This window comes from Nostoc cycadae WK-1, from assembly GCF_002897135.1.
Lineage (GTDB): Bacteria > Cyanobacteriota > Cyanobacteriia > Cyanobacteriales > Nostocaceae > Nostoc_B.
In genome coordinates this window covers 295,097-352,767 of sequence record NZ_DF978422.1, presented here as the reverse complement: position 1 = coordinate 352,767, position 57,671 = coordinate 295,097, and the positions used below count along the sequence as shown (strand labels likewise).

34 protein-coding genes, 1 tRNA gene and 1 pseudogene (1 of these 36 cut by a window edge) are annotated in these 57,671 nt (G+C 39.7%); 17 read left to right on the top strand and 19 right to left on the bottom strand.

From position 1 onward, the window contains the following. A protein-coding gene (locus NCWK1_RS03595) for an ATP-binding protein (RefSeq protein ID WP_103123751.1) crosses the window boundary here: on the top strand, positions 1–1,017 show its 3' portion. It extends 972 nt beyond the left edge of the window; only the last 1,017 of its 1,989 coding nucleotides appear in the window; its start codon lies off the left edge, out of view; the stop codon is at positions 1,015–1,017. 135 nt (positions 1,018–1,152) lie between these two features. Next, positions 1,153–1,923 (top strand): class I SAM-dependent methyltransferase, encoded by a 771-nt coding sequence (locus tag NCWK1_RS03590; RefSeq protein ID WP_096580161.1) that lies wholly within the window; start codon positions 1,153–1,155, stop codon positions 1,921–1,923. A 103-nt stretch (positions 1,924–2,026) separates the two neighbouring features. On the opposite strand, the gene NCWK1_RS03585 is transcribed toward NCWK1_RS03590, so the two are convergent. Together NCWK1_RS03585 and NCWK1_RS03580 are read right to left on the bottom strand one after the other, a co-directional pair. Continuing rightward, positions 2,027–3,064: a VOC family protein gene (locus tag NCWK1_RS03585; protein WP_096580163.1), complete on the bottom strand. Its 1,038-nt coding sequence runs from the start codon at positions 3,062–3,064 to the stop codon at positions 2,027–2,029. Positions 3,065–3,237: 173 nt separating this feature from the next. Further along, positions 3,238–5,466 (bottom strand): CHASE2 domain-containing protein, encoded by a 2,229-nt coding sequence (locus NCWK1_RS03580; protein WP_103123750.1) that lies wholly within the window; start codon positions 5,464–5,466, stop codon positions 3,238–3,240. Between the two features lie 171 nt (positions 5,467–5,637). Between NCWK1_RS03580 and NCWK1_RS03575 the strand changes: the two genes are divergently transcribed. Then, complete coding sequence (locus tag NCWK1_RS03575) at positions 5,638–6,024, top strand: nuclear transport factor 2 family protein (protein WP_103123749.1); 387 nt, start codon at positions 5,638–5,640, stop codon at positions 6,022–6,024. 73 nt (positions 6,025–6,097) lie between these two features. Continuing rightward, the gene (locus tag NCWK1_RS03570) at positions 6,098–7,111 is read left to right on the top strand and encodes a S66 peptidase family protein (RefSeq protein ID WP_103123748.1); all 1,014 of its coding nucleotides are present in this window, start codon (positions 6,098–6,100) and stop codon (positions 7,109–7,111) included. Here the strand turns inward: NCWK1_RS03570 and NCWK1_RS03565 are convergent. After that, positions 7,108–8,439, bottom strand: coding sequence for a GTPase family protein (locus NCWK1_RS03565; RefSeq protein ID WP_103123747.1), 1,332 nt, complete (start codon positions 8,437–8,439; stop codon positions 7,108–7,110). The two genes, NCWK1_RS03570 and NCWK1_RS03565, sit on opposite strands and share 4 nt — an antisense overlap. Positions 8,440–8,730: 291 nt before the next feature. On the opposite strand from NCWK1_RS03565, the gene NCWK1_RS03560 reads away from it, so the two are divergent. The 7 genes from NCWK1_RS03560 to NCWK1_RS03530 all read left to right on the top strand — a co-directional run bounded on the left by NCWK1_RS03560 (position 8,731) and on the right by NCWK1_RS03530 (position 16,514). Beyond that, positions 8,731–9,573 (top strand): metal ABC transporter permease, encoded by an 843-nt coding sequence (locus tag NCWK1_RS03560; protein ID WP_096580173.1) that lies wholly within the window; start codon positions 8,731–8,733, stop codon positions 9,571–9,573. An 80-nt stretch (positions 9,574–9,653) separates the two neighbouring features. Further along, positions 9,654–9,726 (top strand) — tRNA-Phe (locus tag NCWK1_RS03555). 228 nt (positions 9,727–9,954) lie between these two features. Then, entirely contained in the window at positions 9,955–11,067 is a 1,113-nt protein-coding gene (locus tag NCWK1_RS03550; protein ID WP_340641193.1) for an Arm DNA-binding domain-containing protein, read from the top strand. Between the two features lie 12 nt (positions 11,068–11,079). Then, positions 11,080–11,976, top strand: a complete 897-nt coding sequence (locus NCWK1_RS03545; RefSeq protein WP_103123745.1) for a hypothetical protein — start codon at positions 11,080–11,082, stop codon at positions 11,974–11,976. Between the two features lie 81 nt (positions 11,977–12,057). Further along, a complete protein-coding gene (locus NCWK1_RS03540) occupies positions 12,058–12,324 on the top strand; it encodes a hypothetical protein (protein WP_103123744.1) in 267 nt (88 codons plus the stop codon). Between the two features lie 318 nt (positions 12,325–12,642). Then, a complete protein-coding gene (locus NCWK1_RS03535; RefSeq protein WP_103123743.1) occupies positions 12,643–15,720 on the top strand; it encodes a DUF3987 domain-containing protein in 3,078 nt (1,025 codons plus the stop codon). Between the two features lie 206 nt (positions 15,721–15,926). Next, positions 15,927–16,514, top strand: coding sequence for a hypothetical protein (locus NCWK1_RS03530; RefSeq protein WP_103123742.1), 588 nt, complete (start codon positions 15,927–15,929; stop codon positions 16,512–16,514). Positions 16,515–16,706: 192 nt separating this feature from the next. On the opposite strand, the gene NCWK1_RS03525 is transcribed toward NCWK1_RS03530, so the two are convergent. After that, on the bottom strand, positions 16,707–17,138 hold the full coding sequence (locus tag NCWK1_RS03525) for a hypothetical protein (RefSeq protein WP_103123741.1): 432 nt from the start codon (positions 17,136–17,138) through the stop codon (positions 16,707–16,709). Between the two features lie 149 nt (positions 17,139–17,287). On the opposite strand from NCWK1_RS03525, the gene NCWK1_RS03520 reads away from it, so the two are divergent. Continuing rightward, positions 17,288–17,602 (top strand): type II toxin-antitoxin system RelE/ParE family toxin, encoded by a 315-nt coding sequence (locus tag NCWK1_RS03520; RefSeq protein ID WP_281259078.1) that lies wholly within the window; start codon positions 17,288–17,290, stop codon positions 17,600–17,602. A gap of 14 nt (positions 17,603–17,616) precedes the next feature. Continuing rightward, positions 17,617–17,925, top strand: coding sequence for a HigA family addiction module antitoxin (locus NCWK1_RS03515; protein WP_103123739.1), 309 nt, complete (start codon positions 17,617–17,619; stop codon positions 17,923–17,925). Between the two features lie 28 nt (positions 17,926–17,953). Here the strand turns inward: NCWK1_RS03515 and NCWK1_RS03510 are convergent, their stop codons facing one another. The 9 genes and pseudogenes from NCWK1_RS03510 to NCWK1_RS03470 form a co-directional block, all read right to left on the bottom strand. Further along, positions 17,954–20,278, bottom strand: a complete 2,325-nt coding sequence (locus NCWK1_RS03510) for an NACHT C-terminal helical domain 2-containing protein (RefSeq protein ID WP_103123738.1) — start codon at positions 20,276–20,278, stop codon at positions 17,954–17,956. Between the two features lie 187 nt (positions 20,279–20,465). Continuing rightward, entirely contained in the window at positions 20,466–23,504 is a 3,039-nt protein-coding gene (locus NCWK1_RS30020) for an SAV_2336 N-terminal domain-related protein (protein WP_245894814.1), read from the bottom strand. Continuing rightward, positions 23,501–24,547, bottom strand: coding sequence for an AAA family ATPase (locus NCWK1_RS03495; RefSeq protein WP_103123737.1), 1,047 nt, complete (start codon positions 24,545–24,547; stop codon positions 23,501–23,503). Before NCWK1_RS03495 ends, NCWK1_RS30020 begins: the two co-directional genes overlap by 4 nt. Before the next feature lie 21 nt (positions 24,548–24,568). Next, on the bottom strand, positions 24,569–26,116 hold the full coding sequence (locus tag NCWK1_RS03490; protein ID WP_103123861.1) for a VMAP-C domain-containing protein: 1,548 nt from the start codon (positions 26,114–26,116) through the stop codon (positions 24,569–24,571). A 67-nt stretch (positions 26,117–26,183) separates the two neighbouring features. Next, entirely contained in the window at positions 26,184–26,858 is a 675-nt protein-coding gene (locus NCWK1_RS03485) for a hypothetical protein (RefSeq protein ID WP_103123736.1), read from the bottom strand. A 137-nt stretch (positions 26,859–26,995) separates the two neighbouring features. Continuing rightward, complete coding sequence (locus NCWK1_RS03480) at positions 26,996–30,673, bottom strand: ATP-binding protein (RefSeq protein WP_146033937.1); 3,678 nt, start codon at positions 30,671–30,673, stop codon at positions 26,996–26,998. A gap of 321 nt (positions 30,674–30,994) precedes the next feature. Then, positions 30,995–32,779, bottom strand: coding sequence for an SH3 domain-containing protein (locus NCWK1_RS03475; protein ID WP_146033936.1), 1,785 nt, complete (start codon positions 32,777–32,779; stop codon positions 30,995–30,997). Positions 32,780–32,860: 81 nt separating this feature from the next. Beyond that, a pseudogene (locus tag NCWK1_RS30570) lies at positions 32,861–33,043 on the bottom strand (hypothetical protein); the annotation flags it as partial. A gap of 128 nt (positions 33,044–33,171) precedes the next feature. Continuing rightward, positions 33,172–34,611 (bottom strand): AAA family ATPase, encoded by a 1,440-nt coding sequence (locus NCWK1_RS03470; RefSeq protein WP_103123733.1) that lies wholly within the window; start codon positions 34,609–34,611, stop codon positions 33,172–33,174. Positions 34,612–34,684: 73 nt separating this feature from the next. On the opposite strand from NCWK1_RS03470, the gene NCWK1_RS03465 reads away from it, so the two are divergent. Then, complete coding sequence (locus tag NCWK1_RS03465; protein WP_103123732.1) at positions 34,685–35,614, top strand: caspase family protein; 930 nt, start codon at positions 34,685–34,687, stop codon at positions 35,612–35,614. A 259-nt stretch (positions 35,615–35,873) separates the two neighbouring features. Then, positions 35,874–39,440 (top strand): HEAT repeat domain-containing protein, encoded by a 3,567-nt coding sequence (locus NCWK1_RS03460; protein WP_103123731.1) that lies wholly within the window; start codon positions 35,874–35,876, stop codon positions 39,438–39,440. Positions 39,441–39,600: 160 nt separating this feature from the next. Here the strand turns inward: NCWK1_RS03460 and NCWK1_RS03455 are convergent, their stop codons facing one another. From NCWK1_RS03455 to NCWK1_RS03435, 6 genes are all read right to left on the bottom strand, one after another. After that, positions 39,601–39,984 carry an HNH endonuclease gene (locus NCWK1_RS03455; RefSeq protein ID WP_103123730.1) on the bottom strand — a complete coding sequence of 128 codons (384 nt, stop codon included), beginning with the start codon at positions 39,982–39,984 and terminating at the stop codon, positions 39,601–39,603. 94 nt (positions 39,985–40,078) lie between these two features. Further along, positions 40,079–40,699, bottom strand: a complete 621-nt coding sequence (locus NCWK1_RS03450; protein WP_103123729.1) for a hypothetical protein — start codon at positions 40,697–40,699, stop codon at positions 40,079–40,081. 99 nt (positions 40,700–40,798) lie between these two features. After that, positions 40,799–40,969 carry a hypothetical protein gene (locus NCWK1_RS29355; protein WP_187308041.1) on the bottom strand — a complete coding sequence of 57 codons (171 nt, stop codon included), beginning with the start codon at positions 40,967–40,969 and terminating at the stop codon, positions 40,799–40,801. A 30-nt stretch (positions 40,970–40,999) separates the two neighbouring features. Continuing rightward, positions 41,000–41,194, bottom strand: a complete 195-nt coding sequence (locus NCWK1_RS03445) for a hypothetical protein (RefSeq protein ID WP_103123728.1) — start codon at positions 41,192–41,194, stop codon at positions 41,000–41,002. 103 nt (positions 41,195–41,297) lie between these two features. Beyond that, a complete protein-coding gene (locus NCWK1_RS03440; protein WP_103123727.1) occupies positions 41,298–41,600 on the bottom strand; it encodes a hypothetical protein in 303 nt (100 codons plus the stop codon). Next, positions 41,600–42,223: a hypothetical protein gene (locus NCWK1_RS03435; protein WP_103123726.1), complete on the bottom strand. Its 624-nt coding sequence runs from the start codon at positions 42,221–42,223 to the stop codon at positions 41,600–41,602. Before NCWK1_RS03435 ends, NCWK1_RS03440 begins: the two co-directional genes overlap by 1 nt. Positions 42,224–42,394: 171 nt before the next feature. Here NCWK1_RS03435 and NCWK1_RS03430 point away from each other — a divergent pair, with 171 nt between their 5' ends. Together NCWK1_RS03430 and NCWK1_RS30010 are read left to right on the top strand one after the other, a co-directional pair. Further along, entirely contained in the window at positions 42,395–42,556 is a 162-nt protein-coding gene (locus NCWK1_RS03430) for a ribbon-helix-helix domain-containing protein (RefSeq protein ID WP_242049397.1), read from the top strand. Between the two features lie 713 nt (positions 42,557–43,269). After that, positions 43,270–57,671: Calx-beta domain-containing protein (locus NCWK1_RS30010; protein ID WP_103123724.1), on the top strand; the 14,402-nt coding region annotated here is incomplete at its 3' end.

The following is a 57,671-nucleotide window of genomic DNA, read 5'->3' as shown; positions in this document are numbered from 1 at the left end:
ACTGAAGATGAAGTTAGTGTTCTAGCTATTTCTTTAAATCAGTTAATTCAACAAGTAAAACAACTTTTAACAGAACAGTATCAAGCAAAAGCTAAATTAGAAGCATATAACCAAAATTTAGAGCAGAAAATCAAAGAAAGGACTAAAGAAGTTGAGCAAAAAAATCTTGACTTAAAAAATACTCTAAATGAGCTTAAGCAAACTCAATCTCAATTGATTCAAACTGAAAAAATGTCTTCTTTAGGACAGTTAGTTGCTGGTGTAGCTCATGAAATTAATAATCCGGTAACTTTTATTTATGGTAATGTTGAATATGCCGAAAATTATGTGAAAGATATACTGCAACTAATTCAACTTTATCAAAAGTATTACCCTAATCCAGATTCTAATATTCAAGATGTCATGAAAGAAGTTGAGATTGAATATATTATCCAAGACTTGCCTAAAATCTTGACTTCCATGAAAGTAGGTGCTGAACGTATTCATCAAATTGTTCTTTCTCTGCGAATTTTCTCGCGTTTAGATGAAGCTGAATTTAAAACAGCTAATGTGCATGATGGTATAGATAGTACTTTGTTAATTTTGAAACACCGCCTTAAAGCTCAAACTCATCGCCCAGAAATTCAAGTAATTAAAGACTATTGCGAAATGCCGCATATCAAATGTTTTGCAGGTCAATTAAATCAAGTATTTATGAATATCTTGGCAAATTCAATTGATGCTTTAGATGAAGCTTGGGAAAAAAAGCTCTGTCAACAGCCAATAATTCGCATTTCTTCTGAATGTGAAAATGAAAATATCTGCATTCATATTGCTGATAATGGGACAGGAATTCCCCAAAAAGTACAAAGTCGTTTATTTGATCCGTTTTTTACTACTAAACCAATTGGTAAAGGAACCGGTCTAGGCTTATCAATTAGTTACCAGATAGTTACAGAAAAACATCGTGGGTCATTACAATGTATTTCTCTACCAGACAGGGGTACAGAATTTGTGATTACAATTCCAATCCGCTAGTACAACAAGTCAAAAGTCAAAAGGAAAAAGAAAGAAAGAATAGTAATACTACAAGCCTTTTAGCAATTCCAGATGGTCTGTTTATTTACGCCGACCTGTACTAGTATTTTTTTAGTGAGCAAATACTAGTTAACGATGAATCAAATTCGTAAGTTTAGTTTTTTACCAATTATTGGCATTATTCTGATAGTTGCGAGTTTCTGGTTTTTGACTGCAAATAAACCAGAAATGACAACTACTTCCTCAAATACAGTTTATGAACAAAAAGTTAATCATAGTCCAGATGGTATTGGTAAATATTATATGGGGCGAGAAATTGCTCAAGTGATGGGACACACAGGCGCAGGCTGGCTGGAACGTCCTAGTCGCGAGTTAGAAGAACAGCCAAGCAAGATAGTTGGCGCGTTGGATTTAAAACCAAATGACGTAGTTGCAGATATTGGTGCTGGTACAGGTTATTTGAGTTTTTTGATTGCACCTTTATTACCTCAAGGAAAAGTCTTGGCTGTAGATATTCAGCCAGAAATGTTAGAGATTATTCAAGCTTATAAACAAGAGAAAAAAATTACTAATGTTGAGCCAATTTTAGCAACGATTGATAATCCTAACCTGCCTAATGCAAGTGTTGATTTGGCTTTAATGGTGGATGCTTATCATGAATTTGCATATCCTTACGAAGTGATGCAAGGAATTGTCAAAGCCTTAAAACCGGGGGGTAGGGTAGTACTGGTAGAGTACCGAGGGGAGAATCCTTTAATTATGATTAAACGTCTGCACAAGATGACGCAAAACCAGGTGCGGAAAGAAATGCAGGCTGTTGGTTTAGTTTGGCGCGAGACAAAAAACTTATTACCCCAGCAGCATTTGATGATATTTGAAAAACCAGTTGCTAGTACAACAAGGTAAAAGTAAAAAGTCAAAAGGAAAAAGAAAGAATAGTGATACCACAAGCCTTTTCGTAATTCCAGATGGTTACTGAGTTTGGTCTATTTATTTACGTCGATCTATGCTAGTTGAAACCTGTTTCTACCAGGTTCCAGAAATAGCCATCTGGTGCGGTAAAAGAGAAACTTTTTTCTCGAAACTCGTTTTCGATAATGTTAGTAAAGTTTAGCACTTGACTGGACTTGATGCGATCGCCATATTCTTCAATTCCCTGCACCCGATAAGTATACAGCGACATCCCTAAACTTCCTGGTTGTGCGGCTTCAAACCGCGATTCTAAGTTTATCGCCTCCGGGAAGCGAATTATATAAAGTCTGCCACTCCGCGCCGCCATCATATCAGTCTGAGACGAACGCGGATCATCAAAAGTCGTCACGATGAATTTTTCTCCTGGTTTGAGGTCAAATAAATCTCGTCCTGCGGGTGAAGATTCATAGCTAGTTTCGACATCATCTCGCACTCGCAACAAACCTAAAATGTCCTCATAAAACTTCAGGCTAGTTTTGCTATCATCTTGAACGACAATTCCAATATGAGTAAATTGACTAGTTTTCAATACAGATGCTGCGTTAATGTTTCCGTAATGAGGTATTGTGTAACCAAATCTTTGAAATAAAACTTGTCGCGCTAAAGGTTGCAATAATAACATTTCTCGCACCCCTACGCTTGGGTCAATAAAAGGGCGACTTTTGCGTTCTTTGTTATAAATAACTTCCCAATAGGGAATACTATATCGCACTGTAAAACCAGCCATTTTGGCTTCTTCGGCATGATTTAAAATAGTTAAAATATCAGAAGTTAGGGTAGTCGCCCAACGATTTCCCTTTGTTTTCATTGATGCTAACCCCAAACCTTGATTAGTGGGATTTTGCCAAACCATCAACCGAATTAACCCATGATCTGCATTTTGATGATATAGGCGAATGGAACGTAATCCAGAATTTACTCCATATAATTGATGGGCTGTCGCCGCAGGTAATTGACCAACTTGTCCAATGCGATAACCAAATTGTTCCCAATATTGTATGGCAAAAATTGGGTCTGGAACACCAATACACACTTCATAGATACCTGCAATTTTAGTTTCTTGTCCTAGATTCATACTGAATTTAATTTAGATATAACCAAATAATATTAATTCAAAAATAAGGTAGCAAAACAAGATTTTTTTGCCTCACGCAGAGGAGGACACTTGCGTGGGCGAGTTTCCCGACTTGAGCAAAGTGTCCGTCACGCAAAGGTGCAGAGAGTTATAGAGAGTTTATCTGTGTGCTTTTATTTCTTATCGCTAATCTGATTTAAGTCTTGCAGAACAGCGGCGGCTGATTGATAGCGATCGCTAAAATGATAACGCACCATTTTATCTAAAATCATACCCAGTTCTGCACTTACTTGTACTGTGTGTTGCCACATAACATTGCCTGTCTCTGGATCTGGTTGTAATTCTTGAGGTAAGATACCAGTCATTGCTTGAATTCCCATCATCCCCAAAGCATAAATATCACTAGATAAGCGCGGATGTCCGGCAAATTGTTCTGGTGGTGCATAGCCCCGTGTACCAATAGCAACTGTGGCTAATTCTGTTTGTTCGCTAGTTGGTGGGTGCATTAATTTAACTGCACCAAAATCAATTAAAACTAAGCGATTATCTTGATTACTTCTAATAATATTATGAGGTTTAATGTCTCGATGAATTACTCGATGCTCATGGACAAATGCTAAAACTTCTAATACACCTTTGAGCATCTCAATTACAAAAGTTTCATTTTTTGCACCGTGTACAGGTGCTAATTCTTCGTGTAAAGTATGCCCAGGAATATACTCTTCTACTAAATAAAACTCTTGCTGGTCTTCAAAATAAGCCAGCAGCGCCGGGATTTGGGGATGTTTCCCCAAGGCTTCTAAAATTTCTGCTTCTGTATTAAATAATCTGCGGGCTACTTCTAAAAATTTTGTATCTCGACGTGCTGGCATTAATTGTTTCACAACACAAGTTGGATTACCAGGACGCTGAGTATCTTGTGCTAAATAAGTGCGACCAAATCCCCCAGCCCCCAGAACTCTTGATATGTGGTAGCGTCCACCCAAAAGTAAATCACCGGTTCTTTTTTCTGGTTGATAAATTATTGACGCAGAGTGAATATGTTGGTCACGAATTTTTGTTGCTTCTGTTGCAGCGGTAGTTTCTTTTAAGAGAATACTTAATTGAGCGATCGCTTCTTGTTGTTGTTCAACTTGCTGAATAATTAACTTAGTTTGCTGTTGAGTGCGGTATGTACTATAAACCAGCATCCCCACACTACTAAACAAAAATGCGATCGCCGGGGGAATCAGCGGTATCCAGCCAGCTAAGAGAAATAAACCAACACAAATTGCCACTAAACCAGCTAGAGTTAGACATCCCACCACTAGCAGCATAACAGGATGTCGCAGCCGCCAGCCTAAAAGACTACCCAGTAATGACCAAGCCAAGACCCATGTTACTTCCTGCCAATCAGGCCAGTACCAAATCAATGGTCTACCATCCAAAACGGTACTAAGAATTTGACTGGCTATTTGTGCATGAATAAATACAGTTGATGTTCTAGCTGGATGGTCTGGAGAAGCACTGTAGGGAGTATACACGCCAGGATGAACACTAGCGGCTGTAGTGCCAATAATTACTAACTTGTCTTTAATCCAGTTGGGATTAACTTGGCCGTTGAGAACTTGTGAAAGAGTGACTTCTTGTGTGAGGCGATGAGGATGGCGGTAATTTAATAATATTTGATAACCAGCCGCATCTAAGCCGATATAGCCACCAGAATTAGGTGTGAGAGTTGAAAAAGTAATTTTACCAAGATGAAAATTGTGTTTTTCGGTAAAATCTACATTTATCCCTTGTTTTTCTAAATAACTAATGGCAATTAAAGCCGCAAATGAAAATTGTGTTGCACATTTACTATTATTACTAGGCTCGGCAAATAACAAACTCCGGCGCACAATTTGGTCTTCTTGATTATCAGGAATTAAATCGTTATAGCTAATATTATCTCCAGGAAAATTCGGTGGAGGAGGAATTTCTGATCTATCTTTGCTGCTTAATAAACAAGTAGTAATAATGTTATTTTTATTAGTAATACCAGCCGCCAGATTGGTTTGATTTTGGCGGTAGAGATTCAGACCAATAACACGCGGTTGATCAGACTCCAGTTTGGTTAATAATTGATTGATTATGGCATCAGATAACGGCCATTTGACTTGCGCCAAATCCTCTTCTGTGATTTTAACCAGTAAAAGCCGAGGATCGGGTGGTTCTGAAGGACGCGATCGCAACATTTGGTCATAAGCTTTTAACTCCCAAGGTTGCAACCATTTCAGTTCCCGCATTCCCCACACCAAAGTTGTGACCCCCACACTTGTTACCACAACCATTCGCCACCAGTGAATCTTGGTCAAGGTGTCACGATAATCTTGATTTTGGGTTAATGCAGTTCGCAGATATTGTAATATTCCACTAATCACAGAGTTGTAGTAGAAGGCAGGAGGATGAAATTTAACATTTCAGACTTCAGACTTTATTTAATTTAGCAACTTACTTGGCTGAATGTTGCTATTTAATCCATCGCTAGAGTTCAGCAAATAATAGGTTGTATAATCTATATCCGGTTGTTCCTCCATTCAGAAAACTCAGTCATGCCAAGCACCGCCATTGAAACAGTTATTGCTGCCTACTTTACCAACATTACTGCAATGAATCCAGAAGGCTGGATAGAGAATTTTGCGGAAGATGCGGTGAGTCATGATCCGGTTGGTGAACCTCCAGTCAAAATTCAAGAAGATTATCACCAGTTTATCGGGCAATTGCAAGCTGTATTTACAAAATTAGCCGCGACAACTGAACATATTTTTGTAGCTGGTACTGAAGCAGCCGTCAAGTGGACAATGGACGGAGTTAGTAAGACAGGTAAATCAGTCACCTTTGAGGGAATCACAATTTTTGAGATTAACAAAGACGGAAAAATTCAAACAACCCGCGCTTATTGGAACCCTAATCTCTTGGTAGCGCAATTGCGCGGTTAAGAAAAAGTAGGAAATGAAGTCTGAAATGAAGAACCCAGTATAATCAAGTTTTTTCCTACTCCCCAACCCAATTTTGAAACGACGCAAATTTATTACAACCTGTGGTTTGTCAACCTTAGCAGCGCAGATACCTTTAGTTCAAGCTCAAGGTAAGCTGTCGCCAAGTACTATCCTCAAACCACGAAGGCTACAGCCAGGAGACACAGTAGGACTAGTTTCGCCGGCTGGTGTCATTGACGCAGAAGATTTAGCCAACGCCCAGCGATCGCTCACCCAATTAGGCTTAAAAATTAAATTAGGAAACCATCTCTTAGACAGGTACGGTTATTTAGCTGGGACAGATGCTAACCGCGCACAGGATGTAAACATGATGTTTGCAGATAATTCCGTCACAGCTATTTTGACTATGCGTGGTGGTTGGGGTTGCAATCGCATTTTACCTTTATTGAATTACGCCCAAATTCGCTCTCATCCCAAAATTATTATGGGATTCAGCGATATCACTGCTTTAGTATTAGCAATTTATGCTCGTAGTCGAGTCATTACTTTTCATGGCGCAAATGCCACATCTACCTGGAATGACTTTACAACAAATTACGCCAAGCGCATCTTATTTGATGGCGAAGCAGTAACAATGCAAAATCTCCAAACCGAAGATGTCCAATTTGAGACTATTTCATCGGGAAAAGCCACAGGTAAACTCATAGGTGGTAACTTGTCAGTTCTCGCCGCAATGGTGGGTTCACCTTATCTACCTGCTTGGTACAAAAATATTTTATTTGTGGAAGATGTCAGAGAAGATGTTTATCGGATAGACCGCATGTTAACTCAGTTAAAAAACGCTGGTATTCTCAATCAAATTGCTGGCTTTATTTTTGGCAGATGTACTGACTGTAGCATTGGCGATGAACCATCTTTTAAATTAACTCAAGTATTACGTGACCATCTAATTCCCTTAAAAATTCCGGCTTGGTATGGTTCAATGATTGGTCATATCAAAGATAAATTTACTTTACCCATTGGTTTGAATGTCGAAATAGATGCCGATGCTGGAACAATTAAAATGCTGGAATCGGCTGTTTATTAACGCTTAATTCCCTTAAACCGTTCTTTCGCTGCTTGAAACTCTGCTTGCATTACAGATTGAATTTTTTGCGGATCAGGTTTTTTTCCACCCATCACATCACCAAAATAAACACAAGCAGCTTCCCCTAAAGACCAAGTATAAGCCGCTGCCCAAGAAGCAGCGATCGCACTGCCAAAACCTGGGATAAATTTAACTAATTCCCTCCCGACTGCTTGGGCTAAAAATCCGCCGGCGATCGCACTTACAATTCCCCCTGCTTGAGATGGTGTGATAGTTTGCCCGTATAATTTACCTAACAGTCCTACCATCGATACTTGCAATGCTGTTAATACAGGCATAGTTGCAAAGGGTAAAGGTATAGCAGCCAAGGTTGCAGCCATCACGGAAAAAGTCAACATATACCGCCGTCCCGCATCTCGGTAGATATTACCAATTTCTTTACCCACTCCCTGGGCTAATAACTGATTAATTGCACGGGCTTCGGCTTCTGGTAATAATTCTGCTAAATTATCGCGAAACTCTTCTAAACCGTAAAATACAGGATTGTAACCATCTTCTTCTAAGGTGAAGTCAATCAACACAGCGCGATCGTATAATCCGCTAAAAGCTTGTTGAATTTCCGCAAAGGCGCGTTCAACTTCCGCGTAATCTGGCGGATAAGTTGGATGATCTGCTGCATCCGGAGAATAAACTTCATGTAAGCAAGTCACCGCCAGCAAACAGGGAATATCGGGATATTGCTGACGTAGTTTGTGGGCGATTTGTCGTAACGTATCAGTTGCAAAATCATTAATCTTGACAGTGAGAATTAACACCCGCGCACCACGACTAGATTTTTGCAAATCACCAAGCAACTCTTGAATAATTACCTGAGTTTCTTGGTTAACATCTCCCAGTCCCACCGTATCGGTAAAAATCAGCAACGGTAAATCATTTGAAGGATAGGCGTAGCGTTCGGTGTGCTGCGTATGAGGGCGAAATCCTTGGCCAATAATCTCTGGCGAAACTCCAGTTAGTCCCCGCACAATCGAACTTTTGCCAGCTTGGGGCTTACCAATTAACAAAGCTTCGGTAGTTGGTAATTCAGCACGGACAGCTTCTAAAATTTCTGCAATTTGAGCTTCGCTGATACTATACCATTCAACCACAGTCTGCGATACTTGCTCCACAGGTAAAAACTGCATCAAGCTAGTTGTGGCTTTTTTCCAGACACCTGCAATGCGATTTTGCCAAGCATCATTCGCCGACTGAGTTGTTGTACCTTCAGGCGGTTCATTGGTAGATTGAGAATCTGCTGATGGCAAATCAGTATTCGGTTGCTCAGTCATAGTGATCAAAACAGCAGATAGATTGCAACTTTATTTGGGCGATCGCTTAAGATGCTCACTTGTCATTTTAGATGATTCAACAGTCACCGAACCTATCACTTGCACCTAATCTACCAATCAACAAAGTTTCATACTCCTGGGGATAGAGACTCTGGGAATATCAGTAAATGCTGTATCCTGTTTAAACGTCCTGAAATCAGAATGCAGAATCAATTAGTAAGTAGGGTGTAACGAAGTGGAACACCAGATAATTGTTGCGTTACTAGATTAATTATCAGAATTTACTCAGACATGATATTAGCCATTACCAGTAGTCAAGATTTGGTGAGTTTACTACAATTCCCCTTCATGCAACGAGCGCTGATTGGTGCTGTGTTAATGGGGATACTTGGGGGTTTACTTGGGTGCTTTGTGACTTTACGTCAATTATCATTTTTTAGCCATGCAGTTGGTCATGCAGCTTTAGTTGGAGTAGCCTTGGGTGTGTTGCTACAGTTAAATCCTACTTGGATGCTGTTGCCCTTTACCTTAGTTTTTGGTGTTATTGTTCTTTACTTCGTAGATAAAACCGATTTAGGCAGCGATAGCGTACTGAGTATAGTTCTTTCTGGTGCATTAGCGATCGGCGTAATTCTCTCTAGCTTGATTCAGGGATATCGCGGTAACTTAATGGCTGTGCTTTTTGGCGATATTCTCGCTATTGACGCTACAGATTTAGCTTTAACGCTGTTGGTACTTATAGGAGGCACGATATTTTTATTATCGACTCTGCGCCAGCAAATTTTGCTAACCCTGAATCCTGATGTTGCCAAAGTTCAAGGCATTCCCGTGGAATTATATCGTTATGCCTTTGTAGTGCTGCTCTCTCTAGCCGTTGCTGTGGCAATTAAAGCCGTGGGAGTTTTATTAGTTAACGCCTTTTTAGTGATACCTGCGGCTACAGCCAAGCTAATGAGTCAGCAGTTTAGCCATTTTTTGTTGATGTCTGTGATAGTCGGTTCGACTAGCAGCATTGTCGGCATTCTGGTGTCAGGTATTTTCAACCTCGCCTCTGGCCCTAGTATTGTACTTGTCCAGTTTCTGCTATTCATAGCTGTGTTTGTTGTGATCAAGCTAGGGTGGAAAACAGCTTAATTTATTTTTTTTGATTACCCCTTGCAGAATCCTTTTTTGTTTGCTAAATTTATAAATCGTGGCGCAAAAACAAAGCCCGCGCCGGGATAGCTCAGTTGGTAGAGCAGAGGACTGAAAATCCTCGTGTCACGAGTTCAAGTCTCGTTCCTGGCATACACAAAAACCCCTTGAAATCCAACGATTTCAAGGGTCTTTTACTTTATTGACCCTGAGAAATTTAGAACAAATGTTCTAAATTTCTCAGAAATATTCGACATTATTGGACACCTTTAGACCAAAAAGTGGTGTAAAAATGGTGTAAATGGTGTAGAGTAGAGGATACTTACACCATCAATACATATGTACTCAAAAACTTCTAAGGGACGAGGGTATAAAGGATCTGTGTCAATCATTAACTCTAATGATCGATTGCAGTTGAGGTTTCACTATGGTGGTAAGCGCCATTACTTGTCTACAGGATTGCTTGATACTCCTACTAACCGGAAACTGGCAGAATATAAAGCAGCAGAGATTGAGAAAGATATCTTATACGAGCGATTTGACGAATCTTTAGCGAAGTACAAACCTGCATCGTCTCTAAGTACGGTTACACCAGTTACACCAATTCAAAAACCAAAACCACAGTTAAATGAGTTGTGGGAGAAATACAGCGAGTTCAAAAAGCCTCAAGTCAGCCCTAGTACTTTCGCTAAAGACTTTACTAAGCATCGAAATCACATCGCTAAGTTACCAACGCGATCGCTAGATGAAGCATCCGCTATTCGAGATTATCTTTTGGCGAACTTAACTCCAGATGCTGCCAAACGTTGTTTAACTCAGTTGAAAGCTTGCTGTAATTGGGCAATGGAAGAAGGGTTAATTGAGGCTAACCCGTTTGCTGCTATGAAAATCAAAACGCCCAAGGGTGCTACAGAAGAACAAGATGTGAATCCTTTCACTAAAGAAGAAAGAGATTTAATTATTCGTACTTTTGCTGGCGATCGCTACTACAGCCATTACACGCACTATGTACGCTTCTTATTCTTTACTGGATGCAGGCCATCTGAGGCAATTGCTTTGAAGTGGAAACACATTACAAATAGTGTAGTTCAGTTTCGAGAATCGGTTGTGGTTTCTGAAGATGGCTTAGTCCTGAAGGAAGGACTAAAAACCCAAAGAAAGCGCGATTTCCCAATCAATTCAGAATTAAAAGCGATTTTGGATGAGATTAAACCCGAAGAAACTAGCCCTGAAACATTAATTTTTAGCAGTCCAAAAGGAAAATTCATCGACCATCACAACTTTTCTAATCGTGCATGGAAGGCAATTTTAGCCAAATGCAGCATTCCCTATCGTAAAAGCTACCAGACACGACACACATTTATCAGCTTATGTGTCGAGTCACATATTAACAGCACTGCGATAGGGCGATGGACTGGAACCTCCGCTAAGATGATTGACAATCACTACGGTGCTACTAACTTTACAAATCTAAGACCACCTGAACTCTCTTGAATGGAGTAAAAAATGAATCAACCAAAAGAGAAGTTAATAAAACTTACGCTGACAGGTAGATATTGCCAATTAATTTGTACATTAATCAAAGAGGTTGGCAATCATGCGTTTTGGGATGCCACATGTAACTTTTTTCCGGTCGGCTCAAATAAAGGAACAGAAGAAGAGATAATGGCATTTTTTATGTCTAATTTACCAGATATGAGTTTACTAGAAGGCGGCAATAACCTACATTATGGTGTTATACAAATTTGGTTAATGATTAAAGAGAAGACTTTAGAGATAGCTCACTGTTTATTATCAATAAAAGGACAGCATAATGATTTTCTTCTACATATGCTTCATCATGGAATAATAGATGAGTGGACTTATCAATATAGATGGCTTGAGGCAGATCTTTATAAAAATATGTATAATCTTATCAATTGTAATCAGGGTAATCTGATTATAAGCAATTTAAAAAATAATTGGTCTTATACATTTGATAATAATTTAGAGTTAATATGCCAAATTATTCGAGAAGATCTTGAAGGAGAGTTTGGAGTTTATATTTTACCCTACTACCAATATAAAGCTAAGGATATTCAAGAAATTAGTAAACTAAAGCGAAAAGAACACCAAAACAAATTATCTCCGATTGAGAGAGAAAAACTATGGGCTTTAATAGATCAAAATACCACTAAGCATATTTGGCTGGATAGATTTCTCTATATAGCTAATGCTTTAGCTGAGAAAGGATGCTCCGAAATCAAGAAATTTTTAGAAATTCATTCAAATATTCTATATGCAATAAATAAATTGCAAATTAAAAGTTACTGCGACCCAGCGTTGAAGATCCATAAGCAAGTTTCTCATTATTGTGAGAATGGAGTGATTTCCTATGGTGTCAAGCCAAAATGGAAAGCTTAACAAATCTTTGCAGTTTAGACATCCTTTACGTTTCAAGGATTCCTAGTAAACAATGGTGTCCGTAATAGTACAAAAATACTTATGGACATCCAATTTTGTTCAAAAATAACTCTGCGCCAAAAGATAGGCTTATCAAACTCTACTTTCAAGAAGTATCGAAACTCTGGTGTTTGGTTAGAAGGAATTCACTGGCAGAGATTAAACACGCGCTCTGTTCGCTACAATCTGCCGTTAATATTGGACTGGGTAGCTAATCGTAATGCGCCAGAGGTTCATCAAATAGCAATTGAGAACTATTTGCGATCGCTACCTTCTAATCAGAAAAAATACAGCAGAAACAATTCATAGCTAATACTGGATAACCGCTTCAATCCTGTATTGGTTGCGTTGCAATACCTCATGATGTGCTGCAAAATATCACCTTGCACAAATGTGTAGGAACTGTGATTGCTTTCTGGGTTAGATACGTAAGCCTAGCAATATGCAGATAGCATACGAAATACAACAGGCGCTAAAAAAAAACTTCTCAAACTGAAAGCCATCTCTGATTGAGAAAGAAATATTTTAACCAGTATCAAAAGTACCAGAAGGTAGCACTTAAGTTCTCAAAAGCAGTTAATCAAATCATTTCTAAATATTTATTGCACTAGAGGAAGAGTGATCACCATGTATGCGCCAAGTAAAGGAGCAACTGCTCCTAAAATTGATGTAGCTCAAATGCGTGGGCAACTGGAAGCACTTGGATATAACAAGGGTTACATAGTCTATATCCGTGCTTTTTATCCCGCAAAAGATCCACGAAAAAACAACGATAAGGGTAGAAAACGAGAAACTAGGGATTTAGGAGAACTCGCCGAGATTGCTAGTCAATTGCAATCTGAGGGTAGAGGAGTTTACTTCGTTGTGAATGGCTGTGGACATAGAGATAAAGATGTCACTCAGTGCCGTGCGGTTTTTATTGAACACGACGATTTAGATAAAGAAGTACAGAGAGAATTATGGCGATCGCTTGGACTGCCAGAACCAAGTTTGCAAATAGATACTGGCGGCAAGTCTATACATAGCTATTGGATTTTTGATCAATCCATTGATCCTCAGCAGTGGCAAAGTCTGCAATCTGACTTACTGGAGTATGCAGACGCAGATCGCTCATTAAAGAACCCATCAAGGGTGATGAGGCTGGCAGGCTGTTGGCACTTTGCACCAAATAACGTAGCTAATGGACAAACTCAAATCATCCTTAATACTGGCAAACGCTATACCTACAGTAGTTTGAGAGAATTAATTCCATCCCATGAAGCAGAATTAAGAAGCAATCCGCCTGTTGCTGATGATTGGGCTGATATGCGAAAGCTGTCCCAATATCTAGAGGGTTATCAACCTGGAGGCCGTAAGAACTGGATAACTTGTAAGTGTCCCGTTCATGGCGGAGAAAGTAACGATAGTCTACACATCAATGAGCATACAGGAAAGTTTCATTGCCATAAAAACTGTGACACCAAAGAAATTTTTAGAGTCACTGTAGACATCGCTAGATCAAAAGGCTATATCGTACCAGAGAAACCCCAACAGGCGATCGCCAAACCATCAAAAGTTCTTGTTCACCCTACCGCTACCATTCCATACGATGATATTAAAGCTGAGTACATCAATTTGCTTGATTCTCAGGCATCAAAATCAGAAATTAGTCGTTTTAAAACTGAGATCAACAAAAAATATTATCCGATTAAGTTAAACAGTTTTCTAAGCAATGTAGAAGCAGAACATCGTAAATCTGAAGATGATGAACTGATAAAAGAAGACATTCAAAAAATATTAGAATCTTCCCAGACTGAGTTAGATGTTAGGCAGTTCTTACCACCAACAGTAGCAAAAGCTTTAATGTTATTCAGTATCAACCAATCACTACCACAGACATCATTAATGATGTGTTTAATCAGCGTAGTCAGTTCATCACACATGATTGGTACACAGGTTCTGATCGGAAATAAGCACAATGAATTTTATCAAAATCCAGCCATTAACCATGCTTTAGTTGGTGAGTCTGGAACTGGTAAGTCAATCATCTTTAGAGCTTTGGTAAAGAAGCCCCTAAATGCTTTAAGAGCAGCAGAAGCTAAACGATTTAAAGAAGAATCAGAACAATACAACAGAAAATTAGCTGTATGGGAAAAATCTGATAAATCCACTCCACAACCAGAACCACCAAAGCCATTAAATAAGATGTATTTAACTGGCTCCACATTGGAAGGATTGAAAGATTACATTGCAAAAACACCGGGCTACTCAATACTTAATGTTGTTGATGAATTATCAGGTTTGTTCGGTGGATTTAATCAATATAAACGTGGTCAAGGTAATGACCGCCAAGAATTTCTCAGTTTGTATGATGGCGATGGATTTAGTGAAGCGAAAGTTTCAAAGAACGTTTGTGTTGAGGCAAGTAACACAGCTTGGCTTGGTGGATTACAACCCTCGATACTTCATCAATATTTTCAGCTTGGAGCAAGTGATGGGCTACTGCCCAGATTTACTTTTTCGATACTGAATGAGGAGATACGTCTACTACCAGATGAGAACACACAGATTATTGACTTAACTGGACTGCTTCAAGGACTGTACAGAGGGACTCTTAATTGCATTCCTCAGACGTACCATATTACAGGTGAGGCTTACCAATATTTCCGCAGTGTAGACAAACAATGGCAACTTGAAGCGGCAAGACTGCCCAACGGTGCTTTGAAAGAGTTATTAAAAAAATGTAAAGGGCTGTTGGGTCGGCTATCATTAAACCTCCATATGATCCATGAACTATCAGATTCTTTTTGTGGAACTCCGCCAGCAATCATTCCCTTAATTCGAGTACAACAGGCGGCGAATATAGTTGAGCATCTATTAAAACAGATTCAGACAGTGCATCTACAAATTGCTGGAGAATCAACACAGTCTGCAATTTTAGCCATGATTAACCTTTCTAGAAAACGCCAATCACTAGGTGAGGAAGGATGGCTCACAGCACGAGATGTCAGTCTCAGTCAGAATGCTAAAGGACGGATGAAATCAGTCGATGTTAGAGAACTGATGAGTAAGGCAGTAGATATGGGTTATGGGGAATTAAGAGGAACTGGTAAGCGATTAGAGTTTAGAAGCGATAAAGTTGTAGACAACTTGTTGAAAACTAATAAAAAAACCTCAACTTCAATCACAACAATAACTTCAGACAAAAATAGTGAAAACTTTGTAGATGATTGTAGACCAATTGTAGATAATCGTTTATCTTCTGAAACTATTGTAAACAATGAATTACAGAAAGAAGTGTCTAATTTTGTAGACGATGTAGACGATTTCTCTAAGCGGGTGAATTTAGACAAAACATTAGTTGATCTACAAACAGATGCTTCAGTTGTTAACTTGGATAAAAATTTATATAGAGAATCGTCTACAAAATCTACAAATCAAGCTCATACTTCCGAAAGTATTGATAAAAATAGCTTTGAGCCTGTTCCTCATAAGTCTACAGATGAACTACAGTTGTCTACAAGTTCTGAGATAGAATCAGATGAAATCTTTACCAGCCATAGTTGTGAGCTAAATTCTCCATCTGTCTACAAATTTAAACGAGGAGATAAAGTTAAATACCAAGGTGTAGCCGTTGAAGTGGTTGGAATTTGGAACCAAAGATTATTCATTGACTTGGGCGATCGCACAATCCCAGTAAATATCACAGAAGTTGAGCCAATATAAGCACATCTGAAAAATAACAGTTGTGTTTTTAGTAGAGCGCGATCGCTAATAAAGTTCTAGAGCAAGCATAAAACAGCAAGGATAGAGAAGTTAGCAATGTGGGAAACTTTAAGTTTTACTTCACCTATACATAGACCGTATTAGTTTTACCACTTGTGAAGGACAGAAGTAATGATAATGACAGTAAATTTTTTAAGAGAAAGCTTATGGTTGCCGATCCAGAAATCTGCCGAGCTAATGGTAAAAAATCTCGTGGGCCAGTTACACAAAGGGGCAAATCTATTGCTTCTGGAAACTCAACACGACATGGTTTACTTTCGATTAATCCACCACTAGTGATGGGTGAAGATTTGGAGGTATTTCAAGGATTTGTACAGTCCTTAATTGACGAATATCAACCAACAACTGCTACGGAAAAACTGCTGGTGCAGCAAGTGGCAATGGGTTGGCTCAAGTTAAATCGGCTTTGGCAAGCGGAGGCGGCGATCGCCAATCTTGCTATATTGAGAGCCGAAATGAATTTTAAATTTCCTGATGCCTTGCAATCGCTCATGGATTTGGGAAGCGATAGAACTGGGGGTATGGAACTGAAAAATTTGCAAGCACAGATTAGACAGGAAGAGCAAAAATCGCTGGCTTTGCCCCAAGATACAGATAAATTAGCTCGATATGAGCGGCACATTTTAAAAGGATTGAACCAAGCATTGGAAAATTTAGCAACAATCCGCCAGCAACGGCAGAATCAGGATTCTATGGGTTCGTATGGTTATAAAACTGTTCAGCTAGTTAAATAGCCAATTCAACAGTTCCGTTTTGGATACTTTATCTTCTTGCCTTCAATACTGTGCGGGAATGGATAAGATTTTTCCAGTTTAAATTTCAAAGGTGGAAACGCCAGACACAACAGTCCGCATTAATTTCATTAGGCGAGCAATAGCACTAAAGTCTTGAACACCCGTTATATTTCGTTAATTTCACTAGCCCAATCAATCCCAAGATCGCGTTAATGGCTCAATTAGTATATCTGGATCAATCTCAATCACGGTAATATTAGCATTCTCTACCACCGTATTTCCCATAATGGTATTGTGCATTGCGTCAAATTTCGATTCTTCCTCTGCAATGCGCTCGTAGTGCAGAATTATATGGTAATGCTTGGTAATTGGCTCTCCAGAGCCAGCTCGCTCCACAGTGTCCCAAGCTATATTTTGTCGTTCTTCTGCTATTCGGCGATACTCATCGGCTAGTTGTTCTAAGGCGATCGCGATCGCGTGTTCTTTAGTTTGTCCGTAGCATTGTATATTTTCTCTAGGAGAATCGCTCAGAGACGATGATAATTGGCAAATATACTGTCCATTATCTTGAGGCTGTAGTGCGATCGCAATAGTTCCAGTGATGTTGGGGTTTACGTCAGTCATATTAATAACCACGCTGATAAATATTTACAGGATATGCTTACGGTTAAATTCTAAACTTAGATACAGCGCAGCTTGTTGTTAGGCATATTTATGAATGAGCGATCGCTGGGTCAATGTCAAAATTTACCACTTGAAATGTATACTAACGTTTGACGATAGTAACGCGAAACGATATCATTGTGATTGTTAATTTCAAGTCTGAAGAGACAAAGCTAATTTTTGAAGGCTTTACATCTTCTCAATACCCACCCAATATTCAGAAGACTGCTTTACGAAAACTACTTATCCTTGACGCAGCAACATCAATTAATGACTTGCGCGTTCCACCTGGAAATCGCTTAGAAAAGCTAGTTGGCGATAGAAGTGGGCAGTACAGTATTCGGATTAATGACCAATGGCGGATTTGCTTTGTTTGGACAGATGAAAACAATGCTTCGGACGTTGAAATAGTCGATTACCACTAAGTATAAAAATCATTATGAATAACAACCGATTGCCAAACATTCATCCAGGCGAAATCCTGCAACTAGAATTTTTAGAACAGTTGAACATCACAGCTTATCGATTAAGCAAAGATATAGGTGTATCTCAGACACGAATTAGTGAAATTTTATCTGGAAAGCGCAGTATTACAGCAGATACTGCTTTGCGTCTGTCCTACTATTTTGGCAACACTGCCCAGTTTTGGTTAAATTTACAAACACAATATGATTTACGTCAAGCCCTTGAAGAAAATTCAGAAGTTTACAATCAAATTCCTAAATTTCTCTCTAATGATGTAGCCTAAAATTCATACAAATCATGAGATTCTCGTTCTATTCGGCTGTTTCACGTTTGCGTTTTTCGATTTCGGCGATCGGTAGTAATAATGTCTCTTCAATTTCCTGCTTTTTTTTATCGCTCAATTTACAATTACTATTTAAACAGTCTACCAATATAACATTCATTCCCCAATATTTATTGAGGTTTGCTTCTTCCGCATCTGTAAAATTCCAGTCGTAACTAATATCAGCATATGAGTTTATTATATTTCTAAACTTTTTAATAAAAGCTGGTTGATTATTATTCCACCATTCATCTTCAAATCTGGAGTACCTAAAAACATTAGATGGAACTCTATGTAGCAGATTCCTTAAAGCTTCTTTAAGTTTTAAGTTATAGTCCAAACTTAATCCAAATCCAAGAAAAGTTGATGAATCTTGATTTTTTACATTCTCTATATAAAGTTTTTGTCCAAATGCTTTATCAAGTGCATAGTTAATGTCAATGGGCTTATCCATAGCAATAATTCTATTAATACTGCTCACAAGGCTGTAATTAAATCCACCAGGATATTTAATATAGCCTTCAAAGCTAGTAGCTAAACAAAAATAAAAAGCCCTTGCCATAGTTTGTCTTATAGAACCGTTAAATTTGCTGGCTTTCTTGTATACCCATTTTAAGAAATTTTGATACTTAGATAAATTCAAAAAACAGTCAATTTCTAGTTTTATAGAAACAATTAAAGTATCAACAGTCTGATAAGAAGCCATTTCACATACTAATAAAAAAGTTTGCCGCCAATAAATGTCTACAATATGCTGGGCTAATTTTTGCAAGTCTGAGTGGTTACAGAACCACTTGGCTACTAAATACTCTTGAAACGTTAAGTGCGAAAAAGACCAGACTTTATTTGCTCGCTCAATCAACAACCCATGCTGAGAAGCGATTGCCTTCAAAACTGCTCGACTATCCCGCAGCCCAATTCTCAAAAACTCTGCTATGTAACCCTCAATTTCTGCCTGCTCAAACAAAACATACTGCGGTTGCTCAAATTTTTTCACCGCCAGATAACTAAGTAACTCCAGCTTTTGTTCTGGCGATAAATTTCGGTAAATCTCATCTGGCTCAATCTCCCGTGACTTGTCCCACTGCTCTAGTAGTAGCTCTAATCCTTCCTCATAAAGCTTGGAACGCTTTGAGTAGAACTTGCTAGTTTGGTGAAACACAGCACACGTCAAACTCAGCAAAATTGGTGTAATCGCTAAATCCCGAATTGATTGATTCGCTTCTAGAAAAAGCTGATTGAGAAACTCCTGCGATTGTGTTAGTCCTGCTGAGTCATCCCCAATAACTGCCTGAAACCAATGCTCGGCAAATAATCTCACTTGAGCTTGACTAAAATCTGCTACCTCTACATAATCAAATCGCTCAAACCGCGATTCTTGGCTTTGCGTCCGACAAGTTACAATTACCTGTACCTGCGGATAAGAACGAGCAAACTGCTTAATTTGCTTGGTGATGTTCTTACCATCTTCCCCTGTTACTTCATCTAATCCGTCTAGCAAAACTAATGCTCGACCTTGATGGAAAATTAAATTAATTTCTGTATTTGATAACTGCCAGCACTGCTCAAAATAACGCTCCAGCGAATGTGCAAACTTACGTCCATCCTCTACAAACTCTCGTGATTTAATCAAAGCTTGGATTCGGTGCGCTTGTAAATTGCCAGCGTTACACTCGGTAACTATTCGTTGCAAATAAGTGGTCTTTCCTGAACCTGGTTTACCTACCACCATGAGATTCGTATTTTTCGCCAGTACCTCTAGTCCTGAAACTCTTTGCCGTTCTCTACCTAAGCCAATGCGATCCAAACTGCGATCGCCTGAATACCTCTCCATCCCAGTTGTAAAATCTTGCCACAAGTCATCGAGTTCTGACCTACGACTACTACTCAGTTCCTCTAGGATGTTCACATCCACAAACAAATCACCTAAAGGAACCCAGTGATCTACACCCCATAATGGCATCGTGCTATGTAATCGCTGAATATCATCATGAATGCGCGATCGCACTTGTTGCACCAGTTCATCAACAGACTGCTGGTTCTGCTCTTTAAATGCGGTAAATTGACCAGTAGCTTTTAGTTCCTCAAGGAGAGACCGAATTATTTCTCGAATTATTTCTGCATCTGCACCTTGGTAAATGCGATCGCCTACGTGAATTTCCTGTCCTTGTCCCAGGTTGACTGCATATTTCCCTTGCTGAGAGACAATTTGACCACCACTGAGCGATTGTCGCAGAAATGTTATGTCAGTTTCAGTCTGCTGTTTTTTGACGATGCGCTCAAGTATGGCGTTTAGTTCTTCAGGGGTGGTCATTTTGATTATGGTTCAGCAGTCAATTTTTAGTTGGGTTGAGATGGCGATTACTGTCCAGAAGTTTCTGATGATAACCCTTAATATCTTCATCACTTTCATTTCCCTTTTCAATCCGATTCAGGATTTCATTCCTTTCTTTATGTAACTAGCTCGTTAAGAACTGCTTTAACAAAACTTTCCATCACAGTTACCCATTCATGAATTTATCGATATGGCTTTTGATGTAAGTAAAAGCAAGATGCGAGTCCTCAAAAAAATCCAGTACAGTTTGAGGAATAACAATTACCCCAGCATTAGCATTATCCGTTGCATTAGTGCTATCAAGAGTAACTTCATCACTTATCCGAAACACTACAGACATCTCAGGCTGAATCTTCAGATTAGGAAGTTGATTAAGTAAGGCTAGGAAGCGAGGATAATCACTATTTTTCTTGATGTCACTGTAAGGAAAAGAATATGAATCGATTTTTAGACCTTCATCATGTTGATAAACTATATAGATATAAAACGGGGTAGTGGGAGCAATTGCATTTACTTCCAAAATTTCTTTAGATATTTTTCTGACTGTCTCAGCGTCAGCACCCCGATAAATACGATCACCAATATGAATCTCTTTCCCTTCCCCTATATTGATGTTGTACTTACCCAGTTGCAATGCGATTTGGCGATCACCAGCTAGAAGTAGCTGACGTAAAAATGTTATGTCTTCATCAGTTTGCATTCCTTGTTCAACCCGATGCAGTGTTTCCTCAAGGCGTTCAGCAGGTGTCATCTTGTTAAAAGCCTCTAGTTCGGCTTTAATATCTGGTTCGCCTTCAAAGGGTAATCCTTTCGGCTCAGTTTCACCACCTGCATAGTATGCCAGTATAAAGTTATCGGCTTGCTCGAAATTTAAAATGGGATGCTGGCGATCGCGTGTTCTTCTCGGTACTACTTCACGCACATACATAGCTAAATCTGCAACCCGCACATAACCATCTTTTTGCGAAGCTCCTTTACCTGCTAAGGCTTCGATTAACGCCAATGTAAAAGCACTGTAGGGTCTGCCGGCAAAGGATTTTTCATCGGATTGGGAGGAAGCGATCACTACTAGTGCTTTACCTTCATTAAACAAAGCTTGAGCCTCTAGTGGAAGCGGTGCTTTTTGTGCTTCATAGCCTAATTTTGACGTATTTCCTAATCCCCCACTATGGCAACAGTCAAATAAAATCAACAGCTTTTTGGCAGAAATTGCCTGTAGCTTAGTAATGAACTCTGCGCTATTAATCGCTGTTTTATGTAATTTGGTTTGGTCGTAGCCAAAAGGCATCAAGTAATAAGTTTTTCCTATAGGACTATTGACTTCATAACCATGCCCAGAAAAATAGACAATTACCGTAGAATCAGGTGTAGTTGATTTAGATAATTGATCTAAAGTGGTAAGGATTCCCTCTCGGTTTGCCTGTTCTTTAGTCAACAAATGCACCTGTTCAGGTGGATAGGCGCAGCGTTCCGCGTCTTTGAGAATATTGGCAAGACCGACAGCATCATCTACGGTGTTGGGTAAATCACCACCAACCCCAACAATACAGGCATGACCTTGGCTAAAGAGTGCGTTTCCTGATGAAATATTTGTATACAAATTTTTATCAGATTCAAAATAATCTAATTCCAACTCCTCAGCAACCTTTACATACTCACTACCCAAACACCTCAAAACCTGAGCCGTAACCGTTGCAAAATATCCAACTTCCTCAACAATCTTACTATCTCTAACTTGTCGCGGATTCCTCAATACGGCAGCAAAAGCCTCTAGTGACAAACCTGCTTTTTTCGCTACATACTTTGATACCTCATCCACTACATTCAAAACATACTGAGAAGGAACAGAATCAACGAATAACTCCCGCACCCCATCCATAAACTCATACTGAACATAATCAGGATTGGTATCTGCATTAATCTCAGATAATGGCTTTAATAATCCACCTAAGAATACCTCAGCCACATGAACTTGTTGAGAATCTTTCAAAAGTGTTTCCCTAATCAATCGCACAATTGGCAAACTAATAACAGGTGCAGAAGCTAATAATCCTGCAAGTTTTCTTGCCATTGGTGAAGCCGTTACCCGAAACGCCTGTACACGCTGTTCTGCACTCAAATCACTATGAGTAAGATTAAATAAACTACTTTCTTTATCAACAGGAGTTGCATTTAACTTAAAGACATATCCCAGTGTCCAAATATTGCCCCTACCTGACAACATTTGCGCCCAAGTAGCGACCTTATCTTGTTCTAAGGTAAATACAGGAACTTTAACCCCCGTTTCCTCATCCAGTTCATCCCAAAATGACACTTCCCTGGCGATTAATTTCTGGTTACACGCTCCCTGAGTCAACGCCTGCAACCGTACTTCTGAGGCTCTACCTAAAGCAGTTCTTTTCCACAGCCACTTAGGAAGCATCTGGACAATTGCTATTGACCCTTGTTTTGCCCAGAGTTCTAATACAGGTGTAACCCTTCCGTTGCGCCAGAGAGATGATACACAATCACTCACTACCAAAACCAAACGCCGACCACTGGGGTCAATTAATTCCTTGGGACTACGGAGAGTTTGATTTTTAGCTGCTGTACCAATACCCCGCCGAATCTGTACTTGTTCGTTTTCATCTGTAATTAGTCCCCAAACCCGCACATCTCGGAAAATTCCGTAGTTTTTTAGTAGTCGTTCTAATTCCCTAATGGTATATCTCCAAATTTGCATGGAAATGGCTTCATCAACCACTAATTCCAAATCTAACCAAGGTTCTACTGCGGGTTTAAGTACAGGTATCCAAAGCCCTTCATCAGCAATTCGTTGGACGGTGGCGGCTTCATCTAAGACTAATTCTTTCCCAGAAGGAACACGACGCATTAAGGGCTTTAACGCTCGTGCAAAGGTTAAAGGTTGGCGTAAAGAAGGAGCATCAGGAACTTTAAAAGATAAACCTAAAGATTTTGAGGTTTTTTGTTTGGTTGGAAGATAAATGCCTGCTTTTTGTTCTTTTGGTCGTTGATTTGGTATTTCTTCTAACTGTGTAGTATGTGATTGGGGTTTTGACAATGTTCTTTCGTCTTTCTGAATATCATAGGAGACTGACTCAGCTTGAAATCCATGCAATTGCAGTGCCAGCCAAATCGTATCAGCAATTTCTTCGGCTGACATTTCTACTTCTTTACTCAATGCAGTTATTAACTGGTCAATCATCTGTCCTCCGCACTGGTTAAGTATTTCAGCAACACTTCTATCAGGTCTTTTTCTTCTGCTGGTGCTGGTTTAAACTCACGAGTGACTAGATAAATGGCATTTAACAATTGATCTGTGGCTATATCACCACCTTCTCGTAATGTTCTAAATTTTGCAACTAATTCATTGATTTTTTCTTCATCATTCGTGATCACGTCACTACCTAAATGTGCTTTCACAATATCCTTTAAGGCAGTTGCATCAGGTTCATAAGGCATATTTAACCTTAAACAACGCCTCAAAAATGCTGGGGGAAAATCTCGCTCACCGTTGTTTGTTAACAAAATGAAAGGAAAATTTTGGCAGCGTACTTTACCGGCTTTAATGGGGACATCCATCCCGTCATAGGTGCGAACTTCTACCTGATTCACTTCTTTAGAAATCCGCGCTAATTCTGGAATTTCAAATTCCCCTTCTTCAAACAAATTGAGTAAATCATTGGGTAAATTAATATCGCTTTTGTCTATTTCATCAATCAGCAACACACGCGGACGATGAGAAGGAAGGAGTGCTGTACCTAATGGGCCTAGTTGAATGTAGCGACCAATATCCTTACTTTTATCACCCATCTGTACATCTTGCAGCCGAGCGATCGCATCATAACGATATAATCCTTCCTGCAAGGTAGAACGAGCAGTAATATACCAAGGTAAAACCGCCCCCAGTTTTAGTTCATACGCCACAGCATAAGCCAAAGACGTTTTACCTGTCCCAGGTTTTCCCGTTACTAACAAAGGTCGTCTTAAATACAGGGCAGCATTGACCATATTAATAACAGTATTTTTATCATTACTTTTATCAGTGTGGATGCGGAAACTTTTACCACGTTGCTCGTTCCTTGTATCCTGCTCTAAACCCTCAGAAAATTTTTGCCAGCGTTGCTCAATTTCGTTCACTAATTCATCATCTGCACCCAGAAATTTACGCCAACTGGGAGGCGGGGGAAGTTGATTAATATTATCGTGTGGTTCACTATTACCTTGAAAAATTTTCCAATCAGTCATTGTATTGATTTCAACTCCCTGTTATTGTCCTGGTGTAGTTAATTGCAGCATGACATTAGGTGTAAGACGATAAGGATCTTCCCAAAGCAGTGCTAAATGAAAACCTAAATGTTCCTCCGTTTGAGCATCAGCTTGTTCTCTTTTTTGTCTGACTGATTCACACAAATGACATAGTGGTTTAAAGCTTAAGACTTCATCTATTGCTGTTACTTGATCGAGATTAGGAATATCACATCTTGTCCAGATAGCAATCGGTGTCGTTGCTTTTAATATAGCTTCAAACAACTCTTTGATTTTGGTTCTAGGCGGAGCGCAAGTTATCTTAATTCCGATTTTTTCTTTCAAACTAATTTTTAACAGCTTCCAATTAAAATTTTCCATTTCTTGAAGATGTTCAAATAGTTCTTGACTTGGTTTATCATGTAAAACACTTTTAACCTTTTCCCAAGATTTATACCAATCAGATAAATAACGCGCTAAATATCCACAATTTAAACGTTCTAGTGAACGTAATCGAATTGGGTACTCAGTACCTAAAATTGTTTTTTCTACCATTGGGTTAGGTATTGATTCAGAAATTTCCCAGCGATCTATCTCAGTGTCAATCAAATCTCTCGGTAAAAATACTTCAATAATTAGCTGGTATCTTTTACCTATAAGATGTTTAAGACTTGTCTTTAAGAAATTGTTGAGTTGTTGTTGTATCTCATTAAATTTACATATTCTTCCTAGTTGTTGTTCATCTTGATCTAATAGAGAGATAAACTTAGAGAGGCTGTTTACTGGTAAGGAATCATCAATAATTAACCAAGCATTCATTAAAAATTGCTCATTATCATCGTCACAACGCTCAATAGTAGCAATTAAATAAGATTCTAGTTGCCCTTGTGGATTAGACAAAAAATTTGTAGGTGGTTTAGTCTTATCGCCTGAGTGCTTTTTTGCTGCTAATTCTTCAGCTAAAGCACTTAATTTATCACGACTCTCTTGAGGAATCCTTTCATCTTGGATTAACCTTTGCACAAACTCCAATGATTTTCTAAATTCCTCAATCACCTGTAATCTTTGTGTTGTATCCTTCACCTCTAAATTCCATACACTAGCATCAGGAGGCAAAGAGTCTTGATATGCTTGTTGAATACTTTCTTGAGAAATGCCAGAAAAATCTGATTCATTTAATAAATTTTGAGAAGAATTGCCAAGATTACTATCTTTAGCTAGGAATTGAATAAATGTACAATTTTCATAAGTAATACGTTTATCAATATCTCTAGCGGCTGCATCGCCACCCTGAGTATTTTGATGCATACGACTTGTTTCTTGAAAGACATTGCGAACTATTTGCTGAATTGTTGCGGCATCTGCACCTTGGTAAGTGCGATCGCCTATATGAATATCTCCTCCAGTTATCTGGCCAATATTAGTGTTAAACTCGCCATCTTGAGATACTAACTGCAATACACCCTCAACTATTGTGAGCGATCGTCGCAGTTGTTCAATATCATCTTCAGTCTGAATTCCTTTAAGGATACGCTCAATAATGTCATTCAAATTATCTTGATCAGCCACACTATTACTCCACACAAAATTTTGATGAAAGTTAAGTATGCAACTCAAATGTGCTTGAGCTTAGTCTTTAATTTTTGCGGGTTATCTCCTTTATTTTGAACTCCATTAACTGTTCCACTTTATTAGCTGCGTAGTTATTTGCATTATCGTTATATCGGTCAGCTTTAACCCGAATACCTTCCACAACTCCATTGATGCTTTTAACTACAACCTGAAAGCGACCATAAGGTTTTTTGTTATGTCCCCAAGGTGTATCAACCACCTTGTTAAAAACATAAACATATTTATAAACAAAGGATGACCAATTACCACTTAGAGTATATTCTTGATAGTTATCTTTGTTCTGTTCATTTTCAAGACTGAGAGCATCCAGGTAAATCTCATACTGATAAAAACTTCCCGTACCGCCTTGCTCACCTTCTTTCCCCTGAAACTTCGCATTATTTAAAGTAGCAATCAATTCTGCGGCTAGAGATTTTGGTTTTGTAGATGTACATTGTTGCAATTCTTGAACAATATTGCCAACTATTTGCTTAATTGCTTTAGCATCTGCACCTTGGTAAATGCGATCGCCTATGTGGATTTCCTGCCCTTGCCCTAGGTTGACTGCATATTTCCCTTGCTGAGAGACAATCTGACTACCATTACTGAGCCACTTTTGGAGAAGCGCGATATCACTTTCAGTATGCTGGTGTTTTACTATGCGCTCTAGTATAGAGTTTAACTCTTCAGGGGATATCATTAGTTTTAATTAAAACAGTAAATTCTCGTATAGAAATAAGGTATTTCATTCAAAAAATCTAGTCAATAATTAAGTTATCTTAACTATTGCAGCAACTATTTTTCATAAATTGCTCTAGTTGTTTGTAATCAAACAACTTACCAATTGCGTTCTCTAAGTTTTTGCACACCCTCCTCACTTTCAATATTTATTTGAAGAGATTGAATAATCTGTCTAGCGAATAATTTGACATGAATATTATCATCTGTTAACCAAGGTAATACTTCTTCAATTCGTTGCTGATAAAATTTAGACATCGCCCCTTCTACTACATCAGGAGTAGAGTTTATAGCACCATAAATATATGATTTAACATCCTCGTTTTGTGTACGCAGAATAATCTCTCGGCTTAAATCATAAAACTCTTGTCCAGAGTTAAACTCACGAATAATCTTGACTACGGCTTTTAATTTATCAATATCTCCAGCATCAATCCATTCCACTAAAACTTTATATAGCTCACCTGCTAAATTCATAGAAAGTGCTTGCAACAAAGCTGGAGCTTCTAAACTTAGTAAGAATTCATCATTTTCCAGCATCCAATTTCTTACACGGCGTAGAATTTCAGGATACTCTGATTTTGATTGTATATGGTCAAAAGCTGAGGAGAAAGGTTTGGGGAATGCTTCGTAAAAATTGCCGACGTAATACTGGTTTTGATTAGCCTTAATTCGACGTTCTATAAAATCTATCAACTGCATTGGAGCAATATCACCAAGACGTTTTAAGCATTCTTCAGCATCATAATCTAAGCGAGAAAGCCGCTCGAAATTAGAGATAATCTCAATCAAATCTTGTGTGTCATTAAATTGAACAGCATATTCATTGTTGCTACCAATTTGCCATGATACTGTCTCGGCTACATGGCACAGAATATTTTCATTACCACGAGTAGCTAAAGTCTTTAAAAGTTCTACCACCAAATCGGAATTGTATGGTGCGAGTTGCTGTAAACTCCAGAATATTGCCGGATCTAGTACAGGAGATTCTTTTGCTACGAGTTGTCTAAGAATATGCCATTCTTCTTCTAGCTGAGGTTGACTCCAATCAATGTAGCGATAACTAATGGCGATCGCTACCCAAAGAACGGTATCATCTTGTTCAATCCATGACCTAACGTATGTTCTAGCTAATTCTTGGTTACTTAAACGCACTCCTGCTAAAACAAAACCAAGATGGTGTTTTAGACTGTTAGTGTTAGTTATTATTTTGTCTATAAAACTTTGAGATATTTCAGTTTGTGTTTCTCCAAGTAACCTCAGTAAATCGTTGAGTCCAAAGGTGTTATTTTTACCGATGCTTAAATTTTGGTTAGCTATAGTGTCTAATTCTTGGATAAATTTCTCTAGGTTTAATGTTGAAATTGATTGAACATATTCATTAATCTTTTGTTGTTTTTGCTCTTGTGCTTGTTGCCATTTTGTTTCTGCGTGCTTCCCATCGAAATGTTGTAAATTAATTTGATTTTCTTCATCATCTAATCTGTATCTACCAACAAGAAGTCGGTACAGTTGATAAGTTTTATGGTCTTTCAGGTTCTGTTGTAAAATATCTAGTTCTGCTGACTGATATTTATGAATTTTTTTCGCTTGACTTGACCATTCTGCTAGTTTGTCTAAAATAGGTAATTCTGCATTTTTCATAACAGAGTTTGAGAAGAAATCTGCTGTTTTTGCACAATCAGAACATAATTGATTTCTAGTTTTGGTAGAAACTTGCTCTCTTGAGCTTAAATAAGGTGTTGCTCCATTGCACAGAACTTGAACAATTTGTAGCCTAGTCGGTAAATCTTGTGCCTGCTGATATGCCGTGTATAATATCCCTAGAGAATGTTCACGAATTTGTTTTAAGGTGTCTGATATTATTAGATCGCCCCGGTAAATAACAATACTCCCTACCTGAATCGGATTAATTTCTGCACTATGAAAGTCTATTTTTAACATACACTGAAGTAACGGAAGGCTCAGAGGCAGATTGGTGAGACAGTTCTCCTTTAACCAATTTGAAATAAATTCAAGTAATATAAGTTGTACATCATAAGACTTATTTCTCTGAAATTCTGCAATTTTTCCTAATGCCTTTCTTGCTTTATCTCGAACTACCCAATACTCTTGTGTTTCTAGTTTATATGTGGCAAGTTTATGTAAATAAATAATCGAATTATGTAATCCACCTCGATATATAGTACGTTCTAAAATTTCGATAACACTGCTTAAGACCCATTCATGACTAATCTGGAAGCCTTCCCAAAATTCGTCAGGAATATTTTGTGGTGGTAGTTCAGGTGCATCAACAATCAAAGCGACGATAGATATAACATCTTCTGCTCTCAAATATGCTACATCTTTTAGCCAGTTTAAGAGATTGAAGCGAACACAATTGCCTTCGTGTTGTACTAATCGGCTAAATTCATTTAATTTATAAGTTAGTAATGAACCTGCTTCCGAAGATTCTCCTTTAATTTCAGCCTCAGCCAAATTTCTAAGAATTTCTTTTGGCTTCAAATTAAAGAATGGTTCGATAATTAGCTTTTGATAATCTGCTCGTCTAGTTTGTTGAGCAAAAAATTGGGTAATTAAAATGTGGTCAGCTAAAACTTCAGAAGAAAGTTTTATAGTTTTCCAATATTTTTCTATAATGCCTGCTTCCATTAAACGAGCTATGATTCTCGGTTCATCAATCTCAGAAATACCAATAACTTCATAAATCTTTCCCTGTAATTCCTCTTCTCCAAGATTGATGCTTCCAAGAGCAGCTAGTATTTGCAGATAGCGAATGTAAAATTGGCGATCGCCGTCGTTCACTTCAGCTAAATCTTTAATGATTTCATCTAGGTAATTCGTTAGTATCTGTTCACGAGAGAGGTTTGCTAGTGTTTTTCCTTGCTGAACTAGGCGAGCAGCAATACCAGCAAATAGAGGATTACCTTCAGCCGTTTTAACTATGGCATAACGAATATCTTCTTCAGCAATGTTGTAAGGAGAAGCTTCTAGAATTTGGTTAATATCCTGGTTGCTTAGAGGTTTGACTTCAACAGTGGCAAATTGATTATCTAGTAATGTTCCTAACTGATACAATATTGAGTCTTTAAAAACGCTACGTGTAGCTAAAATTAGGGTAACTTTACTGGCAAATTCTGGGTTGACTAGGACTTCACGCAACTGCGGTAAAAGATTAAAGCGGTGAGCATCGTCTACAACAATGATGTGCTGATGTTCACGCTCTAGTGATACCAAGTCTGGTTCTATTGACTCGGCTGTGTTGCGAACATACCACAGCGATCGCCCTTCAGGAACAATCTCTGGCAATGACAATAGCAGACGTGTTTTGCCTAATCCACCAGATCCGTGTATAACAATAACTCTAATGCTTCCAACTAAAAAATCTTTCAATTCTTGGCGGATACTTTCTCGCCCAACGAACAGCCCTTGGGAATTTGTTAGTACTTGCTCTACTCTGGCTGCAAATTCATTGTGTGTGACTAAGCTGCGTAGGCGGCTAGTTTCTAGAACTTCCTGAAATACTTGTCGTATCGTTTCTGCACTTGAACCTTTGTAAATGCGATCGCCAATTTGGATATCTTGCCCCTGTCCGATATTGACGTTGTACTTGCCCAACTGCATGAGTTGTTGGTTTTTGCCCACAATTAAAATATGTCGGAGCAGTAGCAGATCAGCTTCAGTGTGTTTTCCCGCAACAATGCGTTCAAGGATGGCAATTGGGTCACCCGATGTATTGTTGGCTGCCAGTTTGAGGTTAGTCAGCAAACGAAGCAAACATTTGAGCATATGTAAAATTTGACAAAATATGCTCAGTATTATAACTATTGCAAAAAGATAGTAGCTTATACGTAATCGAAGAATAACTTTAACTGCATACTTCCCTTGCCAAGATACAATCTATAAACCACGATTTAAGAGCCTGTCCCTTAACAACCTTGCCTTTTTTGAGTCAGAAATACTTTCTTAGTAAGCTATCTAAATAGCAAATTGTAAAAGTTGCTTCTTCACAGGCTCTAACCATTAGCTTAGGAGTGCCATATCAAATATTTTTGTCGGAATCGAGCAACTAATTTCTAAATGTAAACTAGCACAAATTTATTGAACAAATTTAGCCAGTACCCAACCAGATCGTCCATCTTTAGTTGTCACCCGCCGCCATCGGCGATCGCTACTAAGTTCTCCCAAAATTACACGGTTACCATTTGGTAAGGAACCATTTTTTTTACCATTGGGAGTTAGGTGTAAATTAGCTCTGTTCTTACCAGGAATATTCACTTTAATTATCCCATAAATATCTGGCTTACGTTCGCTTGGTGACAAGCTCCTTTTTGAAGAATTCTGTTGGAATGATGAAATTTTTAATTGTCGATTGTAATAATCAATAGTTATTAAAAGTATAAAGCTAAGTACTATACAAGCAACTATGTAACCAGTAGATAAGTTTGTAGGTATAGGATTAGACTGCCTAGCTTTTCGATAATTATTTGGCCCATAATTTAATTCAATACTAAGTTTAGGGAATAGCTCAATACCCACCAGTTTTTGAAATTCCAGAATCAAACCTTTGAAAACTTTCCCCTGTGTCGCCCATTTAACTGGTTGAGCTTGTTCAAAACCCAATTCTTTGTTATAAAAATCTGTATTTTCAGGATGCGTGTACTGCACCCGCCACTCAACAACAAGTTGATTGTCTATAGAAAATGATTTAAAACTTTCTATAGCATTATCTAAATTAATAGCTCTTTCGGAACTTTTGCTATTCCAAAAAGTAGTTTCCCGATTATTCCAATCAATATCAAAAGCTAGTTCTATTCTAGCAAAATTTTGATTATCAAATCCGTAAATTAAGACAATTTTAATCCATTCATTACTAATTCCTTGTCTTATTTTATCTATCCAATCTGGAGAGGCTGCATTTGTTTCTATTAGTGCCTTTCCTATTTGATCGTTGACTAAATTTATCCAGGATTCCCTATCCAGAACTCTTTGCTTTGACTCTTCTAAATTATTACCATTAATATCCAGACTGTAATTTTTAATATCCTCTGGTAATTGAATATCATCTAAGTTGTAATTTGTATTATCTTCTAAAACAATACTTTTTTTATTGAAATTATCAGAATTGATTAGACTAACATCTGGATAATAAGAGCTATCTTTTGATGAAAACATCCATTGCAATAAGTAAAGGACTCTCTTCAGGGATGATATCCTTGAGAGTTCCATACTTTGAGAGTTTCTATTTATGATTTGATTTAGTTCTTCTATTAAGTTTGATGCTGAATTGCTTGAAGGAGTTTGTGAACTCACGTTGTACTTATTACTCAAATTTCTTAGGATATGCTGTATGCGTTCAAAATCTCGTTCAAGTGAAGTTGTACCTTCGGTAAGAATTTGTAAGAGCTTTTCTAGTTTATAGAGCTTTGGGTCTTCTCTCTTTTTTAAGGGTTCTAAATTTATCTGAATCACCCTCTTTTGACGTTCCAGGTTGCGTAAAATTCTAACAAGTGACTCATCTTTACTTTCGATTTCTTGGTAGAGACGCTTAATAGTTCCCTCCAGAATATTTATACTATACTCACGCTTATTTAATTCGTTTAATCCTAAAGTTCCCTGTTTGATTTTTTCTTGTAAAACAGAAGTATCTTGTTGAATTTGATATAGCTTTAGTTGCTCCTTATTTAAAACCCTCGATAAATATCCTGGGCCTTTTAAGCAAGCAATAATTAGCTTCAAAACATAATCAATTGGAAACTCTGATTTGACACAAGATCCCACGACCAACCAAGCAATTGAAGTACTGAATAGAGATATAAAAGTTAAAATATAATGTATAAGGCGATAGTCTGCCTCTATTGGCGGCAGATCTTCGATCTGCACAGAGTCATCAGTTTCGGCCAGAACTTCCTGAAAAACTTGTCGGATAGTTTCTGCATCTGCACCTTGGTAAATGCGATCGCCTAGATGTACATCTCCGCCAGTTATCTGCCCAATATTGGTGTTGAACTTGCCCGTTTGGGATACTGACTGTACTACACCGTCAGCTATTTTTAGCGATCGCCGTAGTTGGTCAATATCCGCCTCAGTTTGATTACCCTTCAGGACGCGATCAAGAATTTCACTGAGATGATCTGGATTAGCCACACTATTTTTTAAGCTGAGTTACTGAGTTAAAAATATTTTAGCTTTTTCCGTCTTTGTGAGCTAATTTGCGCCAAAAGACAAAAATTTACCCATAAAATGCCGATACTGTGTAATTGCTGCTGATAGCACTATGAGCTTGATTCGTCGGCTTTACGAGCAACCTGTGTGACTACATTGCGAGTAGCTTCGGCACCAAAACCCAATGCTAACAAAGCAAAATAATCACCCCAACCATTAGCTCCAAAGGTGGGCTTAGTCCAATACAACTGGTTAAAACCACTACCTGCCAGCACAGTAAAGGAAATCAGATAACTGGAAAGATAAAACAATTTCAACCGCCCATTAGCAGTTTGCCATAAGCTGGCGATCGCCTTTCCTGTTTTAGTAAGAAATGGAACTTGATAAGCCTCTTTCTCTGATACTGACGGGGCTTGAATAACCATACCCACTTCAGAACCATCATCAATACCTTTTTCTACATCTAAAATCTGAATCTCTAACGCCTTAACTTTTTCTATACCTGTATTTATTTCCGATTGTAAATTTTGTAGTTCCGCTTCTTGAGCAGGCATGAGCATATGTAATCTCTGCGTTAATTCAGATGCTTTATCTTCCCATTCATAGCGTTGGTTAATATCTTCTAACCCTGCTATTAAGTTTTTTAGTTTTTCTAGCTGCGTTTTTAGCTGAATATAAGTATTAATTTGTTGAGATATTTTATCTAGAACTTGCTGCAATTCATTTGCTGTTGAGAGAACAGGAGCATTTTGTAAAGCTTGTTCTAAATCTCGATCTATACCTTGAATATAGAGAGCCGATGTATCTTCTTTTAAGTCTTCTCGGTCAAGGCGTTCACGGAGTTTATCATAATAGCGAAACAGAATCTGCCAATCAGGACGTTGCTTTAGCCATGTATGCCAAACTTCCTTCGCATTATTAATTGCTGCTTGAGCCTCAACAATTTGTTTAGCATCGCGTGCTTGTTTGGCAATATTAAGATAGATATCAGCCCGTGACCAGAATGAGCGTGCCTCTACCTTATCCGCAGCAATTTGGGTACGCAAATTCTCTAAGTTAACTGTTACCTCATCACTTAACTTACCTTGACTACTATAGGCAGAAACCGCCATACCAATAATGATTCCCAACACTAATACAGTCAGAGGCAATGGCCACGGATCTTTGAGTCTGACAATCAAAGGAACAGTTTTTTCTCCAGCCTCATAGGTCAATACTATTTCACCAGTAAATTCTCCACTAGAAGAATTATGCAAATCAAACTGGATTGGTAAACTAATAAGTTCTTGAGGATTAATTTGAGTAGGTGGTGAAGTGAATTTAATTGCACGTGCTGCTAAAACAGTGCTATTATCAGCACTCAATAAATCAGAATTAACTATTTTTAAAGTATTTATTTTTTCGGTAGTCCGCAGTGTAATCGTGCGGGTGATACTGTCTCCCTTTGTTGCGTTGACTGTAATTGCTTTAGGGTTAGTTACAACCTCTGCTTGAGCCAAAGCTGTAGACTCCACCAAAATAACCAATGATAAAAATAGAATTTTTATCATATCAAAATGCCTAATTTTCATACCTGAAGATAGGTGCTAAATTATAGCCATACTACCTAATACCTAATCAAAAGTGAACGCACTCTTTAGCCAAGGTCATGCCTGTATTGTTGGGGTTGGTGGTGATTTACCCAACACCGTAGATGATGCTGTCGGTTTTGCTAATATTCTCAAAGACCCAGAACGCTGCGCTTATTCACCTGAACAGGTACATTTATTGACTAAAGAACAGGCAAACCGAGAAGGAATCCTTGCCGCTTTAGACCAATTAGCTAAATCAACTACCGCTGATTCCACAGTAATTGTCTATTTTTCTGGACATGGTTATCAGGTCAATAGCCCCATTGGAGAAGCGTATTACCTAATGCCTTTTGGCTATGACCAGGCCAAATTACATAAAACAGCGATTAGTGGTACAGAATTCATCACCAAGCTACAGGCAATTTCTGCCAAAAAGCTGTTAGTATTACTGGACTGTTGCCATGCTGGTGGCTTAGGAGATACATCAAAGTTAGGCTATGAAGCTGAAAAAGCACCACTTCCACCAGAGGCTCAAGCTTTATTTAATCAAGGCAAAGGACGAGTTGCGATCGCCTCTTCTCAAGCAGATGAAAAATCCCTAGCAGGTAGACCTTATAGTGCTTTTACACTGGCGTTAATTGAAGCCTTAGCAGGTGAAGGAGTCTCGCAAAAAGATGGTTATGTGCGGGTTGCAGATTTAGCTATGTATGCGCGTGAAGTAGTACCGAGAAGAACACGCGATCGCCAGCATCCCATTTTAAATTTTGAGCAAGCTGATAACTTTATCCTGGCATACTATGCAGGTGGTGAAACTGAGCCGAAAGGATTACCCTTTGATGGTGAACCAGAGATTGAACCTGAACCTGGGGCTTTTAATCAACAAGGTACTAACAACCAAATCACTCAGAATGTAAATCAGCGTGGAAAATACAACGTTAACATTGGTCAAGCTCATGGCTTGCGGATTGGAGACGGTAATTAATCACACAAATTTTGCAAGCAATCTAACTCATAATCCTATCAATGGTGGCGATCGTCACTTCTTGCTATTCATAATCAAGCAATAAAATCTGTATCAAAGCACACTTTTATCATATATTTATGATTTTAAGGTGTATGAATTTATTAAATAGTGTATGAAAAAAGTTAGTAGATTCACTGTATTTGTGCAGAATTACCGCATATCTGGATAGATAATGATGCTACGGTAAATACAGAATTGCTGCCCGGTAATTTAAGTTATGCCCTCCACCGATAAACTACTAGCTATCTTTGACCGCATTGTTGAAGGTAAAAATACTACTAAGACGGATATTGAGCAACTGCGACGATCGCTCAAAATAGTTGAGGGTGTGATACAGTTAGTATCCCAAAATGGCAAATTCAATAGTAATATTGGGCAGATAACTGGGGGAGATATTCACATTGGCGATCGCATTTACCAAGGTGTTGATGTTGAAACACTTAAAAAAGTTTTACAAACTCCGACTCCGCCACCACTAAGCCAAGAAGAGCAGAAGAACGCTGTGCTTGAGTTTTTGCAAGCAATTGAAAATAATTTTAAATACCTCAAGCTTTTCCATACTCTACAACCTATAGTTTTAAAAAGACAGTATATTCCGATTCAAGTTACCCTTGAAAGAAGATACAAACATGAAGTAGAGACTACTTGGAGTTACGCGGAATCAGCAATAGAACTTAAGAAAGTTTATGCCCTAAAGGGTTTTGATGAAGAATTACAGCGACGTGAAGAAGAGAAATTAAAGAAAACTATTGTTAGCTGGGAAGAAGCCAAGGAGGAAATAAGAAAAGATGCAAAAAAAAGAAATTATCAAATAATGGTTCTGGCTGAACCAGGTATGGGTAAGTCCACTTTGTTAAAAATGGAATTAGGCGCAGCATCTCAAAGTGAACGACAAAAGTTATTGGAAAATCAAATCCATGTAGAAAGTGTAATTTTTCCAATATTTTTAAGATTATCTGAGTTGCTAGAAGACTCAGCAGAAGTTATTGATATTATCCCGAATATTATTCAGAAAGAGTATCCGTTAATAGCAGATAATATTCAGCCATTATTAAAAGAAAAGTTAAAAAATGGTAAATGTCTTTTACTTCTGGATGCGTTAGATGAAGTACCAAACCAATTTCGATTGTCATTAAAAGATAAACTGAACCGATTTACACGCAATTATCCTTGTTCAATTATCAGCACTTCTCGAATTGTGGGTTATGGTGGCAATTTCTTTGAAGATGCAAAAGAAGTTGAAATTGTTCCATTTAGCCAAAAACAAACGCAAGATTATATTGAAACTTGGTTTGCTAATGCTGCCGATTATATAGAGGATGATTCGGTTTCAGCTCAAGGATTGATTGCAGAACTTGAGCATAAACCTCAAATTGGTGGGTTAGCCCAAAATCCCCTACTTTTATCATTGCTTTGTAGTCTTTATCAAGAAAAAGGTATAACACTTCCTGCTCGACGTATCCAGGTTTATGAAAAAACTGTGGACTATATGTTGAGTAAATGGAGTCAAAACAGAAATTACTCGTCAGACGGGGAAATAGAAGCTAAACGTCGATTACTTGAAGAAATTGCCTATAGTTTTTCAGCTTCTGACCAAGAAATTTTTTCTAGCTCTGAACTCTATGAACAAATTAAAAAAATCTATCAAGTTCAAGATGATAAAGTAATTGATAAAGCAATGACTGAGCTAACCCAAGAGTATGGCATTCTGCAAAAGTTGAATAGAGAAGGTAATGACTATTTATTTCTACACCGCACTTTTCAAGAATATTTTACTGCTTGTTATTTAAAACGGGTTATAGAACAAAATCAACAACAGGGTATAGCTTTAGCTAAAAAGCTTTTTTGGCGTTACGACTGGCATGAGACTTTAACTTTATTGACAGGATTGCTCAAAGACCCTGTTATTTTACTCCAAGCTATTGTTAATGAAAAAGATGATATTTTCCAGACTTTGTTGTTATTAGCAGGTAGATGTATCGCTGAGATTCCAGACAAACCTGCTTCTTCAATTACAAATATCATTAGCAAAATCTACAAGTTTTGGCGACGTTACCCAAATGTCAGTTTTATAAACTCAACTGTTATAGCGTTAGGAAAAAGTAATTCACAGATTTGTGATGAGTTAAAAAAAGCCCTTAACCACTCATCTCGTTACGTGAGAAGCAAAGCAGCAGAGGCGTTGGGTAACATTGGCAATCCCCAAGCCGTAGATGCTTTAATCTCTGCCCTCAACGACTCAGATAGTGACGTGAGAAGCAAAGCAGCAGAGGCGTTGGGCAACATTGGCAATCTCCAAGCCGTAGATGCTTTAATCTCTGCCCTCAACGACTCAGAGCGTTACGTGAGAAGCAATGCAGTAGAGGCGTTGGGCAAGATTGGCAATCTCCAAGCCGTAGATGCTTTAATCTCTGCCCTCAACGACTCAGAGCGTTACGTGAGAAGCAATGCAGTAGAGGCTTTGACGAAGATTGAGAATCCCCAAGAAGTGGCAGAGGACTTAATTGCTGCCCTTAAGGACTCAAATAGTTATGTGAGAAGGAAAGCAACAGAGGCATTAGGTAAGATTGGCAATCCTCAAGGAATAGATAGCATAAAATCTGCCCTCAATGACCCAGATAGTTATGTGAAATGGCTAGCAGCATGGGCATTGGCAGAGATTGATAATCCTCAAGCGATAGATGCTTTAATCTCTGCCCTTAATGACACAGATAGTTTCATGAAATGTCTAACGGCATGGGCATTGGCGAAGATTGGCAATTTTCAAGCGGTACATAGCTTATTTGCTACTCTTGATGATTTATATAATGACCCTGACGTGAAAACAGAAGCAGTAGAGGTGTTAATCTCTGCTCTTGATGATTTATATAATTACCTTGACGTGAAATGGCTAGCAGCAGAGGTATTGGTGGAGATTGGCAATCCTCAAGTGGTAGATGCCCTAATTGCTGCCTTCAATGACCCACATAGTTACTTCAAAAGTGAAGTAGCAGAGGCGTTGGGGAAGATTGGCAACCCCCAAGCGGTAGATGCCCTAATCTCTGCCTTCAACGACGATATTGCTGCCTTTAACGATTCAGATATTTACACTGACTGGACAAGAAAAGCAGCAGTAGAGGCATTGGGGAAGATTGGTAATCCTCAAGCGGTAGATGGCTTAATCTCTGCCCTCAACGACTCAAATAAAGATGTCAGAAGCAAAGCAGCAGAGGCGTTGGGGAAGATTGGCAACCCCCAAGCAGTAGATGCCCTAATCTCTGCCTTCAACGACGATATTGCTGCCTTTAAGGATTCAGATATTTACACTGACTGGACAAGAGAAGCAGCAGTAGAGGCATTGGGGAAGATTGGTAATCCTCAAGCAGTAGATGCCTTAATTTCTGCCTTGTACAACTTAAATTGGAGTGTGAGACATAAAGCAGTAGAGGCATTGGGGAAGATTGGTAATCCCCAAGCGGTAAATGCCTTAATCTCTGCCCTCAGCCACTTCATTGTTAGAGAGGAAGCAGCAGAGGCATTGGGGAAGATTGGCAATCAAGAAATTTTGGAAAAGATAATACAACTTCCTGAAATTGATATTTATGAACCTGAGATTTTTTCTTTAGCAAGAATGATAACTGTTCGATTCAGTAGGCAAAAGCTATCCTGCATTCCTGTGTACCCTGAGAAAATTAAATTCTCCCCTATAATTGCAACTTTTAAGCATCTCCGAAGAGGCATCCCTTTCTATATCAAAATGATATTCATGATCTTCTGTATACTAAGAAAGAAATTGTCGGAGTAAACATGATGATAGACGAAGAGGGGATATGGATTTAGTAGGGTTAGCGATCGCCCCCTCCATATCAATCATCAGCTATTCCACTACAGATAAAATTAGTCAGCCTTAATTAATGGTCATGTTGTATGCAGCATCAATTCGCTGTCGGGCGATCGCCGATAATTTAATCCCAAACAAACTGTTTCCAGTTGATAGGGATTAAACCTTTCTTGACAAGGCTATGTCTCATGCCATCATGCTTCCTATCAAGCCGCAGCGTATGGCATACAGGGCAAAGAGTTCTCAGGTTGGACGCATGATTGCTCCCACCAGATGACAACGGACGAATGTGATCAATATGAGCAGTCTTTAAACTGGCTGTTCTTTGACACAATCCATTGACTTTTGGTGGTTTGGCTTCTGGACTTTGGCACAATCCTTCATCTCTGGTGTAGATGCGCTGCCGAGTAATTTCCCATTGTTCAAGCGGCTGGCGTTTCCATTGGTAAACAGGCAGATTTGGATGCTGGCGTTTTTGCTTGACTTTTATGTAAAGTTCAAAAGACATGACTTGACCGAACTCGACTTAACACAACACGACGTGACGAAACGGAAGGTGACGGGACAGGCGTTAACGATACCTGACGAAACGAGACGGGTATTTAAAGAATGCTAAATTCCTTTAGCTCAAATCTTCCGTAACCAATGCTTTGTCTACCATCGCCAACACCTACTAAAGTTCCGGCGTTGATGATAGCTGTTTCTAAAGACTTTCGATCAACAACAACCGAATCCCAAAGAATGGTGAATGAACATTGCCATCCAGGTTTCACAGCCACACGGTAGCGAATGTTCCTCGCTTTAGTAGAAGGGTTACGTACACCAATCACTTCAACATAGCTATCGGGTAGTTTCTCACTTTTGACAGTTCCGGCTTCAATGACTTGAGGTGGATCAGGTAATTTAATTGGCCCGTCGCTATTACAGATATAAATCTGGTCGTCCATGACTTGCAGGGTACTGGCAATGTCTGCAAGTAAATTACCTTTACCCCGTTTCACAGTTTTACCACCATACTTAATGCAACCGAAAAAGTATGTTGGTAGCAAAAATAATTGGCGTTCTTCATCCATGAGAACAGTCTTTTTCCACTCATTGGGGCTATTACCTGCTACACCATCTTTTTCTTTAGCTTCTAATGGCAAAGCATCAACTCCAAAGTGGTGTATGGCAAGTGTTCTAGTTCCCTCAATTGAGACTTTTGCTTGCAGAATGTTGGCCATATTTTAGACATTGCGCGTAAATACAGCAGAAATTACAGACGTATGTTTCAGCTTTGAAACCTCCTTTGTCTCAATGTTTTAGTTATTTGGGTTGATTGGCTAGTTGACGAAAATTAATCTTGAGTGGCGATCGCTCAACTTTAAGTAGGCTGAGTAATGCTGATCCATAGTTGTTATAGTGCCTTGTACTAGCGTTACCCCATATCGGCTAGATTTTTGATGCTGATGTTTGCGATCAGCGATCGCACCAATACAGTTTATTTGGATCATTTGGATCGCTAGACATTCCTACCGTTAATTTCAAGCAGTTAGGTCTCGCTGTTCTAATCCCACATTGAAAATCAGTGTAAAACTGACACCAGGAATGAGTCGGCGCAAAACTTGTAGATGAGCTTCGGCATCGCTGCGACGGCGAAAACGAGCGACAATCTGGTTCTGCATATTGGGTAAAAGCCTGACTATACACCAAGGATTGAGCTTTTCAAGATAAGTCATGAAATTCTCCTGGTAAAATCTGTAATTTCCAAGACAAAAGCCAGCCTACTGTGACGGTGGCTGGCAAGAAATATCATTTTGATATTGAAATTAGATGCAGTTTCTACTCACTTTCGTCTGGGAAGCACAGCTTCTTCAGCAGTTCTTCGGGAATCTCCTCAAAGTGTTCTAGCACAAAGTTCATCAGTGCCAGGTGGCGTAAATCGGCTGGCATGGGACGGCGGTAGTTTTTACCTCTTGCAAACCAGCGTCGCACGGTGGACAGGGAACGATCGCAAATCTGCGCCATTTCTTCATAACTCACCTGCCACTTGGTGTAAAACTGCTTGGGAGTCATACCCAACTGACAATAACTGTAGAGTTGCACCAAATCTTGCTCTCGCTGCTTGAGTGGATGAGGATTCATTAGTGTGTCTCCTCGCTGATTGGTGCTAAATCTTCTTCCCAAGCAATATCGGCAGATGTCCAAGCAGCACTAGGGCAATCTTTGCTTAACCAAATTAGATAGCACCAACTCCAGGCGCAAAGATGAGAAGCAAAGCTATAAAATCGACCAATGACAATACCCCAGTCAGTATCGCTTTCATTAGAAAGCCAACGCAAGCGATCGCCATATAAAAATCTGGGTGTTTTGGCTACATCAGGAAAGTTAGCGGGAAGTTCGATAGATGCGTCTGGGTATTTGAGGTTAACCCTGAGCGTTCGCGCAGCGTCTCCGTTAGGAGAAGCCGTTCGCGTAGCGTCTCGCAGAGAAGGGTTAATCAAACCTGGGGCTATGTCTTGGTGATTGTGCCGGATGAGATGGAGATAAGCAGCAATCAACTTACCATTAATGCTATGAGTTAACTCAGAAATCAGAATTGCCGCTAGAGTTTCTATTTCTTGCTGCTGGAGTTGCATCCAGGTGCTGTCAAAGTCTGCATCAGAGTAGTTTTTGAGCTTTGCTAGTAATTCGGTGATGCCAAAATCATTTAAAGCTTGTTGATAAGCTCTGTGTTCATCTGTTTTATAGCGAACAGGGTTTAACATTGTATATGACTCCTGAATAGAGGGGCCAAAAGCCAGCTTGAGCCGTAGGAAAGTTCGAGGCTGGCTTTTGACTTATCAGTAATTATACATAAACTAGCTGTATTTTTATGTTAATTTATGCGTCTTAGTGTGTTTAATAGAAAAAGACACAAAATAGCTTATGATGGTGATATGGGAAAAGTAACTGTAACTATTTACATGGAAGAAGTAGACAAAGAAGCTCTGCAACAATTGGCGGATGCAGAGGAGCGTTCTTTGTCTCAAATGGCGGTGTTAATTTTGAAACGAGCGATTAGACAAGCTCAGAATGATGGGACGATTACACCGAAATAATTTGTAGTTGCTTGAAGATGCGATCGCCTAAACTCTACCATTGGCGATCGCTTCTCAATTAGCAGGGTGCATTGGTGTAGCCCACCGACGGTATCGCATACTGCAAGTAATTGCATTTAATTGTAAAATTTTTATGTAGTAGCTGCCTAATTGCTGGTATTTTCTAGAGAATAGATAGCAAAAGCTCCGATTATTATTTATTTACCATAGAAAAAACACTTAGATTTTGCTTTAAGAAAAGATATAAACTTTACGTAAAAATACTAAATTGAATTTACAAACAGTGATAGGATTTGCTGAAGTTGGTTTTAGCTGTCTTATAAGTACGTTATGAACGAACATTGTGTTAACGTTCGTTATTTTCTGCGTCTAATTTTGTTGTTGGATGCAGATATTTTAAGAGCAGCTAACTTTTTTGTTCCCTAAGTATTGATTAATCACTAATTTCAACCCAAAAAAAAGCGAGTTAATCTCTATGAAGTGAATAAAACCATATTATTGATTTCCAAGATTTGAGAATAAAAGCTTTGATTAATAAAGCTTTGAGTTAGGGATTGCGATCGCTCCAAAACATTTCAATCCCCAAAATTCTCATATCTTTAGTAGTCTAACCTCTCCAACGCTAATTTTTTAAATCTACCTGCCCGTGACCCTCATAAGTTACGGACAAAATTTTTCATGACTCTTTTAAAACTACTTTTATCCTAAAAAACATGAATAATACTTACATTCTTCCTAACAATCTAGTTGTAGAGTCTCCCTTAAGCATTGATACAAATATATTAAGTTCTCTAGAACAAGCTCTGATTCTGGTGCAAGAAAGATTACAGGCTTTTACTAGTGAACCAGAATTTACTCAAAAAATTGCAGTAGCTTTTGGAGATACGGCAGATGCTGACTCTTTACAAACAGCGTGGTTAGCAGGAGATTTAAGTATTGTTCCCACGATAGCCATTCGTAATGCAGCAGATATCAATGGTGCGAATGGAGCTTATGGGGCATTTACTAACAAGATATACCTGTCTTGGGAGTTTTTGCAGGCTAATCAGGCGAATCCAGAAAATTTAGTAGGGTTGTTGCTAGAAGAAATTGGGCATCGAGTTGATAGTATTTTGAATGAGAGCGATCGTGCTGGGGATGAGGGAGCGATTTTCTCGGCGTTGGTACTAGGGGAAAGTCTTTCTAGTGGGCAGTTGCAGTCTTTAAAAGCGGAAGATGATCATACTGTAATTACTCTGGATGGGCAGGTTGTTGAGATTGAAAAGCAAGATTTTATCGGCACGGCAGGTAATGACAATATTACTGGAACAGTCGGAGATGATTTTATTCAGGGTTTGGAAGGGAATGACAACCTGAATGGGTTAGCAGGAAATGACATCTTAGATGGTGGTGCGGGGACGAATACTCTAAATGGTGGTGATGGGGATGATGTCCTAATTAATAGTTTTGGTAGTGTCGATGGTGGAGTCGGTCGAGATGTATTAGTTTTGAACTATACAGGCTATTTTACAGGAGTTTACAACACTAATTTAAGCGATCGCTTCCGGCGTACAGGCGATAATGCCGACCTAATTTACTATGCAGGAATCGAAAACTTTAATATTACTGGGACAGTATATACAGATTATTTGAAAGGCACTGTTGGGGATACTATTGATGGTGCAGGTGGTAAAGATTATCTCTACCTGGATGTTTCTACTATCACCAGTGATGTTACCGTTGACCTGACTCAAACTACCAATCTATTTAATGTTGCTAATACTAGCGTCAAGAATTTCGAGAGTATCGGCACAATTACCACAGGTGCAGGGAACGATACAATTAAACTCGGTTTACTCCCTTCTACAGAAAGAGGAAGTGTAGATGGCAGGGCAGGCAATGATACGCTTATCCTTGATTTTACAGGCTATACCACAGGAGTTTACAACACTAATTTAAGCGATCGCTTCCGGCGTACAGGCGATAATGCCGACCTAATTTACTATACAGGAATTGACAACTTTAATATTACTGGGACAGTATATACAGATTATTTGAGAGGCATTGCAGGGGATACTCTTGATGGTGCAGGTGGGGTAGACTATTTAACCCTTGACTTTTCGACTCAAAGCAGTTCTGTCAACATTGATTTGACTCAAACAACCAATCAAGTTAACTTTGCCAACACCAGTGTCAAGAATTTTGAAGCCATTGAAGTAATTACCACAGGTAGTGGTGATGATCGTATCAAATTAGGATTGACAGCATCGACGGTAAGAGGAAGTGTAAATGGCAGGGCAGGCAATGATACGCTTATCCTTGATTTTACAGGCTATACCACAGGAGTTTACAACACTAATTTAAGTGATCGCTTCCGGCGTACAGGTGATAATGCCGACCTAATTTACTATACAGGAATTGACAACTTTAATATTACTGGGACAGTATATACAGATTATTTGAGAGGCATTGCAGGGGATACTCTTGATGGTGCAGGTGGGGTAGACTATTTAACCCTTGACTTTTCGACTCAAAGCAGTTCTGTCAACATTGATTTGACTCAAACAACCAATCAAGTTAACTTTGCCAACACCAGTGTCAAGAATTTTGAAGCCATTGAAGGGATTACCACAGGTAGTGGCGATGATCGTATCAAATTAGGATTGACAGCATCGACAGTAAGAGGAAGTGTAGATGGCAGGGCAGGCAATGATACCCTCATTCTTGATTTTACAGGCTATACCACAGGAGTTTACAACACTAATTTAAGCGATCGCTTCCGGCGTACAGGTGATAATGCCGACCTAATTTACTATGCAGGAATCGAAAACTTTAATATTACTGGGACAGTATATAACGACTTTTTCCAAGGTTTTGCAGGTAATGACACCATTATCGGTGGTGCAGGGAACGATAGCATCAATAGTAGTGCGGGTAATGACATCATCATCGGTGTGAATCCCTATGCTGCTACCCCTGGATTGAATGAAATTGATACCGTGACTGGCGGAACGGGGAGCGATCGCTTTATTTTAGGTAATGCTGCTAATATCTTCTACGAAGATAGCAATACTACGACAGCAGGCACTAATGATTATGCCCTGATTAAAGACTTTAACCCCAATGAAGATTTCATTCAACTAAAAGGTTCCAAGAGTAATTATTTACTCGCTGCTTCTCCCATTAATGGCATTTCCGGTACTGCTATCTACCTCAACAAACCCAGCGCAGAACCTGATGAACTCATCGCTATTATCGAAGGGGTGACGGGGTTAGATATTAACTCCAATTATTTTGTTGAAGCCAAAGACGAAATTGCCTTTAGTGCTGCTCAATTTAGCGTCAATGAAGATGGAACTCCCGTTGTTGCAGTCACTGTTACCCGCACAGAACTAAATACTGGGGAAGTCAGTGCAACAATCGTTCTCAATGATGGCACGGCAACGGCGGGAACTGACTATGATAATTCTCCCATTACAGTTAATTTTGCCTCTGGGGAGACGAGCAAAACCGTTGTTATTCCCATCACCGACGACAGAATTGGTGACGGGAATGAAACTATCAACCTAACGCTGACTAATCCCACTGGTGGGGCAATTTTGGGTACGCAAAATACAGCGACATTGACAATTTTTGATAATGAACAACCGGGGACATTAGCGTTTAATAATACTGCTTTCACTATCAATGAAGATGGGACAACTACAGCAGCAGTTACCATAATTCGTACTGGCGGAAGTGATGGACAAGTTAGCGTTATTGTCAACCCCAGCAATGGTACAGCAACAGCACCAGAAGACTACAATAACAGTCCGATTCTTGTCACCTTTGCTGATGGCGATACTACTGCGAAAACTGTCAGTATCCCCATCGTCAATGACAGCAAATTTGAGTCAAACGAAACGATTAATCTAGTCCTCACTAACCCCACTGGTGGTGTAACGCTGGGAACGCAAAGCACGGCGACACTGACTATTATTAGCGACGATCCCATACAACCGGGAACATTAAGTTTTAGTGCATCTCAATTCAGCGTCAACGAAGATGGAACTCCGGTTGTTGCTGTTACTGTTACCCGCACAGGTGGAAGCGATGGCGCAGTCAGTGTAACTTTAACACCCAGTAACGGCACTGCAACAGCACCAACAGATTACAACAATACGCCGATTACTGTTAACTTTGCTAATGGTGAAACTTCTAAAATTGTCACCATCCCTATAGTTGACGATACGCAATTTGAAAGCGATGAAACCATCAACCTGACGTTAACTAACCCCACTGGTGGTGCAACCCTTGGTAATCAAAATACTGCTACGCTGACGATTATCAATAACGACACACCCCAGCAAGGTTTTCTAGCCTTCAGTAATGCAACTTATAGCGTCAACGAAGACGGTACGCCAATTACGGCTGTGACTATTACCCGTACTGGGGGAAGTGATGGCGAAGTTACTGCGACAATTTCTTTAGATGATGGTAGTGCAACAGCACCCCAAGATTACAACAATAATCCCATCACCGTCACCTTTGCCAACGGCGACAATACACCCAAAATCATCACTATTCCCATCGTCAACGATACTGTAGTTGAAGGAACGGAGACGATAAACCTCAGCCTGACTAATACTACAGGTGGTGCGTCAGTTGGTAGACAAAATACTGCGGTAGTAGCGATCGCAGATGACGATGTTCAGCTAAACTTTAGTACAGCCAATTACACTGTCCGTGAAGATGGAACTGCGGTTACTGACATCATTGTAACCCGCACAGGACGGACAACCGGGGCAGTCAGCGCGACTATTACCTTTACCGATGGAACTGCTACAGGGTGCGGTTGTGGGGCGAGTTCCGTTAATAATGACTTTTATAATGGTGCGTTTAACATCACCTTGGCTGACGGTGAGACGAGTAAGATTATCACTGTAGAGTCAGCCAGTTTGGGGGGAAGTAACGCTATCCGCATCCGCAATGACTCTAAAGTTGAGGGCGATGAAACCTTTAGCATTAACTTGACTAACCCTACAGGTGGTGCAACTATTGGGAATCAAGGTAGTGCTACTGTTAAAATTCTCGATGATGATGTGGCACTGGCCTTTAGTGCGGCTAACTTTAGCGTAAGAGAGAATGGAGAAGCGATCGCCGTCGTTACCGTTACCCGCACAGGTAGATTAACAGGCGTAGTCGGTGCAACTATTAATTTAACTGACGGTACAGCAACAGCACCCAGCGACTATAACAATACACCGATAACCATTTCCTTTGCAGAGGGAGAAACCAGCAAGACAGTTTTCATCCCCGTCAACAATGACATTACCGTTGAACCCGATGAAACCCTCACCCTCACCCTCACCAACCCCACTGGTGGTGCGACAATTGGCACACAGGGTACAGCAGTCCTAACAATAGTGGATAATGGACAAGCACCAACTTTGGGTGTATCAATTAATAAGGATATTGTTGCTGAGAATGCCGGAAATGCTGCTGCAATAGGAACTGTCACTCGTAATATTGTTACAGATCAAGATTTAGTTATTACTCTGACTTCTAGTGATACCACTGAAGCAACAGTTCCCACCCAAGTCACCATTTTAGCTAATCAAGCTTCTGCAACCTTTAACATTAACGCAGTTGATGATGGTGTCGCAGATGGGGCGCAACCAGTTATTATTACCGCATCAGCCACAGGCTTTAGTAGTGGTTCTCGTAACTTGACGGTGACAGATATTAATGTACCGGATTTAGTTATCTCTAATTTAAGTGCAACCACACCTTTATTAACAGGAAAGCAAGCATTCTTCAGCTATAAAGTTGAAAATAAAGGACTAGCCAAAGCAACAGCAACCGAAGCAACTCCCGCAATAGACCGAGTTTATTTATCTACTGATAACAAATTAGATAGTAGCGATACCCTGTTAGGAGAATTTCAATTTCAAGGAAACTTCCCAGTCGGGCAATTTTATGAAAGGAATGTTGCTTTCTTTGTTCCCAGAACTACCGGACAATATTATTTAATCGCTCAAACTGATGCTACCAATACTATTAATGAAGGTGGAAGCATTGGCGATAATAACAATACAACTATTCTCCCGGTATCCGTTGCGGCTGCTTATCGGGCTATAGTTTCCACAGACACAGAAATAGGCATTGCTGGACAATCAGTTATTTTCAAAGGACAAGCATTAAGTAATGGTGATAATTCACCCGTACCTTTTGAATTTGTCACCATTGCAGTTAAGAATAATGGGTTTGTGCGAGAGTTAACAGCATTTACCGATGGTAATGGCAATTTTATTAGCACATTTAAACCATTAGCGGGAGAAGGTGGAAATTATCAAATTAATGCTTATTTCCCCAATAATCCGGGCGAAGATACAGCAGCAGAAGACAGCTTTAAGCTGTTAGGAATGCGTTTTGCTAGTAATAGTGCATCTCATAAAGTAATTGCAGATAACACATTTACTGCACAAGTGAATTTACAAAACCTGACAGATGTTGATTTAAATGGACTTACCTATACAGTAGAAGGTGCGCCAAGTAATTGGAATATTCAAGTTAACACCCCGGCGACATTAGCAGGTTCGGGTAATAATACTATTAGTTATACGATTACAGCACCCAATGATTCTGTAATTACTCAAGACACATTTAATATTAAGCTGACAAGTGCGGAAGGAGTAACAGCAACTTTACCAGTTAGCGTTGATTTAGAAAGAATTGTGCCGCGTTTGGTAGCTTCAACTAATCTCGTCAGCAGTGGAATGTTGCGAGGGAATCAAACGGCGGTAGAGTTTGAGGTGAAAAATGAAGGCGGTGCGGGTGCAGAAAATATTGAAGTATTGCTTCCTGATGCGCCTTGGTTGAAGTTAGCATCACCGACAAAGATTAATTCTCTTGCGCCTGGAGAGTCAACAAAGGTAACGTTATTGCTGACTCCAGAAGCAGATTTAGCGTTAACAGAATATAAAGGCAATATTTTCTTAGATGCTACGGGGAATGATGGAGATTTAGCACTTCCGTTTAATTTCCGGGCGGTGAGTAATGCGGTTGGGGAAATTCGGATTAACACGGCTGATGAATTAACTTATTTTGCTGAAGGTTCACCCAAATTAGCAAATGCAACTGTTACTCTGCGGGATTATTTTACTAATGAAGTGATTGCAAGTACGGTAACAGATGCAGCAGGAGTAATTAATCTATCAAATATTAATGAGGGCTTTTATAAGCTTGAGGTAACAGCAGAGAATCACGAAACTTATCGCCAGACGATACAGCTTGATGCAGGAGAGATTGAAAATGTTAATGCTTTCTTGTCGCGTCAGACGGTTAGATACATTTGGAATGTTACACCAACAGAAATTGAGGATAAATATGACATCACTGTTGAGAGTGTTTTTGAGACAGATGTACCAATTCCAACAGTAGTAATTGATCCACCATTGATTGATTTAGCAGATTTACAAGTTGTTGGTCAAGTCATGCAAATTGATATGACTTTGACAAATTATGGGTTGATTGCAGCGAATAATGTAAAATTCGATTTTGGTACACATCCATTTTATAAAATTGAGCCTTTAATTGAAGATATTGGAACATTAGAGGCGAAGAGTTCTATTACTGTACCTGTCATAATTACTAGAATTGCTGATTTTGATACTTTGCAAAACAGTAGTGGAGAAATTTCGCTTTTAGCAGCGCAGCCTTCAGTTCCTTGTAATGTTCGAGGGCAAATATATTACGATTATATATGTGGCCTCCCAATTCCAGTCTCTAAGTCTACAAATGTTCTGGTTTATAATGTAGAAGGTAACTGCTCTGGGGAGCCTTGGAACCCTGTTGGTAATCCTACTCCTGGTAGTAATGACGTTAACATTCATTCTAATCCAACAACCGTTAATTCCCCGTCTAATTGCGATCCCAATACATTAGAAAAATTAAAGGCACTTGGAAATCTTTCTCTTCTGTTAATATCTTTAACACTTCCTATTACTGAGCCAACTGCAATATTAGCATTCGCTCTCTCTGTTGCAATACAATACGGTAAGAATGATTATGTAGGTGGTGCTTCATCTGCTATTACACTATTAATAGAATTTGTAGATGGTAGTAAGTCACTGAGACTGTTAAATAAAGTTCCAGACGCAATAAACGCACTAGACAATATTGCTACCCTGTTATCTAGTTCTTCATCTAATTTTATTAATATTGACAACAGTAATTTAGTTCGATTATCTACTAATCAAAGTTTAGCTACAATTACTGAATATATCGATCGCTTAGAGACAGTGTTAAGCGGATTTAGTACGTTTTTTGGAGATTCCATTTGGTTAAAGGTTGAGGACAGTGAACTATTTGATAATTGGTTTAAGGCTTTTCTAACTCGAATTATAGGAAAAAACGCAGCAGAAGCTAAGGTTTCAGAGTCAGAACGAAATGAACTGTTGAGTATTCCTTTTCCCATACCACTTACAGGTACTGATATAAACAAATTTATAGATCGATGGAATCGCACAATTGACTATCGAAATGCTGGTATCTTAAATGAATCTGACGTACCAAACGGCCAAAGTCAAGATTTTTTAGGAATAGACAAGTTAACTGAATCTAACAATGCTCTTAATGCAACTATTGAGCAAGTTAAAGCAGAGGGCTTTGATAATATATTCGATGGACTTCAAGCAACTGTTCAAGAATTGCAAAATTCTTTTGAAAATTCCAGTGGTGGAGTTTGCGCCCGCGTTCGCATCACCATTGACCAAGACGCAGTAACAACCCGTTCCGCCTTCCTGGGCGAACTCGAAATCGACAACGGTAACACCACAAACCTGGAAAACCTCACCGTCACTCTGCAAGTCAAAGACGCACAAGGCAACGTAGTTAACAACCTCTTCGGGATCACCAACCCCATCCTGAAAAACATCACCAACTTAGACGGTACAGGTATCCTCACTGGCGATAACCCCAACACACCCCAAGATGAAGGTATCGGTAGCGCCCAATGGACATTCATCCCCACCAACCTCGCCGCGCCGGAAGTCCCCACCCAATACAGTATCGGCGGTACACTCTCCTACACAGAAAACGGTCAACTCATCACTGTTCCTTTACTGTCCACCCCCATCACCGTCTATCCCCAAGCCGAACTCTACCTCGACTACTTCCAGCAACGCAACGTCTACGGTGATGACCCCTTCACCGACCAAACTGAAACATCAGTCCCCTTCTCTCTTGGTGTTCTGGTCAAAAACGAAGGTAAAGGCGACGCAAAAAATCTCCGCATCACTTCCGCCCAACCCAAAATAGTTGACAATGAAAAAGGCTTGCTAATTGACTTCCAAATTATCGGTAGCCAAGTCAACAACGAAACTGTCAACCCTTCCTTAACCGTTAACTTCGGCAACATCGCCGCCGGAGAAACCGCCGTGGCTGACTGGTTACTTAAGTCAAGTCTGCAAGGCAAATTCATCGAATACAAAGCCACTTTTGAACACGTCAATGGACTCAACAACCCTGAACTTTCTTTAATTAAAGAAACTAAAATCCATGAGCTGATTCACAAAGTTCGCGCCAACGATGACAACCTGACAGACTTTTTAGTTAACGATGTATTTGATGCCAACTTCGACCCCGATACCCTCTACTTCAGCAGTGGTGGAACAGCACCCGTAAAAGTCGTCACCAACGCCACCACAGACGGAGTAGCAACCTTTGAAGATTTAACAGTCCAAGTCAGTGCCACGGTAGAATCAGGATGGACTTACCTCCGCCTCAATGATCCCGGTAACGGACAATTCCAAATTAAAAAGGTACTGCGTAGCGATGGTACAGAACTCATTTTAGACAACGTGTGGACAACAGACCGCACCTTCCCCGCTACAGGTCGTCCTATCTACGAAAACATCTTACATTTACTCGACAATAACGCCACAGCAGGCACCCAAACCTACACCATCACCTACACTACAGGCGACCAAACCCCGCCAAAAGTCCGCGAAATTGTTGATGTTGACCCCAACCCCCGCAACACTCCTGTTGACAGCCTAGATGTTGTCTTCACTGAACCCATCAAAGCAGCTACCTTTGATGCAAGTGACATCACCCTCACCCTAGATGGTGTTGCAGTCAATACCAATAACCTCAGCATCACGCAAGTTAATGCCAACACCTACCGCATCGGTAACTTACAAGGCATCACAGGCAATGTAGGACAATATCAACTGAGTGTGAATGCCGTCGGAGTGCAAGATTTTGAAGGACTTTCCGGTGTAGGAGTTGTTACCGAAAATTGGATTTTCACAGGTGAACGTCCCGCCGTCGCTTCCATTTCTGGCTTTACCTCCAACCGTCTCATAACCCCAGTTAACACCGTTACCGTCTCCTTTACCGAAGCCATTAACCCCAGCAGCTTCGATTTTAGCGACTTGTTCCTCAACCGCAATGGTGGCGGTGATTTAATTAAGAGTACCGTTACTATCACCCCAATTAATGCAACTACTTACCAAATTAATAACCTGGGTGATTTAACTAATGTTGATGGTGAATACTCATTTTTAATTAATGCTAGAGGTGTTAATGATACCGACGGTAATACAGGCGTAGGTGCAAAAGGATTTACCTGGACATTAGATACAAATGCCCCCAGTCTGCTATCAATTACCGATGTCACCAGCCCCCGCAATACTAAAGTTTCTACTCTGGATATTGCCTTTTCCAAATTAATTGACTCGACAACTTTTGATTTAAGCGATGTTATTCTCACCCGTGATGGCACAACTAATTTAATTACCAATGGTGTCACTTTTACTCAACTGAATAACACAACGTATCGCTTCAGTGGTTTAAATGGTTTACAAACTACTGATGGCACTTATAGTTTTACAGTTGTTGGCAGTGGTATTAAAGACACAGCCGGAAATATTGTAACTAATTCCCTGTCTGAAAACTGGACATTAGATACAATTGCGCCTAATGTACCGACAAATATTCAAGTAATAGCTAACTTATCTAATTCTGAGTTAGCAACTGCTTCCACTAGCTTGGGAGTTACTAATGCTTTCGGTCAGGTTCGCGTTAATAGTACATCAATAAATATCTCTGGTTCTTTGGATGAACCTGGCTTAAAAGTTTACGTCCGCGATAAAAATCTCAATCAATCTCTAGGACAAGCCACTGTCAACGGTACTAACTTTAATAGCACCGTACAATTATCTGGTGCAGGTGCAAGAGAATTAGAAATTCAAGTTGTAGATGCAGCCGGAAATACAACTACCACACCTCTGAATATCTTTGCTGATGTCACCGCACCAACACTAATTAATTTCTTAAATATTCCATCACAACCTGTTATTACTCCTGTTGGTGCTGTTGATGTTCAATTCTCCGAAACTATTAACTTGTCCACCTTTAACTATCAAGACATTACCTTAACTCGTGATGGTGGCACTAACTTAATAACTAATGCAGTCACAATTAGTAATGTTTCGGGAACAACTTACCGCATTAACGGCTTAGAAACTCTCACCCAAACTCCCGGAACTTACAACCTACAAATTAACACCCCCGGCATTCAAGACTTAGCCGGAAATGCAGGTATTGAACCGAAAAATACCACCTTTACCATCCAAGGTGCAGTTACTCCAGGGGTAACAATTACACAATCTAACGGTAGCACTAATGTAGTTGAAGGTGGCGCAACCGACACATACACAGTTGTCTTAAAAACTCAACCCACTGCTGATGTCACTATTACCCTGAATGTTGGTAGTCAAATTACCACCAATAACACTACCCTTACCTTCACTGCTGCTAACTGGAATACTCCCCAAACTGTTACAGTTACCGCCGTTAACGACACCACCCCAGAAGGCAACCACATAGCTACAATTACTCACAACATCAGTAGCACTGACAACAACTACAACAGCTTAACTTTGCCTAATATCAACGTCGCTATCCAAGATAATGATGCCGAGATTCGCGGTACTGTTTGGAACGATGTCAACGGTGACGGTATCAAAGGTAACGATGAACCCACCCTACCAAATTGGACAGTTTACCTAGACACCAACAATAACAACCTCCTAGATGCAGGTGAAACTTCCACCCTCACCAACTCCCAAGGTAATTACACCTTCAACGACCTCCGCCCTGGTAATTATACTGTTGCCCAAGTCGTCCAAGATGGCTGGAAACAAACCTACCCCATCATTAACATTACAACTACCGCATCCACGGAGGAAATCTTCACCCCCAGTGACCCCCTCAGCATCACAAGCACTACCCAAACCACCACAGCCACTAACTTAATTAACCTTGATGACTTCCAAGCAGATAGCCGCTTTGCCAATATCAAAGGTCAAGGTTACACCACCGTCATCATCGACACTGGCATTGATTTAGATCATCCTTTCTTCGGTGCAGATAAAAATAATGATGGCATAGGCGATCGCATCATCTACCAATACGACTTCGCCGACAACGACAACGACGCAAGCGATAAAAACGGACATGGTTCTCATATCGCCAGTATCGCCGCCAGCATCGCCTCCAACGCCAATATTATCGCCCTGAAGGTCTTTAAAGACAACGGTTCTGGTTACTTCTCAGACCTAGAAGCAGCCCTACAATGGGTGAATCAAAATTCAGATACATATAACATTGCATCTGTCAATCTTTCTGTAGGAGATAGCCAAAACTGGACTACAGGCAATCCCCGCTATGGTATTGCTGATGAATTAGCAGCGATCGCTTCCAAAAACATTATAATTGCGGCAGCCGCAGGCAACAGTTTCTATCAATTTAACAGCAACCCCGGAATAGCTTACCCCGCCGCCGACCCCAATACCATTGCTGTAGGTGCAGTTTGGGCAGATAACTTTGGTGGTAACAAAACCTTTAGTGGTGGGGCAACTGATTATACGACGGGAAGCGATCGCATCGCCAGTTTCTCCCAACGCCACCCCACCCTGTTAGATGTCTTTGCTCCTGGTATCTTCATTACAGGGGCAAATGCTACAGGTGGTACACAGTCAATGGGCGGTACATCTCAAGCAACTCCCTTCATCTCTGGTATTGCGGTACTAGCACAACAAATTGCCTCTGAAAAACTCGGACGAGAACTTACCCTGAGTGAATTTCGCACTCTTCTAGACAACACTAGCGATATCATCAATGACGGTGATGATGAAAACGACAACGTTACCAATACTCAACTGAACTTCCCACGAGTAAATCTGCTGGCTTTAGCAGAAGCCATCCTCAACCTCAACAGCCAACCAACAAATCCAGCCAATCCCAACCCTGATAATAACTCCAGCGATGATCCGCTTTACTTGCCGAGTGGTTCAGTCAAATTGACGCATACTGTCACCCTCACGGCTGGTCAAGTTGCCACAGATATTGACTTTGGTAATCAACTTCTAAATAATGCACCTATATTAGAGAATGCGATCGCCGATCAAACTATCGGCGCAAAAAGTCCCTTCAGTTTCACCCTTCCTGCCAACACCTTCACTGACATAGATGCAGGCGATAACCTTACCTACACCGCCACCCTAGCAGATGACTCACCGCTACCAAGTTGGTTAACTTTTAACTCCAACACCTTCAGTGGTACTCCAACCTTAACTGATGTCGGCATACTCAGCATTAAAGTTATAGCGACAGATAGCCAGGGTGCGATCGCTAGTGATATCTTTACCATTAACATTCGCAACCTCACAGGTACATCTGCTAAAAACACCATCACCGGCACACTCAATAATGACTTAATTGAAGGCTTGGCTGGTGATGACACCCTGTTTGGTTTAGCTGGAAACGATACCCTTGATGGTGGTTCTGGTAAAGATACCATGACCGGAGGATTGGGCGATGATATTTACATTGTGGATAACAGTGGTGATAAAGTCGTCGAAAATGCCGATGAAGGAACTGATACTGTTCGTTCATCTACTAGCTACACATTGGGCGAAAATATTGAAAACCTGATTTTGACTGGTACTAGTGGTCTTTCAGGAACAGGTAACGCACTCAACAACCTAATTACTGGTAACAGTGGCGGTAACAACCTCAAAGGAAATGCCGGAAATGACACCCTTGAAGGCTTTGCCGGAAATGACACCTTAGAGGGTGGTGTGGGTGATGACTTAATGATTGGTGGTGTTGGCAATGATACTTACTACGTTGATAGCAGCAACGATCAAATCATAGAACTAGCCAATGAAGGAACTGATACTGTCCGTACTAGTGTAACTTGGGTACTAGGAGATAACGTAGAAAACCTCATCCTTACTGGTACTGATGCCATTGATGGTACTGGTAATAACTTAAGAAACACCATCACTGGGAACATTGCTAATAACAGCCTATTCGGTGGTAACGAAAATGATAGCCTTAAAGGCGATGCAGGTAATGACTTCTTAGATGGTGGTGTAGGCAATGACAGCTTAGATGGTGGTGTTGGTGATGATGTAATGATTGGCGGTGCAGGTAATGATACTTACTACGTTGATAGCAGCAACGACCAAATTATCGAAGCAGCCAACGAAGGAACTGATACTGTTCGCGTCGGCTTTAGTTTCACGCTAGGCGACAATTTAGAAAATCTCATCTTAACTGGCAGTAACGCCATTGATGGTACTGGTAATAACTTAAGAAACACCATCATTGGTAACTCTGCTAACAACAACTTGTTTGGTGGCGCTGGCAATGACAGCTTAGATGGTGGTGTTGGTGATGATGTAATGATTGGCGGTGCAGGTAATGATACTTACTACGTTGATAGCAGCAACGACCAAATTATCGAAGCAGCCAATGAGGGAACTGATACTGTTCGCGTCGGCTTTAGTTTCACGCTAGGCGATAACGTAGAAAATCTTGTCTTAATTGGCATTAACGCCATTGATGGCACTGGTAATACTTTGAAAAACAGCATCACTGGTAACGTTGCCGATAACAACCTATCAGGCGGTGATAATGATGACAACCTCAAAGGGAATGCTGGTAACGACTACCTTGATGGTGGTGCAGGTAATGACATTTTAAATGGTGGTGTTGGTGATGACGTAATGATTGGCGGTGCAGGTAACGATACTTACTATGTTGATAGCAGCAACGACCAAATTATCGAAGCAGCCAACGA

Excerpts from the sequence above, each read along its gene's own strand:
- NCWK1_RS03590 (WP_096580161.1), top strand. The coding sequence starts at position 1,153 with ATGAATCAAATTCGTAAGTTTAGTTTTTTACCAATTATTGGCATTATT.
- NCWK1_RS03585 (WP_096580163.1), bottom strand. The coding sequence starts at position 3,064 with ATGAATCTAGGACAAGAAACTAAAATTGCAGGTATCTATGAAGTGTGT.
- NCWK1_RS03575 (WP_103123749.1), top strand. The coding sequence starts at position 5,638 with ATGCCAAGCACCGCCATTGAAACAGTTATTGCTGCCTACTTTACCAAC.
- NCWK1_RS03565 (WP_103123747.1), bottom strand. The coding sequence starts at position 8,439 with ATGACTGAGCAACCGAATACTGATTTGCCATCAGCAGATTCTCAATCT.
- NCWK1_RS03560 (WP_096580173.1), top strand. The coding sequence starts at position 8,731 with ATGATATTAGCCATTACCAGTAGTCAAGATTTGGTGAGTTTACTACAA.
- NCWK1_RS03545 (WP_103123745.1), top strand. The coding sequence starts at position 11,080 with ATGAATCAACCAAAAGAGAAGTTAATAAAACTTACGCTGACAGGTAGA.
- NCWK1_RS03540 (WP_103123744.1), top strand. The coding sequence starts at position 12,058 with ATGGACATCCAATTTTGTTCAAAAATAACTCTGCGCCAAAAGATAGGC.
- NCWK1_RS03535 (WP_103123743.1), top strand. The coding sequence starts at position 12,643 with ATGTATGCGCCAAGTAAAGGAGCAACTGCTCCTAAAATTGATGTAGCT.
- NCWK1_RS03530 (WP_103123742.1), top strand. The coding sequence starts at position 15,927 with ATGGTTGCCGATCCAGAAATCTGCCGAGCTAATGGTAAAAAATCTCGT.
- NCWK1_RS03525 (WP_103123741.1), bottom strand. The coding sequence starts at position 17,138 with ATGACTGACGTAAACCCCAACATCACTGGAACTATTGCGATCGCACTA.
- NCWK1_RS03515 (WP_103123739.1), top strand. The coding sequence starts at position 17,617 with ATGAATAACAACCGATTGCCAAACATTCATCCAGGCGAAATCCTGCAA.
- NCWK1_RS03510 (WP_103123738.1), bottom strand. The coding sequence starts at position 20,278 with ATGACCACCCCTGAAGAACTAAACGCCATACTTGAGCGCATCGTCAAA.
- NCWK1_RS30020 (WP_245894814.1), bottom strand. The coding sequence starts at position 23,504 with ATGATTGACCAGTTAATAACTGCATTGAGTAAAGAAGTAGAAATGTCA.
- NCWK1_RS03495 (WP_103123737.1), bottom strand. The coding sequence starts at position 24,547 with ATGACTGATTGGAAAATTTTTCAAGGTAATAGTGAACCACACGATAAT.
- NCWK1_RS03485 (WP_103123736.1), bottom strand. The coding sequence starts at position 26,858 with ATGATATCCCCTGAAGAGTTAAACTCTATACTAGAGCGCATAGTAAAA.
- NCWK1_RS03470 (WP_103123733.1), bottom strand. The coding sequence starts at position 34,611 with ATGATAAAAATTCTATTTTTATCATTGGTTATTTTGGTGGAGTCTACA.
- NCWK1_RS03460 (WP_103123731.1), top strand. The coding sequence starts at position 35,874 with ATGCCCTCCACCGATAAACTACTAGCTATCTTTGACCGCATTGTTGAA.
- NCWK1_RS03455 (WP_103123730.1), bottom strand. The coding sequence starts at position 39,984 with ATGTCTTTTGAACTTTACATAAAAGTCAAGCAAAAACGCCAGCATCCA.
- NCWK1_RS03450 (WP_103123729.1), bottom strand. The coding sequence starts at position 40,699 with ATGGCCAACATTCTGCAAGCAAAAGTCTCAATTGAGGGAACTAGAACA.
- NCWK1_RS29355 (WP_187308041.1), bottom strand. The coding sequence starts at position 40,969 with ATGATCCAAATAAACTGTATTGGTGCGATCGCTGATCGCAAACATCAG.
- NCWK1_RS03445 (WP_103123728.1), bottom strand. The coding sequence starts at position 41,194 with ATGACTTATCTTGAAAAGCTCAATCCTTGGTGTATAGTCAGGCTTTTA.
- NCWK1_RS03440 (WP_103123727.1), bottom strand. The coding sequence starts at position 41,600 with ATGAATCCTCATCCACTCAAGCAGCGAGAGCAAGATTTGGTGCAACTC.
- NCWK1_RS03435 (WP_103123726.1), bottom strand. The coding sequence starts at position 42,223 with ATGTTAAACCCTGTTCGCTATAAAACAGATGAACACAGAGCTTATCAA.
- NCWK1_RS03430 (WP_242049397.1), top strand. The coding sequence starts at position 42,395 with ATGGGAAAAGTAACTGTAACTATTTACATGGAAGAAGTAGACAAAGAA.